General features: G+C 53.6%; 41 protein-coding genes, 6 tRNA genes, 3 rRNA genes, 1 other RNA gene and 1 riboswitch (2 of these 52 cut by a window edge). Of the genes, 37 read left to right on the forward strand and 14 right to left on the reverse strand.

Going from position 1 to position 57671, the window contains the following annotated elements; translation table 11 throughout:
• From eptB to dppF, 8 genes are all read left to right on the forward strand, one after another.
• Positions 1–840, forward strand: partial view of a kdo(2)-lipid A phosphoethanolamine 7''-transferase gene (gene eptB, locus HV107_RS11140; protein WP_182063240.1) — the 3' portion only. It extends 852 nt beyond the left edge of the window; only the last 840 of its 1692 coding nucleotides appear in the window; the start codon falls outside the window, past its left edge; it ends in the stop codon at positions 838–840.
• A 91-nt stretch (positions 841–931) separates the two neighbouring features.
• Positions 932–1008, forward strand: a tRNA-Pro gene (locus HV107_RS11145).
• Positions 1009–1041: 33 nt separating this feature from the next.
• Positions 1042–1173: non-coding RNA, RtT sRNA (locus tag HV107_RS11150), on the forward strand.
• 620 nt (positions 1174–1793) lie between these two features.
• Entirely contained in the window at positions 1794–3401 is a 1608-nt protein-coding gene (gene dppA / locus HV107_RS11155) for a dipeptide ABC transporter periplasmic-binding protein DppA (RefSeq protein WP_182063241.1), read from the forward strand.
• 177 nt (positions 3402–3578) lie between these two features.
• Positions 3579–4598 carry a dipeptide ABC transporter permease DppB gene (gene dppB / locus HV107_RS11160; protein ID WP_182063242.1) on the forward strand — a complete coding sequence of 340 codons (1020 nt, stop codon included), beginning with the start codon at positions 3579–3581 and terminating at the stop codon, positions 4596–4598.
• A 9-nt stretch (positions 4599–4607) separates the two neighbouring features.
• Entirely contained in the window at positions 4608–5510 is a 903-nt protein-coding gene (gene dppC / locus HV107_RS11165; protein ID WP_182063243.1) for a dipeptide ABC transporter permease DppC, read from the forward strand.
• A 10-nt stretch (positions 5511–5520) separates the two neighbouring features.
• Positions 5521–6504 carry a dipeptide ABC transporter ATP-binding protein gene (gene dppD / locus HV107_RS11170; RefSeq protein WP_182063244.1) on the forward strand — a complete coding sequence of 328 codons (984 nt, stop codon included), beginning with the start codon at positions 5521–5523 and terminating at the stop codon, positions 6502–6504.
• Positions 6501–7514, forward strand: coding sequence for a dipeptide ABC transporter ATP-binding subunit DppF (gene dppF / locus HV107_RS11175; RefSeq protein ID WP_182063245.1), 1014 nt, complete (start codon positions 6501–6503; stop codon positions 7512–7514). Before dppD ends, dppF begins: the two co-directional genes overlap by 4 nt.
• A gap of 54 nt (positions 7515–7568) precedes the next feature.
• Here the strand turns inward: dppF and coaA are convergent, their stop codons facing one another.
• On the reverse strand, positions 7569–8519 hold the full coding sequence (gene coaA / locus HV107_RS11180; RefSeq protein WP_220458428.1) for a type I pantothenate kinase: 951 nt from the start codon (positions 8517–8519) through the stop codon (positions 7569–7571).
• Positions 8520–8838: 319 nt separating this feature from the next.
• On the opposite strand from coaA, the gene HV107_RS11185 reads away from it, so the two are divergent.
• The 13 genes from HV107_RS11185 (at position 8839) to rpoC (ending at position 22906) form a co-directional block, all read left to right on the forward strand.
• Positions 8839–8914, forward strand: a tRNA-Thr gene (locus HV107_RS11185).
• Between the two features lie 8 nt (positions 8915–8922).
• Positions 8923–9007, forward strand: a tRNA-Tyr gene (locus HV107_RS11190).
• Positions 9008–9124: 117 nt separating this feature from the next.
• Positions 9125–9199 (forward strand) — tRNA-Gly (locus HV107_RS11195).
• 6 nt (positions 9200–9205) lie between these two features.
• Positions 9206–9281, forward strand: a tRNA-Thr gene (locus HV107_RS11200).
• 117 nt (positions 9282–9398) lie between these two features.
• Positions 9399–10583, forward strand: a complete 1185-nt coding sequence (gene tuf, locus HV107_RS11205) for an elongation factor Tu (protein WP_182063247.1) — start codon at positions 9399–9401, stop codon at positions 10581–10583.
• A 229-nt stretch (positions 10584–10812) separates the two neighbouring features.
• Positions 10813–11196, forward strand: a complete 384-nt coding sequence (gene secE, locus HV107_RS11210; protein WP_014068449.1) for a preprotein translocase subunit SecE — start codon at positions 10813–10815, stop codon at positions 11194–11196.
• Position 11197: 1 nt separating this feature from the next.
• Positions 11198–11743: a transcription termination/antitermination protein NusG gene (gene nusG, locus HV107_RS11215; protein WP_002438628.1), complete on the forward strand. Its 546-nt coding sequence runs from the start codon at positions 11198–11200 to the stop codon at positions 11741–11743.
• 156 nt (positions 11744–11899) lie between these two features.
• The gene (gene rplK / locus HV107_RS11220; protein ID WP_008503452.1) at positions 11900–12328 is read left to right on the forward strand and encodes a 50S ribosomal protein L11; all 429 of its coding nucleotides are present in this window, start codon (positions 11900–11902) and stop codon (positions 12326–12328) included.
• A gap of 3 nt (positions 12329–12331) precedes the next feature.
• Positions 12332–13036, forward strand: a complete 705-nt coding sequence (rplA, locus tag HV107_RS11225) for a 50S ribosomal protein L1 (protein WP_006176745.1) — start codon at positions 12332–12334, stop codon at positions 13034–13036.
• Between the two features lie 291 nt (positions 13037–13327).
• Positions 13328–13825: a 50S ribosomal protein L10 gene (gene rplJ / locus HV107_RS11230; protein ID WP_182063248.1), complete on the forward strand. Its 498-nt coding sequence runs from the start codon at positions 13328–13330 to the stop codon at positions 13823–13825.
• A 66-nt stretch (positions 13826–13891) separates the two neighbouring features.
• Entirely contained in the window at positions 13892–14257 is a 366-nt protein-coding gene (gene rplL, locus HV107_RS11235; protein ID WP_000028879.1) for a 50S ribosomal protein L7/L12, read from the forward strand.
• Between the two features lie 320 nt (positions 14258–14577).
• The gene (gene rpoB, locus HV107_RS11240; RefSeq protein WP_182063249.1) at positions 14578–18606 is read left to right on the forward strand and encodes a DNA-directed RNA polymerase subunit beta; all 4029 of its coding nucleotides are present in this window, start codon (positions 14578–14580) and stop codon (positions 18604–18606) included.
• 76 nt (positions 18607–18682) lie between these two features.
• Complete coding sequence (gene rpoC / locus HV107_RS11245) at positions 18683–22906, forward strand: DNA-directed RNA polymerase subunit beta' (protein ID WP_182063250.1); 4224 nt, start codon at positions 18683–18685, stop codon at positions 22904–22906.
• A 114-nt stretch (positions 22907–23020) separates the two neighbouring features.
• Here rpoC and HV107_RS11250 read toward each other — a convergent pair whose 3' ends face one another.
• From HV107_RS11250 to rsd, 10 genes are all read right to left on the reverse strand, one after another.
• Positions 23021–23338, reverse strand: coding sequence for a PTS lactose/cellobiose transporter subunit IIA (locus tag HV107_RS11250; protein WP_061706801.1), 318 nt, complete (start codon positions 23336–23338; stop codon positions 23021–23023).
• A gap of 3 nt (positions 23339–23341) precedes the next feature.
• Positions 23342–23647: a PTS sugar transporter subunit IIB gene (locus HV107_RS11255; RefSeq protein ID WP_182063251.1), complete on the reverse strand. Its 306-nt coding sequence runs from the start codon at positions 23645–23647 to the stop codon at positions 23342–23344.
• A gap of 180 nt (positions 23648–23827) precedes the next feature.
• On the reverse strand, positions 23828–25369 hold the full coding sequence (locus tag HV107_RS11260; RefSeq protein WP_182063252.1) for a sensor domain-containing diguanylate cyclase: 1542 nt from the start codon (positions 25367–25369) through the stop codon (positions 23828–23830).
• 338 nt (positions 25370–25707) lie between these two features.
• Positions 25708–26841, reverse strand: a complete 1134-nt coding sequence (gene thiH, locus HV107_RS11265; RefSeq protein WP_182063253.1) for a 2-iminoacetate synthase ThiH — start codon at positions 26839–26841, stop codon at positions 25708–25710.
• Entirely contained in the window at positions 26841–27608 is a 768-nt protein-coding gene (gene thiG, locus HV107_RS11270) for a thiazole synthase (RefSeq protein WP_182063254.1), read from the reverse strand. Before thiG ends, thiH begins: the two co-directional genes overlap by 1 nt.
• 1 nt (position 27609) lies before the next feature.
• Complete coding sequence (gene thiS, locus HV107_RS11275) at positions 27610–27810, reverse strand: sulfur carrier protein ThiS (RefSeq protein WP_182063255.1); 201 nt, start codon at positions 27808–27810, stop codon at positions 27610–27612.
• On the reverse strand, positions 27794–28549 hold the full coding sequence (locus tag HV107_RS11280) for a thiazole biosynthesis adenylyltransferase ThiF (protein ID WP_182063256.1): 756 nt from the start codon (positions 28547–28549) through the stop codon (positions 27794–27796). The genes thiS and HV107_RS11280 overlap by 17 nt, the downstream gene beginning before the upstream one ends.
• The gene (gene thiE / locus HV107_RS11285; protein WP_182063257.1) at positions 28542–29177 is read right to left on the reverse strand and encodes a thiamine phosphate synthase; all 636 of its coding nucleotides are present in this window, start codon (positions 29175–29177) and stop codon (positions 28542–28544) included. The genes HV107_RS11280 and thiE overlap by 8 nt, the downstream gene beginning before the upstream one ends.
• Positions 29177–31072 (reverse strand): phosphomethylpyrimidine synthase ThiC, encoded by a 1896-nt coding sequence (gene thiC, locus HV107_RS11290; RefSeq protein ID WP_182063258.1) that lies wholly within the window; start codon positions 31070–31072, stop codon positions 29177–29179. Before thiC ends, thiE begins: the two co-directional genes overlap by 1 nt.
• A 78-nt stretch (positions 31073–31150) precedes the next feature.
• Positions 31151–31264: riboswitch (TPP riboswitch) on the reverse strand.
• A 54-nt stretch (positions 31265–31318) separates the two neighbouring features.
• Entirely contained in the window at positions 31319–31816 is a 498-nt protein-coding gene (rsd, locus tag HV107_RS11295) for a sigma D regulator (RefSeq protein WP_182063259.1), read from the reverse strand.
• A 95-nt stretch (positions 31817–31911) separates the two neighbouring features.
• Between rsd and nudC the strand changes: the two genes are divergently transcribed.
• The 6 genes from nudC to HV107_RS11325 all read left to right on the forward strand — a co-directional run bounded on the left by nudC (position 31912) and on the right by HV107_RS11325 (position 36266).
• Complete coding sequence (gene nudC / locus HV107_RS11300; RefSeq protein WP_182063260.1) at positions 31912–32685, forward strand: NAD(+) diphosphatase; 774 nt, start codon at positions 31912–31914, stop codon at positions 32683–32685.
• A gap of 40 nt (positions 32686–32725) precedes the next feature.
• Entirely contained in the window at positions 32726–33790 is a 1065-nt protein-coding gene (hemE, locus tag HV107_RS11305) for a uroporphyrinogen decarboxylase (RefSeq protein ID WP_182063261.1), read from the forward strand.
• Between the two features lie 9 nt (positions 33791–33799).
• A complete protein-coding gene (nfi, locus tag HV107_RS11310) occupies positions 33800–34471 on the forward strand; it encodes a deoxyribonuclease V (RefSeq protein WP_182063262.1) in 672 nt (223 codons plus the stop codon).
• 41 nt (positions 34472–34512) lie between these two features.
• Positions 34513–35103 carry a YjaG family protein gene (locus HV107_RS11315; protein ID WP_014068465.1) on the forward strand — a complete coding sequence of 197 codons (591 nt, stop codon included), beginning with the start codon at positions 34513–34515 and terminating at the stop codon, positions 35101–35103.
• A gap of 186 nt (positions 35104–35289) precedes the next feature.
• The gene (gene hupA / locus HV107_RS11320) at positions 35290–35562 is read left to right on the forward strand and encodes a nucleoid-associated protein HU-alpha (RefSeq protein WP_002445246.1); all 273 of its coding nucleotides are present in this window, start codon (positions 35290–35292) and stop codon (positions 35560–35562) included.
• An 11-nt stretch (positions 35563–35573) separates the two neighbouring features.
• The gene (locus HV107_RS11325) at positions 35574–36266 is read left to right on the forward strand and encodes a DUF1481 domain-containing protein (protein ID WP_182063263.1); all 693 of its coding nucleotides are present in this window, start codon (positions 35574–35576) and stop codon (positions 36264–36266) included.
• 45 nt (positions 36267–36311) lie between these two features.
• On the opposite strand, the gene purD is transcribed toward HV107_RS11325, so the two are convergent.
• Entirely contained in the window at positions 36312–37604 is a 1293-nt protein-coding gene (purD, locus tag HV107_RS11330; RefSeq protein ID WP_182063264.1) for a phosphoribosylamine--glycine ligase, read from the reverse strand.
• A gap of 15 nt (positions 37605–37619) precedes the next feature.
• The gene (gene purH, locus HV107_RS11335; RefSeq protein ID WP_182063265.1) at positions 37620–39209 is read right to left on the reverse strand and encodes a bifunctional phosphoribosylaminoimidazolecarboxamide formyltransferase/IMP cyclohydrolase; all 1590 of its coding nucleotides are present in this window, start codon (positions 39207–39209) and stop codon (positions 37620–37622) included.
• Between the two features lie 561 nt (positions 39210–39770).
• On the opposite strand from purH, the gene HV107_RS11340 reads away from it, so the two are divergent.
• The 8 genes from HV107_RS11340 to aceK all read left to right on the forward strand — a co-directional run bounded on the left by HV107_RS11340 (position 39771) and on the right by aceK (position 51120).
• A 16S ribosomal RNA gene (locus HV107_RS11340) occupies positions 39771–41310 on the forward strand.
• Between the two features lie 86 nt (positions 41311–41396).
• Positions 41397–41472 (forward strand) — tRNA-Glu (locus HV107_RS11345).
• Positions 41473–41666: 194 nt separating this feature from the next.
• A 23S ribosomal RNA gene (locus HV107_RS11350) occupies positions 41667–44572 on the forward strand.
• Positions 44573–44643: 71 nt separating this feature from the next.
• A 5S ribosomal RNA gene (gene rrf / locus HV107_RS11355) occupies positions 44644–44759 on the forward strand.
• Together the 16S, 23S and 5S rRNA genes with 1 tRNA gene alongside form the textbook arrangement of a ribosomal RNA operon.
• A 432-nt stretch (positions 44760–45191) precedes the next feature.
• Positions 45192–46121: a homoserine O-succinyltransferase gene (gene metA, locus HV107_RS11360; RefSeq protein ID WP_182063266.1), complete on the forward strand. Its 930-nt coding sequence runs from the start codon at positions 45192–45194 to the stop codon at positions 46119–46121.
• A gap of 270 nt (positions 46122–46391) precedes the next feature.
• On the forward strand, positions 46392–47993 hold the full coding sequence (gene aceB, locus HV107_RS11365) for a malate synthase A (RefSeq protein WP_182063506.1): 1602 nt from the start codon (positions 46392–46394) through the stop codon (positions 47991–47993).
• A 31-nt stretch (positions 47994–48024) separates the two neighbouring features.
• Positions 48025–49329 (forward strand): isocitrate lyase, encoded by a 1305-nt coding sequence (gene aceA, locus HV107_RS11370; protein ID WP_182063267.1) that lies wholly within the window; start codon positions 48025–48027, stop codon positions 49327–49329.
• Between the two features lie 51 nt (positions 49330–49380).
• On the forward strand, positions 49381–51120 hold the full coding sequence (gene aceK / locus HV107_RS11375; RefSeq protein WP_182063268.1) for a bifunctional isocitrate dehydrogenase kinase/phosphatase: 1740 nt from the start codon (positions 49381–49383) through the stop codon (positions 51118–51120).
• 68 nt (positions 51121–51188) lie between these two features.
• Here aceK and iclR read toward each other — a convergent pair whose 3' ends face one another.
• Positions 51189–52016 carry a glyoxylate bypass operon transcriptional repressor IclR gene (gene iclR / locus HV107_RS11380; protein WP_182063269.1) on the reverse strand — a complete coding sequence of 276 codons (828 nt, stop codon included), beginning with the start codon at positions 52014–52016 and terminating at the stop codon, positions 51189–51191.
• Positions 52017–52210: 194 nt separating this feature from the next.
• On the opposite strand from iclR, the gene metH reads away from it, so the two are divergent.
• Complete coding sequence (gene metH / locus HV107_RS11385; RefSeq protein WP_182063270.1) at positions 52211–55894, forward strand: methionine synthase; 3684 nt, start codon at positions 52211–52213, stop codon at positions 55892–55894.
• A gap of 176 nt (positions 55895–56070) precedes the next feature.
• Positions 56071–57671, forward strand: partial view of a Na/Pi cotransporter family protein gene (locus HV107_RS11390; RefSeq protein WP_182063271.1) — the 5' portion only. 31 nt of this gene lie beyond the right edge of the window; the window shows 1601 of its 1632 coding nt (coding positions 1–1601); the start codon lies at positions 56071–56073; its stop codon lies off the right edge, out of view.

Below are 57671 nucleotides of genomic sequence, written 5' to 3' on the forward strand. Positions count from 1 at the left end.
TATCGTGGCTACTCTTGCGATACGGCGACAAAGCTTTCCCTGCGTTGCATGTTCGTGCGTGAGGGTGGGGCAAGTGATAACCCGCAGCGTACGCTCAAGGAACAGAACGTTTTCTCGGTGCTTCGCCAGCTTGGGTTTACGTCCGATCTTTATGCGATGCAAAGCGAGATGTGGTTCTACAGCAACACGATGGCGCAGAACATTGCCTACCGTGAGCAGATTGGCGCAGAGCCGCGTAACCGTGGCAAGAATGTCGATGACATGCTGCTGATCGACGAGATGAAAAACTCGCTGAACGGTAATCCTGATGGCAAGCACATGATTATTCTGCATACCAAAGGCTCGCACTTTAACTACACCCAGCGTTATCCGCGTAGCTTTGCGAAGTGGACGCCAGAGTGTGTCGGAGTGGATAAAGACTGTACCAAAGAGCAGTTGATTAACTCCTTCGATAACTCGGTGACCTACGTTGACCACTTTATTGATACCGTGATTGACCAGGTGCGTGATAAGAAAGCGATTGTGTTCTATGCCTCTGACCATGGTGAGTCGATCAATGAGTTCGAGCACCTGCACGGTACGCCGCGCAAGATGGCGCCACCGGAGCAGTTCCGCGTGCCAATGATGGTGTGGATGTCGGATAAGTATCTGGAAGACCCGGAAAAAGCGAAGATGTTTGCGCACCTGAAAACAGAGGCGGAAATGAAAGTGCCGCGTCGTCACGTTGAGCTGTACGACACCATTTTGGGCTGCCTGGGCTATACCTCACCCGACGGTGGCATTAACGAAAATAACAACTGGTGTAAACTCCCCGATAACACCACAAAAGCCGCGCAATAGCTCGTCTGGCGAGTTTATCGCCAGTTGAATGGCTTTTTTAATTTAGGGGATTGACGGGGGCGCACCTCAGCAGTAAGATGCGCTCCGCATTCGGCGAGTAGCGCAGCTTGGTAGCGCAACTGGTTTGGGACCAGTGGGTCGGAGGTTCGAATCCTCTCTCGCCGACCACATTCGAAACCCTGCTCTTAGAGCAGGGTTTTTTGCTTCTGAAGTTTATGAGGATGAGAATCTCCGGGGCAGGAGGTTCGACCCTCGCGAAGCGAGAGAACGTTGCTTTAGCAACGGCCCGAAGGGCGAGCCACGCAGTGGCGAGTCATCCTCTCTCGCCGACCACATTCTGAAAAGGGCTAACCGCAAGGTTAGCCCTTTTTGCATTAGCGGGTTATTCATCCCGATTGTCCAAAACGCCCCTTATCCTTGCTTCAACCTGCCTGTTAACGATTTTGTGACATAATCCATTGTATTTTTTTATATATAGATTGATCTTTTTTCGCGTTGCTTATGGATAACCTCAGCATTTTTCGCTGTGCGTTTTAACGTTCGCGGTATTTAGTGCTCAGATAATCACCATTCTGCAAGAAAATTTACCCAATCTGAATAAAAGTTAATCACTGCATGTTGCAGAATATGAAGATATTTGTGCTGCAACATAGCGAGTAGCATAAATTTCCCTGCTGAAAACTGGCGCCTAAAGTTTTTTTAATCTTTGTTTGCGGTTTCGCACACTCAGCGTAAATCCCCGTCACCTGTATTGACGTTTTCACATTCTGTTGACAGATTGTAGGGCACGAGGGGCATTTCAGGGAGGATCTGCGCTGCAACTCAAAGGCTCTTCTGAAAGGATTCTCCATCCCTTTAACGCCTTCGGGCATCACCGACCGGACCGGGTAAAAAATAAATAAAGGTCAGGCGGCGTAACACAACAAAGCAAAACATCACATTGGAGCAGAATAATGAGTATTTCCTTGAAGAAGTCAGGGATGCTGAAGCTTGGTCTGAGCCTGGTGGCTCTGACCGTCGCAGCAAGCGTACAGGCAAAAACCCTGGTTTATTGTTCTGAAGGCTCGCCGGAAGGCTTTAACCCACAGCTCTTTACCTCTGGTACAACGTACGACGCAAGCTCTGTACCTATCTATAACCGTCTGGTTGAATTCAAAACCGGGACTACGGAAGTGATTCCGGGTCTGGCCGAGAAGTGGGAAGTCAGCGAAGACGGCAAAACCTATACCTTCCATTTACGCCAGGGCGTGAAGTGGCAGGACAGCAAAGAATTCAAACCAACGCGCGACTTTAACGCCGATGACGTTGTGTTCTCCTTCGACCGTCAGAAAAACGCTCAGAACCCGTACCACAAAGTGTCTGGCGGCAGCTATGAATACTTCGAAGGGATGGGTCTGCCAGATCTGATCTCTGAAGTGAAAAAAGTTGACGACAAAACTGTACAGTTCGTGCTGACTCGCCCGGAAGCACCATTCCTGGCTGACCTGGCAATGGACTTCGCATCTATTCTGTCTAAAGAATATGCGGACAACATGCTGAAAGCGGGTACCCCGGAAAAAGTGGACCTGGATCCAATCGGTACTGGCCCATTCCAGCTGCTGCAATACCAGAAAGATTCTCGCATTCTGTATAAAGCGTTCCCTGGATACTGGGGTACTAAACCTCAGATCGACCGCCTGGTGTTCTCCATCACACCTGACGCCTCTGTGCGTTATGCAAAACTGCAGAAAAACGAGTGCCAGGTTATGCCATACCCGAACCCGGCTGATATCGCACGTATGAAGCAGGACAAAAACATCAATCTGCTGGAGCAGGCTGGCCTGAACGTGGGCTATCTCTCCTTCAACACCGAGAAGAAACCGTTTGATGATGTGAAAGTCCGTCAGGCGCTGACTTACGCGGTGAACAAAGAAGCGATCATCAAAGCGGTTTATCAGGGTGCAGGCGTTGCCGCTAAGAACCTGATCCCACCAACAATGTGGGGCTACAATGACGACGTTAAAGACTACACCTACGATCCTGAGAAAGCGAAAGCGCTGCTGAAAGAAGCAGGCCATGAAAAAGGCTTCACCGTTGAGCTGTGGGCGATGCCAGTACAGCGTCCTTACAACCCGAACGCACGCCGTATGGCTGAAATGGTTCAGGCTGACTGGGCTAAGATCGGCGTTCAGGCCAAGATTGTGACCTACGAGTGGGGCGAGTATCTGAAACGCGCCAAAGCAGGCGAGCATCAGGCTGTGATGATGGGCTGGACCGGCGACAATGGGGATCCAGACAACTTCTTCGCAACCCTGTTCAGCTGTGCTGCTGCGAAAGACGGTTCCAACTACTCTCGCTGGTGCTACAAGCCGTTTGAAGATCTGATTCAGCCGGCACGTGCGACCGACGATCACAACAAGCGTATTGAACTGTACAAGCAAGCTCAGGTTGTCATGCACGATCAGGCTCCGGCGCTGATTGTTGCTCACTCCACCGTGTACGAGCCAGTGCGTAAAGAAGTTAAAGGCTACGTGGTTGATCCACTGGGCAAACACCACTTCGAAAACGTATCTGTTGAATAATTAAAAGCAACGCCAGGCGGCGCTGCGCTTGCACTGGCCTACGGTATGTAGGCCGGGTAAGCGTAGCGCCACCCGGCAGCAGTGCTTTATTCCCTCTCTGAAAGGGGAGGGAATAAGATTTGTGAGCAATACAGACGTCACGCTGTTTGTCGTGCGTCATCAGAGAGAATCCGGGTTATGTTGCAGTTCATCCTCCGACGTCTGCGACTTGTTATCCCCACGTTTATCGGTATCACCCTTCTCACTTTTGCCTTCGTTCATATGATCCCCGGCGACCCGGTAATGATTATGGCGGGCGAGCGTGGTATTTCCCCTGAGCGCCATGCACAGTTGCTGGCTGAGCTTGGTCTGAACAAGCCGCTGTGGCAGCAATACCTCAACTATATCTGGGGTGTGTTGCACGGTGACTTAGGTATTTCCCTGAAAAGCCGTCTTCCGGTGTGGGACGAGTTCGTGCCGCGTTTTAAAGCGACGCTGGAACTTGGTGTCTGCGCCATGATTTTTGCCACTGCGGTGGGTATTCCGGTCGGTGTACTGGCTGCCGTTAAGCGTGGTTCTATTTTCGATCATACTGCTGTTGGTCTGGCGCTGACCGGCTACTCCATGCCTATCTTCTGGTGGGGCATGATGCTGATTATGCTGGTGTCGGTGCAGTGGAACCTGACGCCGGTTTCCGGGCGCGTCAGCGATATGGTTTTCCTTGATGACTCCAATCCGTTGACCGGCTTTATGCTGATCGACACGGCCATTTGGGGTGAGCCGGGTAACTTTATCGATGCAGTGGCCCACATGATCCTGCCTGCAATGGTGCTGGGCACTATTCCTCTGGCCGTTATCGTGCGTATGACCCGCTCATCCATGCTGGAAGTGCTGGGCGAGGACTACATCCGTACTGCCCGCGCGAAAGGCCTGACCCGGATGCGCGTCATCATCGTTCACGCGCTGCGTAACGCCATGCTGCCGGTTGTTACCGTTATCGGTTTGCAGGTGGGGACGTTGCTGGCAGGGGCGATCCTGACCGAGACTATCTTCTCCTGGCCGGGGCTTGGACGTTGGCTGATTGATGCGCTACAACGCCGTGACTATCCGGTGGTGCAGGGCGGTGTGCTGCTGGTTGCGACGATGATCATCCTCGTCAACCTGCTGGTCGATTTGCTGTACGGCGTGGTGAACCCGCGTATTCGTCATAAGAAGTAAGGGGCCATCATGTCACAGGTTTCTGAAAACAAAGTTGTCACTGCACCGGTTCCAATGACCCCGTTGCAGGAGTTTTGGCACTACTTCAAGCGCAATAAAGGCGCTGTCGTCGGGCTGGTCTATGTCACCATTATGATCCTGATTGCGGTGTTTGCGAACGTGCTTGCACCGTTTAACCCTGCGGATCAGTTCCGCGATACGCTGCTTGCTCCTCCAGCCTGGCAGGATGGCGGTACCTTGACGCACCTGTTGGGCACTGACGATGTGGGCCGTGATGTGCTGTCGCGTCTGATGTACGGCGCGCGCCTTTCGCTGCTGGTCGGTTGTCTGGTGGTGGTGCTGTCACTGGTCATGGGTGTTGTGCTCGGCCTGGTTGCCGGTTACTTCGGCGGCATCGTCGATAACATCATCATGCGTATTGTCGACATCATGCTGGCTCTGCCGAGCCTGCTTCTGGCACTGGTTCTGGTTGCGATATTCGGCCCGTCGATAGGTAACGCAGCGCTTGCGCTGACCTTCGTGGCACTGCCTCACTACGTGCGATTAACGCGTGCGGCGGTGCTGGTGGAAGTGCATCGCGACTACGTTACCGCTTCTCGTGTGGTGGGTGCCGGCTCAATGCGTCAGATGTTCGTTAACATTTTCCCGAACTGCCTTGCGCCGCTGATCGTTCAGGCGTCGCTCGGTTTCTCTAACGCCATTCTCGATATGGCCGCTCTTGGCTTCCTTGGCATGGGTGCGCAGCCGCCTACACCGGAGTGGGGCACTATGCTCTCCGACGTGTTGCAGTTCGCACAAAGCGCCTGGTGGGTCGTCACCTTCCCGGGTCTGGCGATTCTGCTGACGGTGCTGGCATTTAACCTGATGGGTGATGGTCTGCGTGATGCACTTGATCCCAAACTGAAGCAGTAAGAGGCACGAGATGGCGTTATTAAATGTAGATAAATTATCGGTGCACTTCGGCGATGAAGGCACACCGTTTCGCGCCGTGGACCGCATCAGCTACAGCGTAAATCAGGGCGAAGTGGTCGGCATCGTTGGGGAGTCAGGTTCCGGTAAATCGGTCAGCTCGCTGGCGATTATGGGGCTGATTGACTATCCGGGCCGCGTGATGGCCGAAAGTCTGGAGTTTAACGGTCAGGATCTGAAGCGCATTTCCGAAAAGCAGCGCCGCCAGCTGGTAGGTGCAGAAGTGGCGATGATCTTCCAGGACCCGATGACCAGCCTTAACCCATGCTACACCGTGGGTTTCCAGATTATGGAAGCGATTAAGGTGCATCAGGGTGGTAACAAAAAAACCCGTCGTCAGCGGGCAATCGACCTGTTAACCCAGGTGGGTATCCCCGATCCGGGTTCACGTCTGGATGTTTATCCGCACCAGCTTTCCGGCGGTATGAGCCAGCGTGTCATGATTGCGATGGCCATTGCCTGTCGACCAAAACTGCTGATTGCCGATGAACCGACAACGGCGCTGGACGTGACCATCCAGGCGCAAATCATCGAACTGCTGCTGGAGTTACAGCAGAAAGAGAACATGGCGCTGGTACTGATCACTCACGACCTGGCGCTGGTGGCTGAAGCTGCACACAAAATTATTGTGATGTATGCCGGGCAGGTTGTGGAAACGGGCGCAGCGAACGACATCTTCCGCGCGCCGCGTCATCCGTATACTCAGGCACTGCTGCGTGCGCTTCCGGAGTTTGCACAGGACAAAGCGCGTCTGGCGTCATTGCCGGGTGTCGTTCCGGGTAAATATGACCGTCCGCAGGGCTGCTTGTTGAATCCACGTTGCCCGTATGCGACGGACAAATGCCGTGCAGAAGAGCCAGAACTGAACCGGCTTGCTGACGGTCGCCAGTCGAAATGCCATTACCCACTCGATGATGCCGGGAGGCCAACACTATGAGTACGCAACAGGCCGCCACGCAACAACTGCTGTTGCAGGCCATCGACCTGAAAAAACACTACCCGGTGAAGAAGGGGCTGTTCGCGCCTGAGCGCCTGGTAAAAGCGCTTGATGGCGTATCGTTCACTCTGGAGCGTGGTAAAACGCTGGCGGTGGTGGGCGAGTCCGGCTGCGGGAAATCTACGCTGGGCCGTCTGCTGACGATGATCGAAACACCTACGGGCGGTGAGCTTTACTATCAGGGCCAGGATCTGCTCAAGCACGATCCGCAGGCGCAAAAGCTGCGTCGTCAAAAAATCCAGATTGTGTTCCAGAACCCCTACGGTTCACTGAACCCGCGTAAGAAAGTGGGGCAGATCCTGGAAGAGCCGCTGCAGATTAATACCAGCCTGAGCAAAGAACAGCGCCGTGAAAAAGCGCTGGCGATGATGGCGAAAGTCGGGCTTAAAACCGAGCACTATGACCGTTACCCGCATATGTTCTCTGGCGGTCAGCGTCAGCGTATCGCTATCGCCCGTGGTCTGATGCTTGATCCGGATGTGGTGATTGCCGATGAACCAGTGTCGGCCCTTGACGTTTCCGTTCGTGCCCAGGTGCTTAACCTGATGATGGACTTGCAGCAGGAACTGGGGCTGTCGTACGTGTTTATTTCGCACGACCTGTCCGTTGTTGAGCATATTGCGGATGAAGTGATGGTGATGTACCTGGGGCGGTGTGTCGAGAAGGGGACGAAAGATCAGATCTTTAATAATCCTCGTCATCCGTATACTCAGGCACTGTTGTCTGCCACTCCGCGTCTGAACCCGGACGACCGCCGCGAGCGTATTAAGCTGACCGGTGAGCTGCCAAGCCCGCTGAACCCGCCTCCGGGATGTGCGTTCAACGCCCGTTGCCGCCGTCGCTTCGGCCCTTGCACCCAGTTGCAGCCGCAGCTGAAAGACTACGGTGGTCAACTGGTGGCGTGCTTTGCCGTCGACCAGGATGAAAACGGCGAAAAGCCGCACGCGTAATGCAAAAACAAAAAACCGGCGCTTATCGCCGGTTTTTTTATGTCTGCTTAATGCTTATTTCCGCAGGCGGATTTGGTCGACCGCGTGCTTCTCGCTCTTGGTGAGGATAAGGCTCGCGCGCTCGCGGGTTGGCAGAATATTCTCTTTCAGGTTCACGTAGTTGATCTCATTCCACAGCCCCGTCGCCACATTGATGGCCTCTTCTTCAGAGAGTTGCGCGTAGTTATGGAAGTAGGAGTCAGGATCGGTGAATGCCCCTTCGCGGAATTTCAGGAAGCGGTTGATATACCAGCTTTGCAGCAAATCTTCCGGCGCATCGACATAAATAGAGAAATCGACAAAGTCGGAGACAAACACGTGGTGGGGATCGTGCGGATAGTCCATGCCGCTTTGCAGCACGTTTAATCCTTCCAGAATCAGGATATCCGGCTGAACCACCGTTTTGTCGCCATCCGGGATACGGTCATAAATCAGGTGCGAGTAAACCGGTGCGGTCACATTGGGTGCGCCTGATTTCAGATCGGAGACGAATTTAACCAGCCGGTGCATATCATAAGAAAGAGGGAAGCCCTTCTTCTTCATCAGACCGCGTTCTTTTAACACTTCATTCGGGTGCAAAAAGCCGTCTGTGGTGATCAGTTCTACGCTGCGATGCTCCGGCCAGCGGCTCAGCAGTGCCTGCAATACGCGCGCGGTGGTACTTTTACCAACGGCAACGCTACCCGCAATACTGATGATATAAGGAATACGCTGCCCATTCGTCCCAAGAAACTGCTCCAGTACTGCCTGGCGTCGTAAGTTGGAACTGATATAGAAGTTAAGCAAGCGAGATAATGGTAAATAGATTTCTGCCACCTCTTCCAGCGACAGGTCTTCATTTATCCCTTTTAACCGCGCTATCTCACCTTCCGTCAACGTCATAGGGACGGAATCGCGCAGGGCAGCCCACTGGCTGCGGTTAAAGTGAAGATAAGGCGTCATTAACGTTTGCTCTTTTTTGCTCATAAGCATGTTTCAGTGAACCAGCGACAAAACAGCCGGGTCGTGGTTCTTCACATAGTTAATTTTGGACAATGGGCAGGAGGTTAACACCAGATGACAGGAATAATAAGAAAAAATATAGGGAAGCGCTGCTTTACGCGGGAGCCATCACGGTACGCTATATACGGTGTAAATCATGTATTCATGCTGGATTTTTAACCGCGAGTGGGTGAATTTACAGCGTTTAGACCTTCTTTCGAATAAAATGTGAGCGAAAGAACGTTTTATGCAATTTTTTAGTTGCATGACTGCTCATGTCTCCATAGAATGCGCGCTACTTGATGCCGACTTAGCTCAGTAGGTAGAGCAACTGACTTGTAATCAGTAGGTCACCAGTTCGATTCCGGTAGTCGGCACCATCAAGTCCGGTGGGGTTCCCGAGCGGCCAAAGGGAGCAGACTGTAAATCTGCCGTCACAGACTTCGAAGGTTCGAATCCTTCCCCCACCACCACTTTCTGGCAGCGTAAATGCCGCCGGAGCTGGTTAGAAAAATTAATCAGCTCAAACATGAAAAGAGAGAAATCTCTTTTTTTGTTACAGAAAGAACTGGGTAGCCGAGTTTCAGGATGCGGGCATCGTATAATGGCTATTACCTCAGCCTTCCAAGCTGATGATGCGGGTTCGATTCCCGCTGCCCGCTCCAATACGTGCTGATATGGCTCAGTTGGTAGAGCGCACCCTTGGTAAGGGTGAGGTCCCCAGTTCGACTCTGGGTATCAGCACCACTTCACTTCTCCTCCCGTTTCTCTCTGTTTCAATTTAAATGTATTCAACAGTTCAGGCATTTCGCCTGGTTGATGTGGTGATATCACCGATTTATCCGTGTCTTAGAGGGACAATCGATGTCTAAAGAAAAGTTTGAACGTACAAAACCGCACGTTAACGTCGGTACTATCGGCCACGTTGACCATGGTAAAACAACGCTGACCGCTGCAATCACTACCGTTCTGGCAAAAACCTACGGTGGTTCTGCTCGTGCATTCGACCAGATCGATAACGCACCAGAAGAAAAAGCTCGTGGTATCACCATCAACACTTCCCACGTTGAATATGACACCCCGACTCGCCACTACGCACACGTAGACTGCCCAGGCCACGCCGACTATGTTAAAAACATGATCACCGGTGCTGCGCAGATGGACGGCGCGATCCTGGTAGTTGCTGCGACTGACGGCCCAATGCCTCAGACTCGTGAGCACATCCTGCTGGGTCGTCAGGTAGGCGTTCCTTACATCATCGTGTTCCTGAACAAATGCGACATGGTTGATGACGAAGAGCTGCTGGAACTGGTAGAAATGGAAGTTCGTGAACTTCTGTCTCAGTACGATTTCCCAGGCGACGATACCCCAATCGTTCGTGGTTCAGCTCTGAAAGCGCTGGAAGGCGAAGCAGAGTGGGAAGCAAAAATCATCGAACTGGCTGGCTTCCTGGATTCTTACATCCCAGAACCAGAGCGTGCGATTGATAAGCCATTCCTGCTGCCAATCGAAGATGTATTCTCCATCTCCGGTCGTGGTACCGTTGTTACCGGTCGTGTAGAGCGCGGTATCGTTAAAGTTGGTGAAGAAGTTGAAATCGTTGGTATCAAAGAGACTGCGAAGTCTACCTGTACTGGCGTTGAAATGTTCCGCAAACTGCTGGACGAAGGCCGTGCTGGTGAGAACGTAGGTGTTCTGCTGCGTGGTATCAAACGTGAAGAAATCGAACGTGGTCAGGTACTGGCGAAGCCAGGCTCAATCAAGCCACACACCAAGTTCGAATCTGAAGTGTACATTCTGTCCAAAGACGAAGGCGGCCGTCATACTCCGTTCTTCAAAGGCTACCGTCCACAGTTCTACTTCCGTACAACTGACGTGACCGGTACCATCGAACTGCCAGAAGGCGTTGAGATGGTAATGCCAGGCGACAACATCAAGATGGTTGTGACTCTGATCCACCCAATCGCGATGGATGACGGTCTGCGTTTCGCAATCCGTGAAGGCGGCCGCACCGTTGGCGCGGGCGTTGTTGCTAAAGTTCTCGGCTAATCGCTGATAACATTTGACGCAATGCGCATGAAAAGGGCATCATTTGATGCCCTTTTTGCACGCTTTCACATCAGAACCTGGCTCATCAGTGATTATTTTTGTCATAATCATTGCTGAGACAGGCTCTGCAGAGAGCGTATAATCCCTAAAGGGATTAAGCGTTTCGATTTGGCTCGCCTCGCAATCGCGGGGTGAAATTATTTGTAGAATTCTTCTTACAGGTTGGTTTATGAGTGCGAATACCGAAGCTCAAGGGAGCGGGCGCGGCCTGGAAGCGATGAAGTGGGTCGCTGTTGCCGTGCTGCTGATTGTGGCAATCGTTGGCAACTATCTTTATCGTGACATGATGCTGCCGCTGCGTGCGCTGGCAGTGGTGATTCTGATTGCTGCAGCGGGCGGTGTCGCGCTGTTAACGACTAAAGGTAAAGCAACCGTTGCTTTCGCGCGCGAAGCACGTACCGAAGTCCGCAAGGTAATTTGGCCAACCCGCCAGGAAACATTGCATACCACGTTGATTGTGGCTGCAGTGACTGCGGTAATGTCACTGATCCTGTGGGGACTGGATGGTATTCTGGTTCGCCTGGTATCCTTTATCACTGGCCTGAGGTTCTAAGATGTCTGAAGCCCCTAAAAAGCGTTGGTACGTCGTTCAGGCGTTTTCCGGTTTTGAAGGCCGCGTAGCTACGTCGCTGCGTGAGCATATCAAATTACACAATATGGAAGAGTTGTTTGGCGAAGTAATGGTTCCGACCGAAGAAGTGGTCGAGATCCGTGGCGGCCAGCGTCGCAAAAGCGAACGTAAATTCTTCCCGGGTTACGTGCTGGTTCAGATGGTTATGAACGACGCGAGCTGGCACCTGGTGCGCAGCGTACCGCGCGTGATGGGCTTTATCGGCGGCACGTCTGACCGTCCGGCGCCAATCAGCGACAAAGAAGTTGATGCGATTATGAACCGCCTGCAACAGGTTGGTGATAAGCCGCGTCCTAAAACGCTGTTTGAACCGGGTGAGATGGTTCGTGTTAGCGACGGTCCGTTTGCTGACTTCAACGGTGTGGTTGAAGAAGTGGACTACGAGAAGTCCCGCCTGAAAGTTTCTGTTTCTATCTTCGGTCGTGCGACCCCAGTAGAACTGGACTTTGCCCAGGTAGAAAAAGCCTAAGCAGCGATCAAAAAAGCGGCGATTTAATCGTTGCACAGGGCGCGAGATTGGAATACAATTTCGCGCCTTTTGTTTTTATGGGCTAAGCCCGTAAAACGATTTTTACATCACGGGGAGCTTCTCTGAAGCGCTATCACCCAATTTGAGGATTTTAGAATGGCTAAGAAAGTACAAGCCTACGTCAAGCTGCAGGTTGCAGCTGGTATGGCGAACCCAAGTCCACCAGTTGGTCCAGCTCTGGGTCAGCAGGGTGTTAACATCATGGAATTCTGTAAAGCGTTCAACGCCAAAACCGAATCCCTGGAAAAAGGTCTGCCAATTCCAGTCGTAATCACTGTTTACGCTGACCGTTCTTTCACTTTCGTTACCAAAACCCCTCCAGCAGCAGTTCTGCTGAAGAAAGCGGCTGGTATCAAGTCTGGTTCCGGTAAACCGAACAAAGACAAAGTGGGTAAAATTTCCCGCGCTCAGCTGCAGGAAATCGCGCAGACCAAAGCTGCCGACATGACTGGTGCCGACATTGAAGCGATGACTCGCTCAATCGAAGGTACTGCACGTTCCATGGGCCTGGTAGTGGAGGACTAAGAAATGGCTAAACTGACCAAGCGCATGTCCGTGATCCGTGACAAAGTTGATGCGACCAAACAGTACGACATCAACGAAGCTATCGCTCTGCTGAAAGAACTGGCTACTGCTAAGTTCGTTGAAAGCGTTGACGTTGCTGTTAACCTGGGCATCGATGCTCGTAAATCTGATCAGAACGTTCGTGGTGCAACTGTACTGCCACACGGTACTGGCCGTTCCGTTCGCGTAGCCGTATTTGCTCAGGGTGCCAACGCAGAAGCTGCTAAAGCTGCTGGCGCTGAACTGGTAGGTATGGAAGATCTGGCTGACCAGATCAAGAAAGGCGAAATGAACTTTGACGTTGTTATTGCATCTCCAGATGCAATGCGCGTTGTTGGCCAGCTGGGCCAGGTTCTGGGTCCACGCGGCCTGATGCCAAACCCGAAAGTGGGTACTGTAACTCCTAACGTTGCTGAAGCGGTTAAGAACGCTAAAGCAGGTCAGGTTCGTTATCGTAACGACAAAAACGGCATCATCCACACCACCATCGGTAAAGTGGACTTTGACGCTGACAAACTGAAAGAAAACCTGGAATCTCTGCTGGTTGCGCTGAAAAAAGCTAAACCAACTCAGGCTAAAGGCGTGTACATCAAGAAAGTTAGCATCTCCACCACCATGGGTGCAGGTGTTGCAGTTGATCAGGCTGGCCTGAGCGCTGCTGCAAACTAATGCCTTTACGTGGGCGGTGATTTTGTCTACAATCTTACCCCCACGTTTGCTAACGAAAGTTAGCGGCTAAAAGATTTGTTCGTTGGAGCCTGGCCTAATCCAGGCCTCCGTCGAAGACCGCAGGTGTTTCGCAAGAGACTTAATCCCCTGCGTAGACGGTGACAGAACGCTAAGATTATTTTTTGATACTCTGGCTTGTTTCTGCTCACCGTATTAAGACGCTCTTTCCGTTGGAATGAGTGAAGTGAGTTCCGGAACATGAGTTCCGGCAAACATCCAGGAGCAAAGCTAATGGCTTTAAATCTTCAAGACAAACAAGCGATTGTTGCTGAAGTCAGCGAAGTAGCCAAAGGCGCGCTGTCTGCAGTAGTTGCGGATTCCCGTGGCGTTACTGTAGACAAAATGACTGAACTGCGTAAAGCAGGTCGTGAAGCTGGCGTATACATGCGTGTTGTTCGTAACACCCTGCTGCGTCGCGTAGTTGAAGGTACTCCATTCGAGTGCCTGAAAGACACGTTTGTTGGTCCGACCCTGATTGCATACTCTATGGAACACCCGGGCGCTGCTGCTCGTCTGTTCAAAGAGTTCGCGAAAGCGAATGCAAAATTTGAGGTCAAAGCTGCAGCCTTTGAAGGTGAGTTGATCACGGCATCGAACATCGATCGCCTGGCAACCCTGCCGACCTACGAAGAAGCAATTGCACGCCTGATGGCAACCATGAAAGAAGCTTCGGCTGGCAAACTGGTTCGCACTCTGGCTGCTGTTCGCGATGCGAAAGAAGCTGCTTAATAGCAGTTATCTTTATAAAGCATTTGCTTACGTATAAACTTATTCTGATTTTCAGGAACAATTTAAATGTCTATCACTAAAGATCAAATCATTGAAGCAGTTGCAGCTATGTCCGTAATGGACGTTGTAGAACTGATCTCTGCAATGGAAGAAAAATTCGGTGTTTCCGCTGCTGCTGCTGTAGCTGTAGCTGCTGGCCCGGTTGAAGCTGCTGAAGAAAAAACTGAATTCGACGTAATTCTGAAAGCTGCTGGCGCTAACAAAGTTGCTGTTATCAAAGCAGTACGTGGCGCAACTGGCCTGGGTCTGAAAGAAGCTAAAGACCTGGTAGAATCTGCCCCAGCTGCGCTGAAAGAAGGCGTGAGCAAAGACGACGCAGAAGCACTGAAAAAATCTCTGGAAGAAGCTGGCGCTGAAGTTGAAGTTAAATAAGCCAACTTTTCTGGTTGCAGCCTAAGTAATTAGGCTGATGGCTGGTGACTTTTTAGTCACCAGCCTTTTTGCGCTGTAAGGCATCAGTAGCATTTCACACTGTTTGACTGCTGATTGTCCTGACAATGCTTGTTTCTATCGACGCCTTAATATACTGCGACAGGGTGCTCGCTCTGTGTAAATCGCAACGAAATGGTTTAAGCGTGATAGCAACAGGTATTGCGGAAAGTATTCAATTTTCCGATCAAAAAAATGGTGTTGCACAAACTGTCCCTTCGTCGGACAGATGGGTCGACTTGTCAGCGAGCTGAGGAACCCTAATGGTTTACTCCTATACCGAGAAAAAACGTATTCGTAAGGATTTTGGTAAACGTCCACAAGTTCTGGATATACCTTATCTCCTTTCTATCCAGCTTGACTCGTTCCAGAAGTTTATCGAGCAAGATCCTGAAGGGCAGTATGGTCTGGAAGCAGCTTTCCGTTCCGTATTCCCGATTAAAAGCTATAGCGGTAATTCTGAGCTGCAATACGTCAGCTACCGCCTTGGCGAACCGGTGTTTGACGTTCAGGAATGTCAGATTCGTGGCGTGACCTATTCCGCACCGCTGCGCGTAAAACTGCGTCTGGTGATCTACGAGCGCGAAGCGCCGGAAGGCACCGTTAAGGACATTAAAGAACAAGAAGTCTACATGGGTGAAATTCCACTCATGACAGACAACGGTACTTTCGTTATCAACGGTACTGAGCGTGTTATCGTTTCCCAGCTGCATCGTAGCCCGGGCGTCTTCTTCGACAGCGATAAAGGTAAAACACACTCTTCCGGTAAAGTACTGTATAACGCGCGCATCATTCCTTACCGTGGTTCCTGGCTGGACTTCGAGTTCGATCCAAAAGACAACCTGTTTGTCCGTATCGACCGTCGTCGTAAACTGCCAGCGACCATCATTTTGCGTGCGCTGCAATACACCACTGAACAGATCCTGGACCTGTTCTTCGAGAAAGTGATCTTTGAAATCCGCGACAACAAGCTGCAAATGGAGCTGGTGCCGGAACGTCTGCGTGGTGAGACCGCGTCGTTCGACATCGAAGCCGACGGCAAAGTGTATGTGGAAAAAGGTCGCCGTATCACTGCGCGCCATATCCGTCAGCTGGAAAAAGATGATATCAAACACATCGAAGTTCCGGTTGAATACATTGCTGGAAAAGTGGTCGCGAAAGATTACGTTGACGAGTCAACGGGTGAGCTGATCTGCGCTGCGAACATGGAGCTGAGCCTGGATCTGCTGGCGAAGCTGAGCCAGTCTGGCCACAAACGTATCGAAACGCTGTTCACCAACGATCTGGACCACGGCGCGTATATGTCTGAGACTATTCGCGTCGACCCAACCACCGATCGTCTGAGCGCGCTGGTAGAAATTTACCGTATGATGCGTCCTGGTGAGCCACCAACTCGCGAAGCGGCGGAAAGCCTGTTCGAGAACCTGTTCTTCTCCGAAGACCGCTATGACCTGTCTGCGGTTGGTCGTATGAAGTTCAACCGTTCTCTGCTGCGCGACGAAATCGAAGGTTCCGGTATCCTGAGCAAAGACGACATCATCGAAGTGATGAAGAAGCTCATCGATATCCGTAACGGCAAAGGCGAAGTGGACGATATCGACCACCTCGGCAACCGTCGTATCCGTTCCGTAGGCGAAATGGCGGAAAACCAGTTCCGTGTTGGCCTGGTACGTGTAGAGCGTGCGGTGAAAGAGCGTCTGTCTCTGGGCGATCTGGATACCCTGATGCCTCAGGATATGATCAACGCCAAACCGATTTCCGCAGCAGTGAAAGAGTTCTTCGGCTCCAGCCAGCTGTCTCAGTTTATGGACCAGAACAACCCGCTGTCTGAGATTACGCACAAACGTCGTATCTCTGCACTCGGCCCAGGCGGTCTGACCCGTGAACGTGCAGGCTTTGAAGTTCGAGACGTACACCCGACTCACTACGGTCGCGTATGTCCAATCGAAACGCCTGAAGGTCCAAACATCGGTCTGATCAACTCCCTGTCCGTGTACGCACAGACTAACGAATACGGCTTCCTCGAGACTCCGTACCGTAAAGTGACTGACGGTGTTGTAACTGACGAAATTCACTACCTGTCTGCTATCGAAGAAGGCAACTACGTTATCGCTCAGGCGAACTCCAACCTGGATGACGAAGGTCACTTTGAAGAAGATCTGGTTACCTGCCGTAGCAAAGGCGAATCCAGCTTGTTCAGCCGCGACCAGGTTGACTACATGGACGTATCCACCCAGCAGGTGGTATCCGTCGGTGCGTCCCTGATCCCGTTCCTGGAACACGATGACGCCAACCGTGCATTGATGGGTGCGAACATGCAACGTCAGGCCGTTCCAACTCTGCGCGCTGATAAGCCGCTGGTTGGTACCGGTATGGAACGTGCTGTTGCCGTTGACTCCGGTGTTACTGCGGTTGCTAAACGTGGCGGTACTGTTCAGTACGTGGATGCTTCCCGTATCGTTATCAAAGTTAACGAAGACGAGATGTACCCAGGTGAAGCAGGTATCGACATCTATAACCTGACCAAGTACACCCGTTCTAACCAGAACACCTGTATCAACCAGATGCCATGTGTGTCTCTGGGTGAGCCAATTGAGCGCGGCGACGTGCTGGCTGACGGCCCGTCTACCGACCTCGGTGAACTGGCGCTCGGTCAGAACATGCGCGTAGCGTTCATGCCGTGGAACGGTTACAACTTCGAAGACTCCATCCTCGTCTCCGAGCGTGTTGTTCAGGAAGATCGTTTCACCACCATCCACATTCAGGAACTGGCATGTGTGTCCCGTGACACCAAGCTGGGGCCAGAAGAGATCACCGCTGACATCCCGAACGTGGGTGAAGCTGCGCTCTCCAAACTGGATGAATCCGGTATTGTTTACATCGGTGCGGAAGTGACCGGCGGCGATATTCTGGTTGGTAAGGTAACACCGAAAGGTGAAACCCAGCTGACGCCAGAAGAGAAACTGCTGCGTGCTATCTTCGGTGAGAAAGCGTCTGACGTTAAAGACTCTTCTCTGCGCGTACCAAACGGTGTTTCCGGTACTGTTATCGACGTTCAGGTCTTCACCCGTGATGGCGTAGAGAAAGACAAACGCGCGCTCGAAATCGAAGAAATGCAGCTCAAACAGGCTAAGAAAGACCTGTCTGAAGAACTGCAAATCCTCGAAGCGGGTCTGTTCAGCCGTATTTATGCGGTGCTGGTTGCCGGTGGTGTTGAAGCTGAGAAGCTCGACAAACTGCCTCGCGATCGCTGGCTGGAACTGGGCCTGACCGACGAAGAGAAACAAAATCAGCTGGAACAGCTGGCTGAGCAGTATGACGAACTGAAACACGAGTTCGAGAAAAAACTCGAAGCGAAACGCCGTAAAATCACTCAGGGCGACGATCTGGCACCAGGCGTGCTGAAGATTGTTAAGGTGTATCTGGCTGTGAAACGTCAGATTCAGCCTGGTGATAAGATGGCAGGTCGTCACGGTAACAAGGGTGTTATCTCCAAGATCAACCCGATCGAGGATATGCCACACGATGCTAACGGTACGCCGGTAGATATCGTACTGAACCCGCTGGGCGTACCATCTCGTATGAACATCGGTCAGATCCTCGAAACCCACCTGGGTATGGCTGCGAAAGGTATCGGCGAGAAAATCAACGCCATGCTGAAACAGCAGCAAGAAGTCGCGAAACTGCGCGAGTTCATCCAGCGTGCGTACGATCTGGGTACTGACGTTCGTCAGAAAGTCGACCTGAACACCTTCAGCGATGATGAAGTTCTGCGTCTGGCGGAAAACCTGCGTAAGGGTATGCCGATCGCAACGCCAGTATTCGACGGTGCAAAAGAGTCTGAAATCAAGGAACTGTTACAGCTGGGTGGCCTGCCGACTTCCGGTCAGATCACTCTGTTCGACGGTCGTACCGGTGAGCAATTCGAGCGCCAGGTTACCGTTGGCTACATGTACATGCTGAAACTGAACCACCTGGTTGATGACAAAATGCACGCGCGTTCTACCGGTTCTTACAGCCTGGTTACTCAGCAGCCGCTGGGTGGTAAGGCTCAGTTCGGTGGTCAGCGCTTCGGTGAGATGGAAGTGTGGGCGCTGGAAGCATATGGCGCAGCATATACCCTGCAAGAAATGCTTACCGTTAAGTCTGATGACGTGAACGGCCGTACGAAGATGTATAAAAACATCGTGGACGGCAACCATCAGATGGAACCAGGTATGCCGGAATCCTTCAACGTACTGTTGAAAGAGATCCGTTCACTGGGTATCAACATCGAGCTGGAAGACGAGTAACTCTCGCTCAAACAGGTCACTGGTGCCGGGTTAATCCCCGGCACCAGATTGTGCTAACTCCGACGGGAGCAAATCCGTGAAAGACTTATTAAAGTTTCTGAAAGCGCAAACTAAAACCGAAGAGTTTGATGCGATCAAAATTGCTCTGGCCTCGCCAGACATGATCCGTTCATGGTCTTTTGGTGAAGTTAAAAAGCCAGAAACCATCAACTACCGTACGTTCAAACCTGAGCGTGACGGCCTTTTCTGTGCGCGTATTTTCGGGCCAGTAAAAGATTACGAGTGCCTGTGCGGTAAGTACAAGCGCCTGAAACACCGTGGTGTTATCTGTGAGAAGTGCGGCGTTGAAGTGACCCAGACTAAAGTGCGTCGTGAGCGCATGGGCCACATCGAGCTGGCGTCTCCGACTGCCCACATCTGGTTCCTGAAATCTCTGCCGTCCCGTATCGGTTTGCTGCTGGATATGCCGCTGCGTGATATCGAACGTGTTCTGTACTTCGAATCTTATGTTGTTATCGAAGGCGGTATGACGAATCTGGAACGTAACCAGATTCTGACCGAAGAACAGTATCTGGACGCGCTGGAAGAGTTCGGTGACGAATTCGACGCGAAGATGGGTGCGGAAGCTATCCAGGCCCTGCTGAAGAGCATGGATCTGGAGCAAGAGTGCGAGCAGCTGCGTGAAGAGCTGAACGAAACCAACTCCGAAACCAAGCGTAAAAAGCTGACCAAGCGTATTAAGCTGCTGGAAGCGTTCGTTCAGTCTGGTAACAAACCAGAGTGGATGATCCTGACCGTTCTGCCGGTTCTGCCGCCAGATCTGCGTCCGCTGGTTCCACTGGATGGTGGTCGTTTCGCAACGTCCGATCTGAACGATCTGTACCGTCGCGTCATCAACCGTAACAACCGTCTGAAGCGCCTGCTGGATCTGGCTGCGCCAGATATCATCGTACGCAACGAAAAACGTATGCTGCAGGAAGCGGTAGATGCCCTGCTGGATAACGGTCGTCGCGGTCGTGCGATCACCGGTTCTAACAAACGTCCTCTGAAATCTTTGGCCGATATGATCAAAGGTAAACAGGGTCGTTTCCGTCAGAACCTGCTCGGTAAGCGTGTTGACTACTCCGGTCGTTCTGTAATCACCGTAGGTCCATACCTGCGTCTGCATCAGTGCGGTCTGCCGAAGAAAATGGCACTGGAGCTGTTCAAACCGTTCATCTACGGCAAGCTGGAACTGCGTGGCCTGGCCACCACCATCAAAGCCGCTAAGAAAATGGTTGAGCGTGAAGAAGCTGTCGTTTGGGATATCCTGGACGAAGTTATCCGCGAACACCCGGTACTACTGAACCGTGCACCAACACTGCACCGTCTGGGTATCCAGGCATTTGAGCCAGTACTGATCGAAGGTAAAGCTATCCAGCTGCACCCGCTGGTTTGTGCGGCCTATAACGCCGACTTCGATGGTGACCAGATGGCTGTTCACGTACCGCTGACGCTGGAAGCCCAGCTCGAAGCGCGTGCGCTGATGATGTCTACCAACAACATCCTGTCCCCAGCGAACGGTGAACCAATCATCGTTCCTTCTCAGGACGTTGTATTGGGTCTGTACTACATGACCCGTGACTGTGTTAACGCCAAAGGCGAAGGCATGGTGCTGACTGGCCCTAAAGAAGCTGAGCGTATTTACCGCGCTGGCCTGGCCTCTCTGCATGCGCGCGTTAAAGTGCGTATCACCGAATATGAAAAAGATGAAAACGGCGAGTTCGTCGCGAAAACCAGCATTAAGGACACGACCGTTGGCCGTGCCATTCTGTGGATGATCGTGCCGAAAGGTCTGCCTTTCTCCATCGTCAACCAGGCGCTGGGCAAGAAAGCAATCTCCAAAATGCTGAACACCTGTTACCGCATTCTGGGCCTGAAGCCGACCGTTATCTTCGCTGACCAGACAATGTACACCGGCTTTGCTTATGCAGCGCGTTCAGGTGCATCTGTTGGTATTGATGACATGGTCATCCCAGAGAAGAAACACGAAATCATCTCTGAAGCGGAAGCTGAAGTTGCTGAGATCCAGGAGCAGTTCCAGTCTGGTCTGGTAACCGCGGGCGAACGCTATAACAAAGTTATCGATATCTGGGCTGCGGCGAACGATCGCGTATCCAAAGCGATGATGGATAACCTGCAAACCGAAACCGTTATTAACCGTGACGGCGTAGAAGAGCAGCAGGTTTCCTTCAACAGCATCTACATGATGGCCGACTCCGGTGCGCGTGGTTCTGCAGCACAGATTCGTCAGCTGGCAGGTATGCGTGGTCTGATGGCGAAGCCAGATGGCTCCATCATCGAAACGCCAATCACCGCGAACTTCCGTGAAGGTCTGAACGTACTCCAGTACTTCATCTCTACTCACGGTGCTCGTAAAGGTCTGGCGGATACCGCACTGAAAACCGCGAACTCCGGTTATCTGACGCGTCGTCTGGTTGACGTTGCGCAGGATCTGGTTGTTACCGAAGACGATTGTGGCACCCTCGAAGGTATCACCATGACCCCGGTTATCGAGGGTGGTGATGTTAAAGAGCCACTGCGCGATCGCGTTCTGGGTCGTGTAGCTGCGGAAGACATCCTGAAGCCGGGTACCGCAGACATTCTGGTTCCACGCAACACGCTGCTGCACGAGCACTGGTGTGATCTGCTGGAAGCCAACTCTGTTGACTCAGTGAAAGTGCGTTCCGTTGTATCCTGTGACACCGACTTTGGTGTTTGTGCGCACTGCTATGGTCGTGACCTGGCGCGTGGCCACATCATCAACAAAGGTGAAGCAATCGGCGTTATCGCGGCACAGTCAATCGGTGAGCCGGGTACACAGCTGACGATGCGTACGTTCCACATCGGTGGTGCGGCATCTCGTGCGGCTGCTGAATCCAGCATCCAGGTGAAAAACAAAGGTAGCATCAAGCTCAGCAACGCGAAGTCTGTTGTTAACTCCGCAGGCAAGCTGGTTGTGACCTCTCGTAACACCGAGCTGAAGCTGATCGACGAATTCGGTCGTACCAAAGAGAGCTATAAAGTGCCTTACGGTGCTGTTATGGCGAAAGGTGATGGCGAGCAGGTTGCTGGCGGCGAAACCGTAGCAAACTGGGATCCACACACCATGCCGGTTATCACCGAAGTAAGTGGTTTCATCCGCTTCACTGACATGATCGACGGCCAGACCATTACTCGTCAGACTGACGAGCTGACCGGTCTGTCTTCTCTGGTGGTTCTGGATTCTGCTGAACGTACTGCCGGTGGTAAAGATCTGCGTCCTGCACTGAAAATCGTTGATGCTCAGGGTAACGACGTTCTGATCCCAGGCACCGACATGCCTGCGCAGTACTTCCTGCCAGGTAAAGCGATCGTTCAGTTGGAAGATGGCATTCAGATCGGTGCGGGTGATGCTCTGGCGCGTATTCCTCAGGAGTCCAGCGGTACCAAGGACATCACCGGTGGTCTGCCACGCGTTGCGGATCTGTTCGAAGCACGTCGTCCGAAAGAGCCTGCAATCCTGGCTGAAATCAGCGGTATCATTTCCTTCGGTAAAGAGACCAAAGGTAAACGCCGTCTGGTTATCACTCCAGTAGATGGTAGCGAGCCGTACGAAGAGATGATTCCTAAGTGGCGTCAGCTCAACGTGTTCGAAGGTGAACGTGTAGAACGTGGTGACGTGGTTTCCGATGGTCCAGAAGCGCCGCACGACATTCTGCGTCTTCGTGGCGTACACGCGGTAACGCGTTACATCACCAACGAAGTACAGGACGTTTACCGTCTGCAAGGCGTTAAGATTAACGATAAGCACATCGAAGTTATCGTTCGTCAGATGCTGCGTAAAGCAACCATCGAAAACGCTGGCAGCTCCGACTTCCTGGAAGGCGAGCAGGTTGAATACTCACGCGTTAAGATCGCTAACCGCGATCTGGAAGCGAACGGCAAAATCGGTGCGACCTTTGCACGTGATCTGCTGGGTATCACCAAAGCGTCTCTGGCAACCGAGTCCTTCATCTCCGCAGCATCGTTCCAGGAGACTACACGTGTCCTGACCGAAGCAGCTGTTGCGGGTAAACGTGATGAACTGCGCGGTCTGAAAGAGAACGTTATCGTGGGTCGTCTGATCCCGGCTGGTACCGGTTATGCGTACCATCAGGATCGTATGCGTCGTCGTGCAGCGGGCGAACTGCCAGCCGCACCGCAGGTCACTGCTGAAGATGCATCCGCGAGCCTGGCAGAACTGCTGAACGCAGGTCTGGGTGGTTCCGACAACGATTAATCGTTGATGCCCGGTGGTGAAAATTGCCGGGCATAGGATCGTAGGTCGGGTAAGCATCGCGCCACCCGACAATAAAAAACCCGCTTCGGCGGGTTTTTTTACATCTGCATGTTTTCAGTTTACCAACGGGATCCGTCGATAAAGCTCAATCATGTCGCCCGCCAGATCCTGGATAACCATCGCGTTCATCAGGTGATCCTGAGAATGAACAGTGATCAGGTTGACCGGAAGCTTCCCGGTGCCTTCATCAAGACCAATCAGCTGCGTCTGGATCGTGTGCGCATGTTTCACATATTCGCGCGACTCTTCCATCGCTTTTTCGGCTTCGGCAAAGTCACCTTTACGAGCCATCTGCAATGCAGTCAGGGCTGCACTGCGCGCTGCGCCCGCATTGACCAGTAATTCCATGATCGTTGTTTCTAAATCTTCCACAGGTCACTCCAGCAGTTTGAGGGCTTTTTCCAGTACGACATCGCCTTTCATCATGCCGTAATCCATCATGTCGATAACCGCGACCTTTTTACCCAGCGGGTCTGCCTGCGCCTGAAGTTTTGCCAGCTCGTATTTTACCTGTGGCCCCAGTAATACGATGTCGGCGGCGGCAATGTTGTCTTTAAACTCCGCAACCGGGACGGCTTTAATGGTTACTTCAACCCCTTTTTTCTGCGCGGCATCTTTCATTCGTTGAACCAGCATACTGGTCGACATTCCCGCTGCACAGCATAAAACGATGTTCTTCATAGTCAGCCTCGATGTACATGTGTTTATTGATAATTATCCCGTGCAGACCGCTTCAACAACCGCTTTACCGCGATTGTGTGTTTGGCATCACAAAGAAATCGGCAATTTTCTGAAACCGGTTACAATTTTACATCTGCAGGCAATATGCCCGTTGAAACGGGCACTGAGAAAGGAGAGGGGTTAGTTATCGGAGGTTTGCAAAATGCGATTTTTACCCTGCTGTTTGGCTTTATAAAGTGCACCATCTACGGTGCCAATAAACTGCTCAAGCGGCTCGAAATGCCATTCGCCCAGCCCGGCGCTGAATGTCACGTGCAGATTCTCTTCTCGCCATGCGCGCTTCTCCACCGCGATACGCCATGTATCCAGTAATTCGTGAGACAGCGCGAACAACTCCGAGCGGAAGATAACCGCAAACTCCTCACCGCCGTAGCGATAAACAGAGACGTTATGTGGCTGCATAACCTGAAGCCCTTCACGCGCGACGTTGCGCAGAACGATATCACCGCTCAAATGTCCCCAGGTGTCATTGATGGATTTGAAGTTATCAATGTCGACCAGCGCCAGGGCAAACGGCTGATGGTTATTGAGCAGCTCAGCAATGTCGTTGTCGAAAGCACGGCGGTTTTTACAGCCTGTCAGCGCATCGTGGGTCGCCTGGCGCACATAGGCAAGTTCCCGTTCTTTGTTTGACTGAATGGTATGGCTGAGCATCGCTTCAAGGCGAGGCGCCGTGCTGACATCCCCGGTTTTGATCGCGTTAATGATGTTCATCAGAACGGTGCGTGAGGCATGACGCAGGTATAAACCAAACAGGATGATAATGAGGCTTGCCAGCGCCAATCCCCAGCCGACGATAGCTGTCTCATGTTGGGTGATCCCGATGAGTGTAGAATCAGCCACCCGGTAGATAACAAACCAGTCGGGGTTGGTAAACGAGTAGTAGTAAAACCAGGTTTTGCTTTCCGGGTCATAAAGATGGCCCTCACCGCTGGTCATTTTATCCATCAGCGCTTCGCTGACGTACGGCTTAAAAAGTGCCCCGGTATCAGGGTGCAGCACGACAGTACCATCCCGCTCCACGATAAAAAACTCGCCTTGTACGGGGGCGACCATTTGCCGCAGTGTAAATCCCATTGACGTCAGGTCGAGGTGAAATGCGAGCGTCCCTTTCAGGCGCCCCTCTGGCGAAATAACGGGTTTAAAGAGTGTGACCGTAGGATGTCCGGTGAAGTAATCCATATAAGGATGGGTATAGCGGCTGAAAGTACTGGCTTCTGCCTGGCCGATAAACCACGGGCGGGTGCGGGCATCAAATGTTTTGCTCTTGTCCGTGGGCAGAACTTCCGGGGCACGCAGATAATGCCCTTGTGTGTCGGCCAGCGAGATGGAAGAGACGGTCGGCATCAGATTCTGAAGATGCATCAATACCTGCAATCCTTCACCTGGATTGGTGTTTATTGTTTGATTCAGCCTGTCGTTACGTGCGAAGAAGGTGGCTGCTCGTCCAAGGATATAGTCATTTTCATGCAGGATGGATTCGGTGTAGATCACCGCAAGGTTGTGGGTGAAGTTTCCGTTAATCTTATGATAATCATTAAGAAAATTACTGCGCTGGGACAGGGTGATAAACACAGCGACCAGAATAAAACTGAGCAGGATCCCCGCGAAACTGACCATAATCGGCCTGGTGAAAGATAGTTTTCTGCTATGAAGTGCCATGAGTTGTAAATCAGTCCAGATGATGTGAGGCGTGAGAGCAATGAGTATCCTCTGAGCATAGTCGCTACCCGGATGTTGGCGGTTAATTATACGCGTAAGGTTTCAATGCAAGATGATTTACCTTAAGAAACGATAATAAATTTCGTATTTATTTGATGAATTAAAATTTTGTTGTAGTGATCAAGAGAAGGCAGGGCGAATCGAGGAAGAAGCTATTCGCCCTGGTCAGCGTCCGTTGCTGACGAAGAAAGCATAAAAAAACCGGGTGATGTCTGACAACCACCCGGTTATAACGCTACGAAGCTTCTCGGCAACTTTCTGCACCGTTGCACGGTGTTTCATCGTAATTGCGAAGCGCGCCCCAACCAGCTATCCCAGTCTTTCCATACCGGCTGTAACCCCTGTTCTGCAAGCGCATCTGCCACGGCTTCAGGGCGTCGGCCATCGTGGGGCGCAAACTGTTCCAGCTCGGGATGGTCATCGGCATAACCCCCTGGCTGGGTTTTGGAAAAGGCACTGACATTGTTGATAGCCAGCGGGATAACACGGTCGCGAAACGCCGGTGATTCGCGTGTGGAGAGTGACAGTTCCACCTCCGGCGCGAACAGGCGAAATGCACAGATGGTCTGAACAAGCTGGCGTTCATCCATCAGCGAAGCCGGCTCTATTCCCCCTGCGCACGGACGCAAACGTGGGAAAGAGATCGAGTAGCGGCTTTGCCAGTAGTGTTGCTGTAGCCACAGCAGGTGCTCCGCCACCATATAGCAATCTACCCGCCAGCTATCAGAAAGCCCAATCAACGCACCCAGCCCGATTTTGTCAATCCCGGCACGTCCAAGCCTGTCTGGCGTCTCCAGCCTGAAGAAAAAATCCTGTTTTTTCCCTTTCAGGTGATGCTGCGCGTACATCGCCTCGTGATAGGTTTCCTGGTAGACCATTACGCCATCAAGCCCCAGGCCTTTAAGCTCGGCGTATTCGTCCTCAGAAAGGGGCTGAACCTCCATCTGTAACGATGAAAACTCGCGGCGAATGGCAGGAAGATGCTGGCGAAAATAGTCCATCCCGACTTTCCCCTGATGCTCTCCGGTTACCAGTAGCAGATGTTCGAATCCCATCTCGCGTATGGCGGCACACTCGCGGGCGATCTCCTGCTCATCCAGCGTTTTGCGTTTGATACGGTTGCTCATGGAAAAACCGCAGTAGGTGCAGTCATTGGCGCACAGGTTAGAGAGATAAAGCGGCACGTAAAAGCTGACTGTGTTGCCAAAACGTTGTCGGGTAAGACGCTGTGCGCGCCGGGCCATCGGCTCCAGATAAGCGCTGGCCGCAGGGGAGAGCAAGGCCATCAGGTCCTCACGGGTCAGATGACGGGCATTTAAAGCCCGCTCCACATCTGCTGACGTTTTACTGTTGATGCGCAGGCGAATATCGTCCCAGTTGAGCTGCCGCCAGCGGTCGGTAAAAGTGGTCATCAGAGCGCCTCCAGAAAGCCGGTCAGCGGGCTGGTGGCCCGCGCAAGAGGGCTACGTGACCCGGGGCCAGACTGACGTGCCAGCATGCCTGCTTCCACCGCCAGACGAAACGCGCGCGCCATCATCACGGGATCGTCTGCCACCGCAATTGCGGTGTTGACCAGTACGGCATCGGCCCCCATTTCCAGCGCCTGCGCGGCATGGCTCGGAACACCAATACCAGCATCAACTACTACTGGTACGGTTGCCTGTTCAATAATTATCTCCAGCATGGCGCGGGTTTCCAGCCCCTGATTGGAACCAATAGGCGCGCCCAGCGGCATCACGGCGGCACAGCCCACTTCTTCCAGCCGTTTGCACAATACCGGATCGGCCCCGCAATAGGGCAGAACGGTAAAACCAAGCTGGACCAGTTTTTCGGCGGCTTTCAGGGTTTCGATTGGGTCGGGCAGCAGCCAGCGGGCATCAGGATGAATTTCAAGTTTCAGCCAGGGCGTCCCCAGCGCTTCTCGTGCCAACTGGGCGGCAAAAATCGCCTCTTCTGCGGTTTTTGCTCCGGAGGTGTTTGGTAGCAAGGTCACGCCAGCCGCCAGCAGTGGCCCGAGTATGGCATCGCTGTGATTGCGCAGATCAACGCGCTTCATAGCGAGCGTTACCAGCTGGCTACCACTTTCCTGAATGGCATCGACCATTAGCTGCGGTGACGCGAATTTTCCGGTTCCGGTAAAGAGATGTGAATCAAAGGTTTTGTCGGCAATACGTAACATATCAACCCCCTGCGATAACCTGAAACAGCAGGATGTTGTCGCCTTCGCGCACCTGCTGATGCTCCCACTGCTCACGCGGCAGGATCTGTTGATTAAGTGCCAGAGCTGTTCCCGGCTTCAGTTGGCGCAATTTGTCGAGCAGTATGGCGATGGTGAGCCCATCGTCGCACTTCAGCGGTTCGTCATTAAACAGAATGCGCATTCTGGCCTCCACACACCGGACATTGGCTTGCGCGGTGTAACGCCAGGTGTCGCCAGCCGCCAGAGCGGGCATCAAACAGCCGCAGCGTATTGCGATCCGTCTCCATATCGCTGAGTAACTTAATGGCCTCCAGTGCCTGCAATGTCCCCATTACACCCACCACAGGCCCAAGAATGCCCGCGGTGCGGCAGTTGCGTTCCGGCTCGGCATCGTCTGGCCACAGGCAGCGATAGCACCCCTGCGCCCAGGGCGGCGTGAGCACCATCATTTGCCCGCCGAAACCGACCGCACTGGCGGTGATCAGCGGCGTGTTATGTGTTACGCAGGCGGCGTTGATGGCCTGGCGGGTTGCCATATTGTCGGTGCAATCCAGCACAACATCCGCAAGCGCCACTTCGCGTAGCAGGTCTTCACCCGCCAGACGCTCTTGCAGGGCGATAAGTTCGATATCAGGGTTGAGCTGGTTTAGCCGCTGCCGGGTGATACGCGCTTTGGGCTGGTTAATATCGTCGGTGGTAAAAAGGATCTGGCGTTGCAGGTTGCTGAGATGCACGTCGTCGTCATCCGCCAGCACCAGCGTACCCACGCCCGCTCCAGCCAGATACAGCGCGGCGGGCGTCCCTAATCCTCCCAGCCCGACAACTAACACCCGGCTTTCAAGAAGTTTTTTCTGGCCGTCGATAGCGATATCTTCCAGCAGTATCTGCCGGCTGTAGCGCATAAAGTCGCGATCATTCATCACCTGCTCCTGCCAGCTGTAACAGCTGTTCGGTGGCGGCCTGCCAGTCTGCGGCCTGGGTGATGGCGCTGACGACGGCAATACTGCCAACGCCCGTCTCCAGCACAGCCGGAGCCCGTTCAAGGCTAATGCCGCCGATGGCGACGGTCGGATAATCGGTCAGTCGCTGAATATGACCAGCCAGCTGCCCAAGCCCCTGGGGTGCTGAAGGCATCTGTTTGGTCTGTGTCGGGAAGACGTGGCCAAGTGCGATATAAGAGGGGCGTGCGGCGAGCGCCACATCGATCTCCATGTCGTCGTGGGTTGAGACCCCCAAACGCAGTCCGGCTTTACGGATAGCGTCCAGATCCGTTGTCTCCAGGTCTTCCTGACCCAGGTGCACGCCGTAAGCCTGGTGCTTAATGGCCAATCGCCAGTAGTCGTTGATAAACAGGCGGGCCTCATAACGACGCCCCAGTTCAATGGCGGCGACCACATCGGCCTCCACCTCTTCATCACGTTTATCTTTGATGCGCAGCTGGATGGTGCGAACGCCTGCCTCCAGCAGGCGCGCAATCCACTCAACGCTATCCACTACCGGGTAAAGCCCTAGCCGAAAGGGAACCGGTGGGAAATCAGGCTGATACATTACGCCTCCTCTTTTTTGAGGTAGATTTCGCCGCCTTTTGCGCGGAAGTTATCTGACATGTCCGCCATGCCCACTTCAATAGCCTGTGCCGCTGCGTAATCACGCACTTCCTGGGTGATTTTCATGGAGCAGAACTTTGGCCCGCACATGGAGCAGAAGTGCGCCACTTTACCGGATTCCTGTGGCAGGGTTTCGTCGTGGTAGGCGCGGGCGGTGAACGGGTCGAGCGCCAGGTTGAACTGATCTTCCCAGCGGAATTCGAAGCGTGCTTTCGACATCGCGTTATCACGGATTTGCGCGCCCGGATGGCCTTTCGCCAGATCCGCTGCGTGGGCGGCAATTTTGTAGGTGATCAGACCCTGTTTGACATCTTCTTTGTTCGGCAGACCGAGGTGCTCTTTCGGCGTTACGTAGCAGAGCATGGCGCAGCCGAACCAGCCGATCATCGCCGCGCCAATCCCGGAGGTGAAGTGGTCGTAGCCTGGCGCGATATCTGTGGTCAATGGCCCCAGAGTATAGAACGGCGCTTCGTGGCAGTGCTCCAGCTCTTCGGTCATGTTGCGGCGGATCATCTGCATAGGGACATGTCCCGGGCCTTCAATCATTACCTGCACGTCATACTCCCAGGCGATTTTGGTCAGTTCGCCCAGCGTATGCAGTTCGGCAAACTGCGCTTCGTCGTTGGCATCCTGAATCGAGCCTGGACGCAGGCCATCACCCAGTGAGAGCGAAACGTCGTAGGCCGCGCAGATTTCGCAAATCTCGCGGAAGTGCTGGTACAGGAAGTTTTCCTGATGGTGCGACAGGCACCATTTGGCCATGATTGAGCCGCCGCGCGAGACAATCCCGGTCAGGCGTTTAGCGGTCATCGGCACATAACGCAGCAGCACACCGGCGTGGATGGTGAAATAGTCCACACCCTGTTCAGCCTGCTCCAGCAGCGTATCGCGGAAGGCTTCCCAGGTGAGGTTTTCGGCGATGCCGTTCACTTTTTCCAGCGCCTGATAAATGGGCACAGTACCAATCGGTACCGGGCTGTTACGCAGGATCCACTCGCGGGTTTCGTGGATGTAACGTCCGGTAGAGAGGTCCATCACCGTGTCTGCACCCCAGCGGGTAGACCAGACCAGTTTTTCCACCTCTTCTTCAATGGAGGAGGTCACCGCCGAGTTACCAATGTTGGCGTTGACCTTCACCAGGAAGTTACGCCCGATGATCATCGGCTCTGATTCAGGGTGGTTGATGTTCGCAGGGATAATGGCGCGCCCGGCAGCCACTTCGTCACGCACAAATTCCGGGGTGATATTTTCCGGCAGACGCGCGCCGAAACCTTCTCCTGGATGCTGGTGGCGCAGCACTTCACCGCGAATACGTTCACGTCCCATATTTTCGCGGATGGCGATGAACTCCATTTCCGGCGTGACGATACCCTGGCGCGCATAGTGTAGCTGGGTTACGCATTTGCCTGCTGAGGCGCGTTTCGGGGTCAGCAGGCCGGTGAAGCGCAGCTCGTCCAGACCGTCGTCGGCCAGGCGCTCTTTGGTATATGCGGAGCTTTGCTCGTTGAGTTCTTCGCTGTCATTACGGGCGTCAATCCACGGCTGGCGCAGCTTTGCCAGACCCTGCTGAACGTTGATCGCAATCTCAGGATCGCCATACGGGCCAGAGGTGTCATACACCGGGATCGCTTCGTTATCTTCAAACTGCGGATCCTCTTTGCTGCCGCCAATGAGCGTTGGGCTAAGCTGGATTTCACGCATCGGGACGCGGATATCCGCCTGAGAGCCGGTAATGTAAATGCGGTTTGAGTTCGGGAAAGCAGTGCCTTCCAGGGTGTCGATGAAGTGTTGTGCTTGTGCGCGTTGTTCGCGACGGGTCAGTTTAGTGGTAGACATAGCTCATTCCAAAAGTGAAGGACATGGCTTGTCAGACGACGGATGAAGCAAGAGGAGATCGCCCAGGGGCGATACAACAGCAGTGTAACTCTTGTTCCCTTCGCAGGTATTAGCCTGATCAGGTTCCGCGGATCCCGAATTAACGGTCTCAGCCCGCGTTTTTGCAAACGCTGGGCACTCCGACAAGAAAAATCCCCCTCGTGAGAGGGGCGAATGTTTGTAAATTACTCGTTAACGATTAAGAACTCAAGCAGGCCGCGCGATGTTCTCTTCGTTACTGATGTTCAAATCGTTGTCCAGCGCGAGGGCGATCAGCTTATCTTCCAGCGTAAATCGCTCTTCCAGGGCTTCGCCAAGATCGGACAGCGCCTGCTGGAACTCAAGATAGTTATCGTGATCAATAGCGTTCTCAAGCGTGGAGTCGTAGTAGTCCATAATCTGCTGAGTGTTGGCTTCCAGCAGCGGATAGAGTTTGCTGGCCGCTAAATACGGCGTTGTCCCTTCCATTTCGCGGATAATACGTTCATAAATATTGAAATGGCCGTCGGACAAGTAGTCGACCAGGCTCTGACAAAAATCATCCAGCGCTTTTTCGTTCAGGCGCATGTAGGATTCTTTGCCAGGCTTAATGCCGACCAGATTGTAATAAGCCACGAGCAGATGCTTGCGTACATGTAGCCAGCGATCCACCAGTTTGTTACTTCCTCCAACGCGCTCTGTCAGGCTTTCCAGCTGGTTTAACATGTTCGACTCCGCAAGGTTTAGAATTGAATCTGCTTACCCAAAATTTAACCACGATGCTAACAACATGTCAGTGAAGCGAAGGTAGTGCAATAGATATGGATCGTATTATTGAAAAATCAGATCTCGGTTGGTGGTTAGTCAGTTACGAACAAAAATTATGGTTGCCCGCAGGGGAAATACCCTATGGCGCGGCAGAAAAATTCGATCTTGTGGGCCAACCTGCGCTGAGGATCGGCGAGTGGCAGGGCGATCCTGTGTGGATGATCCAGCAGGCCCGCCGTCAGGATATGGGATCGGTTCGTCAGGTACTCGATCTTGATGTCGGGCTGTTCCAGCTGGCTGGCCGCGGCGTGCAGCTGGCGGAGTTTTACCGTTCGCATAAATACTGCGGCTATTGCGGCCATACCATGCATCCGAGCAAAACCGAATGGGCGATGCTGTGCAGCCACTGCCGGGAACGTTACTACCCGCAAATTGCGCCGTGCATCATTGTCGCTATCCGCCGGGAAGATTCGATCCTGCTGGCGCAACACACCCGCCATCGCAACGGCGTACACACCGTGTTAGCCGGATTCGTTGAAGTGGGTGAGACGCTGGAGCAGGCCGTAGCACGCGAAGTCATGGAAGAGAGCGGGATTACGGTGAAAAACCTGCGCTATGTCACCTCACAGCCGTGGCCGTTCCCGCAATCACTGATGACCGCGTTTATGGCCGAATACGACAGCGGCGAGATCGTTATCGACCAGAAAGAGCTGCTGGAGGCGAACTGGTATCGTTACGACGATTTACCGCTGTTACCGCCACCGGGCACCGTGGCGCGCCGGCTGATTGAAGATACCGTAGCAATGTGTCGGGCTGATGCTGAGTGACATGTTACACTGAGGCCATGACGCTTAAGGAACTGCAAAAATGACCGAACTGAAGAACGATCGTTATCTGCGTGCGCTGCTGCGCCAGCCCGTTGATGTCACTCCGGTGTGGATGATGCGCCAGGCTGGCCGCTATCTCCCGGAGTACAAAGCCACCCGTGCCCAGGCGGGGGATTTTATGTCGCTGTGCAAAAATGCGGAACTGGCTTGCGAAGTCACGCTCCAGCCGCTGCGACGTTATCCACTGGATGCGGCGATCCTCTTTTCGGACATTCTGACTATCCCTGATGCCATGGGTCTTGGGCTGTATTTCGAAACGGGCGAAGGCCCACGTTTCACCTCTCCGATTAAGAGCAAAGCCGACGTCGATAAGCTGCCGATCCCAGACCCTGAGGGTGAGCTGGGCTATGTGATGAATGCGGTACGCACCATCCGCCGTGAGCTGAAAGGCGAAGTGCCGCTGATTGGCTTCTCCGGCAGCCCGTGGACGCTGGCGACTTACATGGTTGAAGGCGGCAGCAGCAAAGCCTTTACCGTGATCAAAAAGATGATGTATGCCGAGCCACTGGCGCTGCATGCGCTGCTCGACAAGCTGGCGAAGAGCGTCACGCTGTATCTGAATGCCCAAATTAAAGCGGGTGCGCAGTCAGTGATGATTTTCGATACCTGGGGTGGTGTGCTGACCGGGCGCGATTATCAGCAATTCTCGCTCTATTACATGCACAAAATCGTTGATGGTCTGCTGCGCGAAAATGAAGGCCGCCGCGTGCCGGTAACGCTGTTCACCAAAGGTGGCGGTCAGTGGCTCGAAGCGATGGCAGCAACAGGCTGTGACGCGCTTGGGCTGGACTGGACGACCGATATCGCTGATGCACGTCGCCGCGTGGGCGACAAAGTGGCGCTGCAAGGCAATATGGACCCATCCATGCTGTATGCACCGCCTGCACGTATCGAAGAAGAGGTCGCAACTATTCTGGCGGGCTTTGGTCAGGGTGAAGGCCACGTCTTTAACCTCGGCCACGGTATTCATCAGGATGTACCGCCTGAGCACGCGGGTGCGTTTGTGGAGGCGGTACACCGGTTGTCTGCGCAGTACCACAAGTAAGGAATAGCTATGGATCTCGCGTCATTACGCGCTCAGCAGTTGGAACTGGCATCATCGGTGATCCGCGAGGATCAACTCGATAAGAATCCGCCGCAGTATATTGGTGGCGCCGATGTGGGGTTTGAGCAGGGCGGGGAGGTGACGCGAGCCGCGATGGTGGTACTGAAGTACCCTTCGCTGGAGCTGGTGGAATACAAGGTAGCGCGTATCGCTACCACCATGCCTTACATTCCAGGTTTTCTCTCCTTTCGTGAATATCCCGCGCTGCTGGCCGCGTGGGAGCTCCTCTCGCAAAAACCTGACCTGCTGTTCGTTGACGGGCACGGTATTTCTCATCCGCGCCGGTTGGGCGTTGCCAGCCATTTTGGCCTGCTGGTGGATGTGCCAACGATAGGTGTCGCCAAAAAGCGCCTGTGCGGTGCGTTTGAGCCTCTTTCTGCCGAAGCGGGCGCACTCGGCCCCCTGATGGATAAAGGCGAGCAGCTGGCATGGGTCTGGCGCAGTAAAGCGCGCTGTAATCCGCTGTTTATCGCCACCGGGCACCGGGTCAGTATGGACAGTGCGCTAACGTGGGTGCAGCGTTGCACAAGAGGATATCGTTTACCGGAGCCAACACGCTGGGCGGATGCCGTTGCATCACAGCGACCGGCTTTTATTCGCTGGCAGGAAATTCAGCGATGATTCAGGTAAACTGCCGCTAATTTCCGATTCGAGACATCATCATGTTACAAAACCCGATTCATCTGCGCCTTGAGAAGCTGGAAAGCTGGCAGCACGTCACTTTTATGGCTTGCCTGTGCGAGCGCATGTATCCCAACTACGCCGCGTTCTGTAAGCAGACGGAATTTGGTGATGGCCATATCTATCGCCGTATTCTGGATCTCATCTGGGAAACGCTGACCGTCAAAGACGCGAAGGTGAACTTCGACTCTCAACTTGAAAAGCTGGAAGAGGCCATTCCGGTAGCGGATGATTTCGACCTGTACGGTGTCTATCCGGCAATTGATGCCTGCGTGGCATTAAGTGAACTGATTCACTCCCGTCTGAGTGGCGAAACCCTGGAGCACGCCATTGAAGTCAGTAAAGCATCGATTACTACCGTTGCGATGCTGGAAATGACCCAGGAAGGTCGCGAAATGACCGATGAAGAACTGAGAGCGAACCCCGCAGTTGAGCAGGAATGGGATATTCAGTGGGAGATTTTCCGATTACTGGCAGAGTGCGAAGAACGCGATATTGAGCTGATCAAAGGGCTTCGTGCGGACTTACGTGAGGCCGCCGAGAGTAATATTGGTATAATTTTTAACCAATGAGTCAACAAAACGTGATTTAACGCCTGTTTTGTCACTCCTCGACTCTTCCCTTTCGCCCCCCGTCTGGTCTACATTTGGGGGGCGAAAAAAAGTGGCTATCGGTGCGTGTATGCAGGAGAGTGCTTTTTTGGCATTTTCGTCGCACTCGATGCTTAGCAAGCGATAAACACATTGAAAGGATAACTTATGAACAAGACTCAACTGATTGATGTAATTGCGGACAAGGCTGATCTGTCTAAAGTGCAGGCTAAAGCTGCTCTGGAATCTACCCTGGCTGCTATTACTGAGTCTCTGAAAGAAGGCGATGCTGTACAACTGGTTGGTTTCGGTACCTTCAAAGTGAACCACCGCGCTGAGCGTACTGGCCGCAACCCGCAGACCGGTAAAGAAATCAAAATCGCCGCAGCTAACGTGCCGGCATTTGTTTCTGGTAAAGCACTGAAAGACGCTGTTAAGTAAGACGCGTGGCAGTGAACAGTTTTAACGAAGGGGCGGTAACGCCCCTTTTGTCTGTCTGGCGTGGTGCACTCGCGCTGGCCGGCGTGCTGTTGCTGTCAGCCTGTAGTCATGACTCCTCTCTGCCACCGTTTACCGGCAGCGGCTACGCTGACAATCAGGGAGCAGTCAGGATATGGCGCAAAGATTCTGGCGGGGAAGTTCATCTTCTCTCTGCCTTCAGCCCGTGGCACAGCGGCGATACCTCAACCGCTGAGTACCGCTGGCAAGACGACACCCTGTCGCTTATCGAGCTGAATATCTACAGTAAGACCCCCGAACATGTCCGTGTGCGTTTTGACGACCATGGCGAGCTGAGTTTTATGCAGCGTGAAGTGAGTGGGCAAAAGCAGCAACTTTCCAGCGATCAAATCGCCCTCTATAAATACCGTGCTGAACAAATTCGTCAGACCAGCGATGCGCTGCGTCAGGGACGTGTCGTGCTGCGTCAGGGACGCTGGCATGTGGATGGTACGGTCACCACCTGCGAAGGGCAGACGGTGAAGCCTGAACTTGAAACCTGGGCGATACAACATATTCAACGTCGACAGCAAAAGTCGTCGGTTGAAGTGAGTGTATCCTGGCTGGAAGCACCGGAAGGATCTCAGCTGCTGCTGGTGGCGAACGAAAATTTCTGCACCTGGCAGCCGATGGAGAAGAGTTTCTGACGTAATTTCCCTCTCCCGGTGGGAGAGGGTTAGGGTTAGAGGGTATTACTCGCCCTGCTCACGCGCTATCGCGCGATAACCAATATCCCGGCGGCTGAAGCTACCGTTCCAGTGAATATCTGCCATCAACGCATACGCACGCTTCTGAGCCTCTGCGACGGTATTGCCAAGCGCAGTCGCGCACAGCACGCGGCCACCGTTGGTCAGCACGCGATCGTCATCAGACAGTTTCGTCCCCGCATGGAATACCTTACCGCCTTCAGTCTCTTCCAGCGGCAGACCGTGGATTTCGTCACCGGTGTTGTAGTTACCCGGATAACCGCCCGCAGCAATCACCACGCCCAGAGAAGCACGTTCGTCCCACTCGGAGTTTTTCTCGTCCAGCTTGCCTTCGCAGGCCGCCAGACACAGATCAACCAGATCGGATTTCATGCGCAGCATGATCGGCTGAGTTTCAGGATCGCCAAAGCGACAGTTGAACTCGATAACCTTCGGATTACCCTGCTTGTCGATCATCAGGCCCGCATAGAGGAAACCGGTGTAGGTGTTACCTTCGGCCGCCATGCCTTTTACGGTTGGCCAGATAATGCGATCCATCGTGCGCTGATGCACGTCATCAGTCACGACCGGAGCCGGGGAGTACGCGCCCATACCGCCAGTATTCGGGCCGGTATCCGCATCGCCAACACGTTTGTGATCCTGGCTGGTGGCCATTGGCAGTACGTGCTCGCCGTCGACCATCACGATAAAGCTCGCCTCTTCACCGTCGAGGAACTCCTCGATAACAATACGGTGGCCAGCGTCACCAAACGCGTTGCCTGCCAGCATATCCTGGACTGCAGCTTCTGCTTCTTCGAGGGTCATCGCCACGATAACACCTTTACCGGCAGCCAGGCCGTCGGCTTTAATAACAATCGGCGCGCCTTTTTCACGCAGATAAGCCAGGGCTGGCTCAACTTCCGTGAAGTTCTGGTATTCCGCAGTGGGAATATTGTGGCGAGCGAGGAAATCTTTGGTGAACGCTTTGGAGCCTTCGAGCTGCGCGGCGCCTTCGGTTGGACCGAAGATTTTCAGGCCCGCAGCGCGGAATGCATCAACCACGCCAATCACCAGCGGAGCTTCCGGGCCAACGATAGTCAGGTCGATCTTCTCGTTCTGGGCAAAGCTCAGCAGCGCCGGGATATCTGTTACGCCGATAGCCACGTTTTGCAGCGCAGGCTCCAGCGCCGTACCGGCGTTGCCTGGTGCGACAAAGACGGTTTTCACCAGCGGGGATTGTGCTGCTTTCCACGCCAGAGCGTGCTCGCGCCCGCCGTTACCAATCACTAATACTTTCATTGTCTGCTCCGTGGATTAATGGCGGAAGTGGCGCATGTCGGTGAAGATCATCGCAATGCCGTGTTCATCGGCTGCGGCAATCACTTCGTCGTCACGAATGGAACCGCCAGGCTGGATCACACAGGTGATACCTACAGCTGCGGCAGCATCGATACCGTCACGGAACGGGAAGAAGGCGTCAGACGCCATGGCGGAGCCTTTCACTTCCAGACCTTCGTCACCTGCTTTGATGCCGGCGATTTTGGCAGAATAAACGCGGCTCATCTGGCCTGCGCCTATTCCGATGGTCATGTTCTCTTTTGCATAAACAATGGCGTTGGATTTCACGAACTTCGCCACTTTCCAGCAGAACAGCGCATCACGCAGTTCCTGCTCGGTTGGCTGGCGCTTAGTTACAACGCGCAGATCACCCGCCGTGACCATACCCAGATCGCGATCCTGAACCAGCAGGCCGCCGTTCACGCGTTTGAAGTCCAGGCCTGATACGCGCTCAGCCCACTGACCGCAAACCAGCACGCGCACGTTCTGTTTTGCGGCGGTGATTTTCAGGGCTTCTTCCGTGGCAGATGGCGCGATGATCACTTCAACAAACTGACGGGAGATGATGGCCTGTGCGGTTTCAGCATCCAGTTCGCGGTTGAAAGCAATAATGCCGCCGAATGCAGAGGTCGGGTCAGTTTTATAAGCGCGATCGTAGGCATCCAGAATAGAGGTGCTTACCGCCACGCCGCATGGGTTTGCGTGCTTCACAATAACGCAGGCTGGCTCGCTGAACTCTTTCACACATTCCAGCGCGGCATCGGTGTCGGCAATGTTGTTATAAGAGAGCGCTTTGCCCTGAACCTGCTGTGCAGTCGCCACAGATGCTTCTTTTACTTCTTCTTCTATATAGAAGGCAGCCTGCTGGTGGCTGTTCTCACCGTAACGCATATCCTGCTTCTTAATGAAGTTCAGGTTCAGGGTACGTGGGAAGCGACCAGACGGCTCACGGCTTTCGCCATGATAAGCTGGCACCAGGCTACCGAAGTAGTTGGCGATCATGCTGTCGTAAGCGGCGGTGTGTTCGAAAGCTTTAATGGCGAGGTCGAAACGCGTATCCAGAGTCAGGGAGCCTTCGTTGGCATCCATCTCATTAATAATAGCAGCGTAGTCGTTGCTCTTAACCACGATGGCAACATCTTTATGGTTCTTGGCAGCGGAGCGCACCATGGTTGGGCCACCGATATCAATATTCTCTACTGCATCTTCCAGAGAGCAGCCTTCGCGGGCAACGGTCTGGGCAAATGGGTAGAGGTTAACAACAACCATGTCGATCGGCGCAATATCATGTTGTTCCATAATACCGTCATCCTGGCCGCGACGGCCAAGGATGCCGCCATGCACTTTCGGGTGCAGAGTTTTCACGCGTCCATCCATCATTTCCGGGAAACCGGTGTAATCGGACACTTCGGTAACCGGCAAGCCTTTATCTGCTAACAGGCGAGCAGTTCCGCCAGTAGAAAGCAGCTCTACACCACGTGCAGAAAGTGCCTGAGCGAATTCGACGATACCGGCTTTATCAGAAACACTGAGCAGAGCGCGGCGGATTGGACGACGTTGTTGCATGGTAAATCCCCTGGATTTCACGATTACAGTGAGCGTTAGATGAATTTTCCACAAAAAAACTCAGCTAACACCCCTAACGGGACATCCTTGTCAGGCGCGAGCATTTTAACGAAAACGTTTGCGCAACGCTCGCGAATTTTCACTTTTTCGTAGTATTGTGGATAAGTCTGTGTGTAAAAAGGTATAAGGCGGGGTTTTGCTGTGGAATGCAGCAGTCAGTCATTTTTCTGCAATTTTTCTATTGCGGCCTGCGGAGAACTCCCTATAATGCGCCTCCATCGACACGGCGGATGTGAATCACTTCACAAACAACGCGGTCGGTTGAAGAGAAAAAATCCTGAAATAACGGGTTGACTCTGAAAGAGGAAAGCGTAATATACGCCACCTCGCAACGGTGAGCTGAAAGCCACGTTGCACTGCTCTTTAACAATTTATCAGACAATCTGTGTGGGCACTCAAAGTGACATGGATTCTTAACGTCGCAAGACGAAAAATGAATACCAAGTCTCTGAGTGAACATACGTAATTCATTACGAAGTTTAATTCACGAGCATCAAACTTAAATTGAAGAGTTTGATCATGGCTCAGATTGAACGCTGGCGGCAGGCCTAACACATGCAAGTCGAGCGGTAACACAGGGAGCTTGCTCCTGGGTGACGAGCGGCGGACGGGTGAGTAATGTCTGGGAAACTGCCTGATGGAGGGGGATAACTACTGGAAACGGTAGCTAATACCGCATAACGTCGCAAGACCAAAGAGGGGGACCTTCGGGCCTCTTGCCATCAGATGTGCCCAGATGGGATTAGCTAGTAGGTGGGGTAACGGCTCACCTAGGCGACGATCCCTAGCTGGTCTGAGAGGATGACCAGCCACACTGGAACTGAGACACGGTCCAGACTCCTACGGGAGGCAGCAGTGGGGAATATTGCACAATGGGCGCAAGCCTGATGCAGCCATGCCGCGTGTATGAAGAAGGCCTTCGGGTTGTAAAGTACTTTCAGCGAGGAGGAAGGCATTAAGGTTAATAACCTTGGTGATTGACGTTACTCGCAGAAGAAGCACCGGCTAACTCCGTGCCAGCAGCCGCGGTAATACGGAGGGTGCAAGCGTTAATCGGAATTACTGGGCGTAAAGCGCACGCAGGCGGTCTGTCAAGTCGGATGTGAAATCCCCGGGCTCAACCTGGGAACTGCATTCGAAACTGGCAGGCTAGAGTCTTGTAGAGGGGGGTAGAATTCCAGGTGTAGCGGTGAAATGCGTAGAGATCTGGAGGAATACCGGTGGCGAAGGCGGCCCCCTGGACAAAGACTGACGCTCAGGTGCGAAAGCGTGGGGAGCAAACAGGATTAGATACCCTGGTAGTCCACGCCGTAAACGATGTCGACTTGGAGGTTGTTCCCTTGAGGAGTGGCTTCCGGAGCTAACGCGTTAAGTCGACCGCCTGGGGAGTACGGCCGCAAGGTTAAAACTCAAATGAATTGACGGGGGCCCGCACAAGCGGTGGAGCATGTGGTTTAATTCGATGCAACGCGAAGAACCTTACCTACTCTTGACATCCAGAGAACTTTCCAGAGATGGATTGGTGCCTTCGGGAACTCTGAGACAGGTGCTGCATGGCTGTCGTCAGCTCGTGTTGTGAAATGTTGGGTTAAGTCCCGCAACGAGCGCAACCCTTATCCTTTGTTGCCAGCGGTTCGGCCGGGAACTCAAAGGAGACTGCCAGTGATAAACTGGAGGAAGGTGGGGATGACGTCAAGTCATCATGGCCCTTACGAGTAGGGCTACACACGTGCTACAATGGCATATACAAAGAGAAGCGACCTCGCGAGAGCAAGCGGACCTCATAAAGTATGTCGTAGTCCGGATTGGAGTCTGCAACTCGACTCCATGAAGTCGGAATCGCTAGTAATCGTAGATCAGAATGCTACGGTGAATACGTTCCCGGGCCTTGTACACACCGCCCGTCACACCATGGGAGTGGGTTGCAAAAGAAGTAGGTAGCTTAACCTTCGGGAGGGCGCTTACCACTTTGTGATTCATGACTGGGGTGAAGTCGTAACAAGGTAACCGTAGGGGAACCTGCGGTTGGATCACCTCCTTACCTTAAAGAACCTGCCTTTGTAGTGCTCACACAGATTGTCTGATGAAAAGTAAATAGCAAGGCGTCTTGCCGAAGCAGACTTCAGTGTCCCCTTCGTCTAGAGGCCCAGGACACCGCCCTTTCACGGCGGTAACAGGGGTTCGAATCCCCTAGGGGACGCCACTTGCTGGTTTGTGAGTGAAAGTCGCCGACCCCCGTATCTCAAAACTGACTCAGCGAGTCATGTTTGAGATATTTGCTCTTTAAAAATCTGGATCAAGCTGAAAATTGAAACGACACACCTTAAGTGGTGTGTTCGAGTCTCTCAAATTTTCGCAATTTGATGATGAATCGAAAGAAACATCTTCGGGTTGTGAGGTTAAGCGACTAAGCGTACACGGTGGATGCCCTGGCAGTCAGAGGCGATGAAGGACGTGCTAATCTGCGATAAGCGCCGGCGAGGTGATATGAACCTTTGACCCGGCGATTTCCGAATGGGGAAACCCAGTGTGTTCCGACACACTATCGTTAAGTGAATACATAGCTTAACGAAGCGAACCGGGGGAACTGAAACATCTAAGTACCCCGAGGAAAAGAAATCAACCGAGATTCCCCCAGTAGCGGCGAGCGAACGGGGAGCAGCCCAGAGTCTGAATCAGCTTGTGTGTTAGTGGAACGGTCTGGAAAGTCCGGCGATACAGGGTGATAGCCCCGTACACGAAAGCACACAGGTTGTGAACTCGAAGAGTAGGGCGGGACACGTGGTATCCTGTCTGAATATGGGGGGACCATCCTCCAAGGCTAAATACTCCTGACTGACCGATAGTGAACCAGTACCGTGAGGGAAAGGCGAAAAGAACCCCGGCGAGGGGAGTGAAAAAGAACCTGAAACCGTGTACGTACAAGCAGTGGGAGCACCTTCGTGGTGTGACTGCGTACCTTTTGTATAATGGGTCAGCGACTTATATTCTGTAGCAAGGTTAACCGTATAGGGGAGCCGAAGGGAAACCGAGTCTTAACTGGGCGTTAAGTTGCAGGGTATAGACCCGAAACCCGGTGATCTAGCCATGGGCAGGTTGAAGGTTGGGTAACACTAACTGGAGGACCGAACCGACTAATGTTGAAAAATTAGCGGATGACTTGTGGCTGGGGGTGAAAGGCCAATCAAACCGGGAGATAGCTGGTTCTCCCCGAAAGCTATTTAGGTAGCGCCTCGTGAACTCATCTTCGGGGGTAGAGCACTGTTTCGGCTAGGGGGCCATCCCGGCTTACCAACCCGATGCAAACTACGAATACCGAAGAATGTTATCACGGGAGACACACGGCGGGTGCTAACGTCCGTCGTGAAGAGGGAAACAACCCAGACCGCCAGCTAAGGTCCCAAAGTCATGGTTAAGTGGGAAACGATGTGGGAAGGCACAGACAGCCAGGATGTTGGCTTAGAAGCAGCCATCATTTAAAGAAAGCGTAATAGCTCACTGGTCGAGTCGGCCTGCGCGGAAGATGTAACGGGGCTAAACCATGCACCGAAGCTGCGGCAGCGACGCTTATGCGTTGTTGGGTAGGGGAGCGTTCTGTAAGCCGTTGAAGGTGTCCTGTGAGGGATGCTGGAGGTATCAGAAGTGCGAATGCTGACATAAGTAACGATAATGCGGGTGAAAAGCCCGCACGCCGGAAGACCAAGGGTTCCTGTCCAACGTTAATCGGGGCAGGGTGAGTCGACCCCTAAGGCGAGGCCGAAAGGCGTAGTCGATGGGAAACAGGTTAATATTCCTGTACTTGGTGTTACTGCGAAGGGGGGACGGAGAAGGCTATGTTAGCCGGGCGACGGTTGTCCCGGTTTAAGCATGTAGGCGGAGAGTTTAGGTAAATCCGGACTCTTTTTAACGCTGAGGTGTGATGACGAGGTACTACGGTACTGAAGTAACAAATGCCCTGCTTCCAGGAAAAGCCTCTAAGCATCAGGTAACATCAAATCGTACCCCAAACCGACACAGGTGGTCAGGTAGAGAATACCAAGGCGCTTGAGAGAACTCGGGTGAAGGAACTAGGCAAAATGGTGCCGTAACTTCGGGAGAAGGCACGCTGATGTGTAGGTGAAGCCCCTGCGGGTGGAGCTGAAATCAGTCGAAGATACCAGCTGGCTGCAACTGTTTATTAAAAACACAGCACTGTGCAAACACGAAAGTGGACGTATACGGTGTGACGCCTGCCCGGTGCCGGAAGGTTAATTGATGGGGTTAGCGGCAACGCGAAGCTCTTGATCGAAGCCCCGGTAAACGGCGGCCGTAACTATAACGGTCCTAAGGTAGCGAAATTCCTTGTCGGGTAAGTTCCGACCTGCACGAATGGCGTAATGATGGCCAGGCTGTCTCCACCCGAGACTCAGTGAAATTGAACTCGCTGTGAAGATGCAGTGTACCCGCGGCAAGACGGAAAGACCCCGTGAACCTTTACTATAGCTTGACACTGAACACTGGTCCTTGATGTGTAGGATAGGTGGGAGGCTTTGAAGCGTGGACGCCAGTCTGCGTGGAGCCAACCTTGAAATACCACCCTTTAATGGCTGGTGTTCTAACGTAGACCCGTAATCCGGGTTGCGGACAGTGTCTGGTGGGTAGTTTGACTGGGGCGGTCTCCTCCCAAAGAGTAACGGAGGAGCACGAAGGTTAGCTAATCCTGGTCGGACATCAGGAGGTTAGTGCAATGGCATAAGCTAGCTTGACTGCGAGAGTGACGGCTCGAGCAGGTGCGAAAGCAGGTCATAGTGATCCGGTGGTTCTGAATGGAAGGGCCATCGCTCAACGGATAAAAGGTACTCCGGGGATAACAGGCTGATACCGCCCAAGAGTTCATATCGACGGCGGTGTTTGGCACCTCGATGTCGGCTCATCACATCCTGGGGCTGAAGTAGGTCCCAAGGGTACGGCTGTTCGCCGTTTAAAGTGGTACGCGAGCTGGGTTTAGAACGTCGTGAGACAGTTCGGTCCCTATCTGCCGTGGGCGCTGGAGAATTGAGGGGGGCTGCTCCTAGTACGAGAGGACCGGAGTGGACGCATCACTGGTGTTCGGGTTGTCATGCCAATGGCATTGCCCGGTAGCTAAATGCGGAAAAGATAAGTGCTGAAAGCATCTAAGCACGAAACTTGCCCCGAGATGAGTTCTCCCTGACTCCTTGAGAGTCCTGAAGGAACGTTGAAGACTACGACGTTGATAGGTCGGGTGTGTAAGCGTAGCGATACGTTGAGCTAACCGATACTAATGAACCGTGAGGCTTAACCTTACAACGCCGAAGCTGTTTCGGCGGTTGAGAGACAGAATATTTTCAGCCTGATACAGATTTAACAGAATTTGCCTGGCGGCTTTAGCGCGGTGGTCCCACCTGACCCCATGCCGAACTCAGAAGTGAAACGCCGTAGCGCCGATGGTAGTGTGGGGTCTCCCCATGTGAGAGTAGGGAACTGCCAGGCATCAATTAAAATGAAAGGCCCAGTCGAAAGACTGGGCCTTTTGTTTTAGGTGTTGTTTGTCGGTGAGGGCTCTCCTGAGTAGGACAAATCCGCCGGGAGCGGATTTGCACAGCACGGAGTGCTGCCCGCAGGGTGCCGGGCAGGAAGCCCGGCATACAACTGCCAGGCATCAATTAAGAAGAACCCCGTACCGAAAGGTGCGGGGTTTTTTGCTTTTGTGCGTAAAAAATGCCCGGTGGCGCTACGCTTACCGGACCTGCAAAACCGTAGGCCGGGTAAGGCGAAGCCGCCACCCGGCAATGTCGACCGCACGATCCCTCCTTGAAACTTTCTCACCTTTCACTTGCAGGCTCGACATTCAGGCCATTTCTGCGTATCGTTAGCTATCTGGATGTCTAAACGTTTATACGTATGCTGTGAGGATATAAGGTTATGCCGATTCGGGTGCAGGACGAGCTACCAGCCGTCAATTTCTTACGTGAAGAAAATGTCTTCGTAATGACAGCTTCACGTGCAACAGGTCAGGAAATTCGCCCGCTGAAGGTGCTTATTCTCAATCTGATGCCGAAAAAGATCGAAACAGAGAATCAGTTCCTGCGTCTGCTGTCGAACTCGCCGCTTCAGGTGGATATCCAGCTGCTGCGTATCGATGCCCGTGAGTCGCGCAATACCCCTTCTGAGCATCTGAACAATTTCTACTGTAATTTCGACGATATCCGCGACGAAAATTTCGATGGTCTGATCGTGACTGGCGCACCGCTTGGGTTGGTAGAGTTTAATGATGTCGCCTACTGGCCGCAGATCAAACAGGTGCTGGAGTGGGCAAAAGATCACGTCACCTCCACACTCTTTGTCTGTTGGGCGGTACAAGCCGCGCTGAACATTCTTTATGGTATCCCCAAACAAACCCGCACTGAAAAGCTCTCTGGCGTATACGAACACCACATCCTTCATCCTCATGCGCTGCTGACGCGCGGTTTTGATGACTCCTTCCTCGCCCCGCATTCCCGCTATGCCGATTTCCCGGCACAGCTGATCCGTGATTACACCGATCTCGAGATCCTGGCGGAAACGGAAGAGGGTGATGCCTACTTGTTTGCCAGCAAAGACAAGCGTATCGCGTTTGTGACCGGGCATCCTGAGTACGATCCAAACACACTCGCGGCGGAGTTTTTCCGCGATGTTGAAGCCGGTTTAAGCCCGGAAGTTCCTTATAACTATTTCCCAAAAGACGACCCACAAAACAAACCACGGGCCACCTGGCGCAGCCATGGAAATCTGCTCTTCACCAACTGGCTCAACTATTACGTCTATCAAATCACGCCATACGATCTGCGCCACATGAATCCGACGCTGGAGTAATCCACTACTCTGGACGATCCTAAAGCGTTTCAGCTATTCAGATCAGGCACCTTCGGGTGCCTTTTTTATTTCCGAAATGCCACTCAACATTGCAAAAAACTTTAACTCTATATTAATCAGCAAGTTGCATTCAATTAATAATTAAAATGGAAATTGTTTTTGATTTTGAAAAAATTATAGATAATCTTAATTCTGCTGAGCGAAAACCACACAACGATCTTTCGCTCGCATTGGGGGAGTGTTTTTGGATCTTTGATGAGGAGCAGAATGATGACTCAACAGGCAACCACGGCCGACGAACTGGCTTTTAACCAGCCACATGGCGAACAAGAGCAGCAAATCTTAACGCCAGAGGCTGTCGAATTCCTGACCGAACTGGTGACCCGCTTTACGCCAAAGCGCAATAAGCTGCTGGCGGCACGCATCCATCAACAGCAGGAAATTGACGATGGCAAGTTGCCTGGATTTATTTCGGAAACCGCTTCCATTCGCCGTAGTGACTGGACAATCCGCGGTATTCCTGAAGACTTACAGGATCGTCGCGTCGAGATCACCGGCCCGGTGGAGCGCAAAATGGTGATCAACGCCATGAACGCCAACGTTAAAGTCTTTATGGCCGATTTTGAAGACTCTCTGGCTCCGGACTGGCGCAAAGTCATCGATGGGCAAATCAACCTGCGTGATGCCGTGAACGGCACCATCAGCTATACCAACGAAGCCGGGAAAATCTACCAGCTCAAGCCGAACCCGGCAGTGCTGATTTGCCGTGTACGTGGTCTGCATCTGCCTGAAAAGCATGTCACCTGGCGCGGTGAAGCCATTCCTGGCAGCCTGTTCGATTTTGCCCTCTATTTCTTCCACAACTACAAAAGCTTGCTGGCGAAAGGCAGCGGCCCGTACTTCTATCTGCCAAAAACCCAGTCCTGGCAGGAAGCGGCCTGGTGGAGTGAAGTCTTTAGCTATGCAGAAGATCGTTTCAACCTGTCGCGGGGCACCATTAAAGCCACGCTGTTAATTGAAACGCTGCCGGCGGTATTCCAGATGAATGAAATCCTGCACGCGCTGCGTGACCACATTGTTGGCCTGAACTGCGGACGCTGGGACTACATCTTTAGCTACATCAAAACCCTGAAAAATCACGCTGACCGCGTGCTGCCGGATCGTCAGGTTGTCACCATGGACAAGCCATTCCTCAGCGCCTATTCGCGTCTGCTGATTAAGACCTGCCACAAGCGCGGTGCGTTTGCGATGGGCGGTATGGCGGCATTTATTCCAAGCAAAGACACCGAGCGAAACAACCAGGTGCTCAACAAGGTGAAAGCCGACAAAGAGCTGGAAGCACGTAACGGCCATGACGGCACGTGGATTGCGCACCCGGGCCTTGCCGATACGGCGATGGACGTATTCAACCGCGTACTGGGCGACAACAAAAACCAGCTGTTTGTCACGCGCGAAGAGGATGCGCCAACCGCAGAAGAGCAGCTACTGGCGCCGTGTACGGGCGAACGCACTGAAGAGGGAATGCGCGCCAATATTCGCGTTGCCGTGCAGTACATCGAAGCGTGGATCTCCGGTAACGGCTGCGTGCCAATCTACGGGCTGATGGAAGATGCCGCCACGGCGGAGATCTCCCGTACCTCTATCTGGCAGTGGATCCATCACCAAAAAACGCTCAGTAACGGTAAGCCGGTAACCAAATCCTTGTTCCGTCAGATGCTGGCCGAAGAGATGCTGGTTATCCAGGACGAACTGGGCGAGCACCGCTTCAGTAGCGGGCGTTTTGACGACGCTGCGCGCCTGATGGAGCAAATCACCACATCAGATGACTTAATCGACTTCCTCACCCTGCCAGGCTACCGCCTGCTTGCGTAATCCACCACATAACAATATGGAGCATCTGCACATGAAAACACGTACCCAACAGATCGAAGAATTACAAAAAGAGTGGACACAGCCGCGCTGGGAAGGCATTCGTCGTCCGTACAGTGCCGAGGAAGTGGTGAGATTACGTGGCTCGGTCAACCCGGAGTGCACGCTGGCGCAGCTGGGTGCGGCCAAAATGTGGCGTCTGCTGCATGGCGGCTCGAAAAAAGGCTACATCAACAGCCTGGGGGCGCTGACGGGTGGTCAGGCGCTGCAACAGGCGAAGGCGGGTATTGAGGCGGTTTACCTGTCGGGCTGGCAGGTGGCGGCGGACGCCAACCTCGCCTCCAGTATGTATCCGGATCAATCGCTCTATCCGGCAAACTCTGTGCCGTCGGTAGTGGATCGGATCAACAACACCTTCCGTCGTGCGGATCAGATCCAGTGGTCTGCGGGCATTGAGCCAAACGATCCGCGTTTTGTGGATTACTTCCTGCCGATCGTCGCTGATGCAGAAGCTGGTTTCGGTGGCGTGCTGAATGCGTTTGAGCTGATGAAATCGATGATTGAGGCTGGTGCAGCGGCCGTACACTTCGAAGATCAGCTGGCATCGGTGAAGAAGTGCGGACATATGGGCGGTAAGGTATTGGTTCCGACTCAGGAAGCGATTCAGAAACTGGTTGCAGCGCGTCTGGCTGCGGATGTTCTGGGTGTTCCGACGTTGGTGATTGCCCGTACCGATGCAGACGCGGCTGACCTGATCACCTCTGACTGCGACCCGTATGATAGCGAGTTTATTACCGGTGAGCGTACCAGCGAAGGCTTCTACCGCACTCATGCTGGCATTGAACAGGCTATCAGCCGTGGTCTTGCCTATGCCCCGTATGCAGACCTGGTGTGGTGTGAAACCTCGACACCGGATCTGGCGCTGGCAAAACGCTTTGCCGATGCTATTCATGCGAAATATCCGGGCAAACTGCTGGCCTATAACTGTTCGCCATCCTTCAACTGGCAGAAGAATCTGGACGACAAAACGATCGCCAGCTTCCAGCAGCAGCTGTCTGATATGGGCTACAAATATCAGTTCATCACCCTGGCGGGTATCCACAGCATGTGGTTCAACATGTTCGACCTGGCCCACGCTTATGCGCAGGGTGAGGGTATGAAGCACTATGTTGAGAAAGTACAACAGCCAGAGTTCGAGGCCGGTAAAGAGGGTTATACCTTCGTTTCTCACCAGCAGGAGGTGGGAACAGGCTACTTCGATAAAGTCACCACCATCATTCAGGGGGGCGCCTCCTCCGTGACGGCCTTAACGGGATCGACGGAAGAAGCACAGTTCTGATGTTTTCCCCCTCTCCCCGCTGGGGAGAGGGTTGGGGTGAGGGGGAATAAGATGTCGCGTGGTCTGGAATTATTGATTGCACAAACCATCCTGCAAGGCTTTGACGCGCAGTATGGTCGTTTTCTGGAAGTGACGTCCGGCGCACAGCAACGTTTTGAACACGCCGACTGGCACGCCGTTCAGCAGGCCATGAAGCAGCGTATTCACCTTTACGATCACCATGTGGGTCTGGTGGTGGAACAGCTGCGCTGTATTACCGATGGCAAAAACCCTGATGCCGCATTTTTGCTACGTGTTAAAGAGCACTACACCCATTTATTACCCGATTACCCGCGCTTCGAAATTGCGGAGAGCTTTTTTAACTCTGTCTATTGCCGGTTATTTGACCACCGCTCGTTATCTCCCGAGCGGTTATTTATTTTCAGCTCCCAGCCTGAGCGCCGTTTTCGCACCATTCCGCGGCCGCTGGCGAAAGACTTCTTTCCCGATAACGGCTGGGAATCTCTGCTACACCGTGTGTTAACCGATTTACCGCTGCGCTTGCCCTGGCAGAACAAAACCAGAGACATCGGTTTTATCATCGCGCATCTCAGTGAGACGTTTGGTGAAGAGGTGCTCACTCACAGCCATCTGCACGTTGCGAATGAGCTTTTTTACCGTAATAAGGCTGCCTGGCTGGTCGGCAAACTGATTACACCCACCGCTACCGTGCCGTTCCTGCTGCCCATTCACCGCAGCGATGAGGGCGAGCTGTTTGTTGATACCTGCCTGACAACCAGTGCCGAGGCCAGCATTGTTTTTGGTTTTGCCCGTTCTTATTTCATGGTGTACGCCCCGCTACCTGCGGCTCTGGTGGAGTGGCTGCGTGAGATCCTGCCGGGGAAAACCACCGCCGAGCTGTATATGGCGATTGGCTGTCAGAAGCACGCCAAAACCGAAAGCTACCGGGAATATCTGCACTACATCTCAACGGCTGATGAGCAGTTTATCGAAGCCCCCGGTATTCGTGGGATGGTGATGCTGGTGTTCACCCTGCCAGGTTTCGATCGGGTGTTTAAGGTTATCAAAGACAAGTTCGCGCCACAGAAAGAGATGACCGCCGCCCATGTCCGATCCTGCTATCAGCTGGTGAAAGAACACGACCGCGTCGGGCGTATGGCGGATACCCAGGAGTTCGAAAATTTTGTGCTGGATAAGCAGCAGATTGACCCGGTGCTAATGGCGCTTTTGCTCCAGGAAGCTCCGGCAAAGATAACCGACCTGGGCGATAAGATTGTCATCAGCCACCTCTACATAGAGCGCCGCATGGTGCCGCTGAATATCTGGCTGGAGCAGTCGGAAGGGCAAGGATTACGGGATGCCATTGAAGAGTATGGCAATGCTATCCGTCAGCTTGCCGCCGCCAATATCTTCCCGGGCGACATGCTGTTTAAAAACTTCGGCGTCACCCGTCACGGGCGTGTGGTGTTCTACGATTACGATGAAATTTGCTATATGACCGAAGTGAATTTCCGCGATATACCGCCCCCACGCTACCCGGAAGACGAGATGTCCAGCGAGCCGTGGTATAGCGTCTCACCGGGGGATGTTTTCCCGGAGGAGTTTCGTCACTGGCTATGTGCCGACCCGCGCATCGGGCCGTTATTTGAAGAGATGCACGACGACCTGTTCCACGCCAGCTACTGGCGCGGGCTGCAAACGCGGATTAAAAACGGGCACGTGGAGGATGTGTACGCCTACCGGCGTAAGCAGCGGTTTTGCATCAGATTTTCTCCCTCCCCTGCAGGGTGAGGTCATCATGTTTTCTCCCTCTCCCGGTGGGAGAGGGCCGGGGTGAGGGCATCTGGCCGCACTCAATCCTAACGGATCCCACCGTACGCCAGCGTCACCTCTTTTGCCGCTTTAATCACCAGCGCACCCAGCTCGGTTACCCGGTCATCGGTCATGCGGGAGATTGGCCCGGAGATGGAAATGGCTGCAAACGGCTCGCGGTGCTCGTCAAAAATACAGGCCGCGAGGCAGCGCAGACCCAGCGCATGTTCCTCATCATCGAACGAATAGCCGCGCTTGCGGGTCAATGCCAAATCTTCTTTCAGATGCACCGGCGAAACCAATGTGGCGTGGGTATAGGCGTGTAGCCCTTTACGATGCAGCAACCCCGTCACTTGTTCCTCGCTAAGCTGCGAGAGAAACGCTTTGCCCGCCCCGGAGGCGTGCATTGGCAGCTTGCCGCCAATGGGAGCAGACATACGCATCAGCTGTGTACATTGCACCTGGTCGATGATGATCGCCTGATGGTCACTCTGGTCCAGAACGGCCAGGTTCACTGTTTCACCGGAATCTTCCATCAGCTTGCGCAGAATAGGGTGCACAATGGCCAGCAGGTTGCGGCTTTGCAGGAAGCTACTGCCGACGATAAACGCATGTGCGCCCACCGCCCAGTGCCCCAGCTCGCCCACCTGACGCACAAAGCCCAGCTGTTGCATGGTGGTGAGCAGACGGTGAGTGGTGGAGTTCGGCAGTCCGGCCTGTTGAGCCAGCTCCGTCAGGGCCACGCTGCTGTGCGACTCGGCTATCCATTCCAGCAGCTTCAGACCGCGAGTCAGCGATTGAACCTGTCCGCCCTGTGGTGCAGCGGTGGTGGCAGCAGGTTTTCTGCCGCGTTTAGCGGGAACGGTCGCGACCATGACGATCTCCTTTTTCTGTATCGTGGAAATCATTTTCGTTTTATTTGCTGTTTTTGCAACCGTTATCCTGACTGATCGGATGAGTGATGGTGAACATGTCTCATGTTACCGCTGTGTGACTTTTCCACTCTGTCAGATTATGCCAGTATGGACTGCTGGCCTTTTGGCCTGGTTGAGCGTTGTCGGGAGCAAGTGTGAGCAGCAAAGTAGAGCAACTGCGTGCGCAGTTAAATGAACGAATTCTGGTGCTGGACGGCGGCATGGGCACCATGATCCAGGGCTATCGTCTGAGTGAAGACGATTTCCGCGGCGATCGTTTTGCCGACTGGCCATGTGATCTGAAAGGGAACAACGACCTGCTGGTGTTAAGCAAGCCGCAAGTGATTGCGGATATCCACAATGCCTATTTCGAAGCAGGCGCGGATATCGTTGAAACCAACACCTTTAACTCGACAACCATCGCCATGGCGGATTACCAGATGGAATCCCTGTCGGCGGAAATCAACTATGAAGCCGCGAAACTGGCGCGCGCATGTGCAGACGAATGGACGGCCCGCACGCCGGATAAACCGCGCTACGTTGCCGGGGTACTTGGCCCGACAAACCGCACGGCGTCGATTTCACCTGACGTGAACGACCCGGCGTTTCGTAACATTAGCTTCGATCAGCTAGTGGCCGCGTACCGCGAATCCACAAAAGCGCTGGTGGAAGGCGGTTCCGATCTGATCCTGATTGAAACGGTATTCGATACCCTCAATGCCAAAGCCGCGATTTTCGCGGTGAAAGAGGAATTCGAAGCACTGGGCGTTGACCTGCCGATCATGATTTCCGGCACCATTACCGACGCCTCCGGCCGTACGTTATCCGGCCAGACAACTGAAGCCTTTTATAACTCGTTACGCCATGCCGAAGCGCTCTCCTTCGGCCTGAACTGCGCCCTGGGGCCAGACGAACTGCGCCAGTATGTGCAGGAGCTCTCGCGTATTGCGGAATGCTACGTCACCGCCCACCCGAATGCCGGTCTGCCAAATGCCTTTGGTGAATACGATCTGGATGCCGACACCATGGCGGCGCAAATCCGCGAGTGGGCTGAATCGGGCTTCCTGAATATCGTGGGTGGTTGTTGCGGTACGACGCCAGAGCATATTGCCGCAATGAGCAATGCGGTGGCCGGGCTGCCGCCGCGTAAATTACCTGAGCTTCCCGTTGCCTGCCGTCTTGCCGGCCTTGAGCCGTTGACCATCGGCGACGATAGCCTGTTTGTGAACGTCGGTGAACGTACTAACGTCACCGGCTCCGCGAAATTCAAACGCCTGATCAAAGAAGAGAAGTACAGCGAAGCGCTGGACGTTGCCCGCCAGCAGGTGGAAAGCGGCGCACAGATTATCGATATCAACATGGATGAGGGGATGCTTGACGCCGAAGCGGCGATGGTGCGTTTCCTCAACCTGATCGCCGGTGAGCCAGACATCGCCCGCGTGCCGATTATGATTGACTCCTCGAAGTGGGAGGTCATCGAAAAAGGGCTGAAATGCATTCAGGGTAAAGGCATCGTTAACTCCATCTCGATGAAAGAGGGGATCGATATCTTTATCCACCACGCGAAGCTGGTACGCCGTTACGGCGCAGCTGTGGTGGTCATGGCATTTGATGAAGTCGGTCAGGCCGACACCCGCGAGCGCAAGATTCAGATTTGCCGTCGCGCGTATAAAATTCTAACCGAAGAGGTAGGTTTCCCACCGGAAGACATTATCTTCGACCCGAACATCTTCGCGGTGGCAACCGGGATTGAAGAACATAACAACTACGCCCAGGACTTTATTGGCGCGTGTGAAGACATCAAACGCGAGCTGCCACATGCGCTTATTTCTGGCGGTGTGTCGAACGTGTCGTTCTCATTCCGTGGTAACGACCCGGTGCGTGAGGCTATCCACGCCGTATTCCTTTACTACGCTATCCGTAACGGAATGGATATGGGGATCGTGAACGCCGGGCAACTGGCGATTTACGACGACCTGCCGGCAGAGCTGCGTGATGCGGTGGAAGACGTTATCCTCAACCGTCGTGACGATGCCACCGAGCGAATGCTGGATCTGGCAGAAAAATACCGTGGCAGTAAATCGGATGAAGCCGTCAACGTTCAGCAGGCTGAGTGGCGCTCCTGGGATGTGAAAAAACGACTGGAATATTCGCTGGTTAAAGGTATCACCGAGTTTATCGAACTGGATACCGAAGAAGCGCGTCTTCAGTCCGCACGTCCGATTGAAGTGATCGAAGGGCCGCTGATGGACGGCATGAACGTGGTCGGTGACCTGTTCGGCGAGGGCAAAATGTTCCTGCCACAGGTGGTGAAATCCGCCCGCGTAATGAAGCAGGCGGTGGCCTACCTCGAGCCGTATATTGAAGCCAGCAAAGAGAAAGGCTCCAGTAACGGGAAAATGGTTATCGCCACCGTGAAAGGCGATGTTCACGACATCGGTAAGAATATCGTCGGCGTGGTGTTGCAGTGTAATAACTACGAAATTATCGATCTTGGCGTGATGGTGCCTGCGGATAAAATCCTCAAAACCGCACGTGAAGTGAATGCTGACCTGATTGGCCTTTCCGGGCTGATCACCCCGTCACTGGACGAGATGGTCAACGTGGCGAAAGAGATGGAGCGTCAGGGCTTTACCATTCCGCTGCTGATTGGCGGTGCGACCACCTCTAAAGCGCATACCGCAGTGAAAATCGAGCAGAATTACAGTGGCCCGACGGTCTACGTGCAAAACGCCTCGCGAACCGTGGGGGTCGTCTCTGCGTTGCTTTCAGCCACGCAGCACGATGACTTTGTGGCACGAACCCGCAAAGAGTACGAAACCGTCCGTATTCAGCATGCGCGTAAAAAACCACGTACGCCGCCGGTTACGCTACAGGCCGCGCGCGATAACGATCTGGCGTTTGACTGGTCCAGCTATACGCCGCCGGTTGCGCACCGTCTGGGCGTGCAGGATGTGACTGCCAGCATTGAAACGCTGCGTAACTACATCGACTGGACACCGTTCTTTATGACCTGGTCGCTGGCGGGGAAATATCCGCGCATCCTCGAAGACGACGTGGTCGGTGAAGAAGCACAGCGCCTGTTCAAAGACGCGAACGAGATGCTCGACACGCTGAGTGCAGAGAAAACCCTTAACCCGCGCGGCGTTGTCGGGTTGTTCCCGGCAAACCGCGTGGGCGATGACATCGAAATTTATCGCGACGAAACCCGTACCCACGTACTGACGGTGAGCCATCACCTGCGCCAGCAAACCGAGAAAGTGGGTTTCGCGAACTACTGTCTGGCCGATTTCGTGGCACCGAAGCTTTCCGGGAAAGCCGATTACATCGGCGCATTTGCCGTAACCGGTGGTCTGGAAGAAGATGCGCTGGCAGATGCATTCGAAGCGCAGCACGATGATTACAACAAAATCATGGTCAAAGCGATTGCCGACCGCCTGGCGGAGGCCTTCGCCGAGTACCTGCACGAACGCGTGCGTAAGGTGCACTGGGGTTATGCGGCGAACGAAAACCTCAGTAATGAGGAGCTGATCCGCGAAAACTACCAGGGCATTCGCCCGGCACCGGGCTACCCGGCCTGCCCGGAACACACCGAGAAGGGCACCATCTGGGAGCTGCTGGATGTGGAAACACACACAGGCATGAAGCTGACCGAATCCTTCGCCATGTGGCCCGGGGCGTCGGTTTCTGGCTGGTACTTCAGTCACCCGGACAGCAAGTACTTTGCTGTGGCACAGCTTCAGCGCGATCAGATAGAAGATTATGCGCAGCGTAAAGGGATGAGCGTTCCAGAAGTGGAGCGCTGGCTGGCGCCGAATTTAGGCTACGACGCGGACTAAGGTCACTTTTCCTTACAACAAACAGGGCGCTCATTGGGCGCCCTGTCTCTTTCTTACGCTTAAACCCTTATACTTGAGAAAAGCTCAGGTTAATCGTAGGCCGGATAAGCGAAGCGCCATCCGGCTTGTATAACATGGGCTTAAGGAACCTATAACGATAAGGAGAACCCCCTTCTGTGCTGACTCTGTTACACCTGCTCTCCGCAGTGGCATTGCTGGTATGGGGCACGCATATTGTCCGTACCGGTGTGATGCGCGTATTCGGTGCGCGCCTACGAACCGTTCTCAGCAGCAGCGTTGAGAAGAAGCCGCTCGCCTTCTGTGCGGGCATCGGCGTGACGGCGCTGGTGCAAAGCAGTAACGCCACCACCATGCTTGTCACTTCGTTTGTGGCGCAGGATCTGGTGGCGCTAACGCCTGCGCTGGTGATTGTGCTGGGTGCCGATGTGGGGACCGCGCTGATGGCGCGTATCCTGACGTTCGATCTGTCGTGGTTGTCGCCGCTGCTGATTTTCATCGGCGTTATCTTCTTCCTGGGTCGTAAGCAGACCCGTGCCGGGCAGCTCGGGCGAGTGGGCATTGGCCTGGGGCTGATCCTGCTGGCACTGGAGCTGATTGTGCAGGCGGTGACACCCATTACTCAGGCCAACGGCGTGCAGGTGATTTTCGCCTCGTTGACGGGCGATATCATGCTGGATGCGCTGATCGGCGCCGTCTTTGCCATCGTCAGTTATTCAAGCCTGGCCGCCGTGCTGTTGACCGCTACGCTGGCGAGTGCCGGGGTTATCTCGTTCCCGGTGGCGCTGTGTCTGGTGATTGGCGCGAACCTCGGCTCTGGCCTGCTGGCGATGCTCAACAACAGCGCCGCCAATGCTGCTGCCCGTCGCGTTGCGCTCGGTAGCCTGTTGTTTAAGCTGGTGGGAAGCCTGATTATTCTGCCGTTTGTGCACCTGCTGGCTGGGATCATGCAAAAGCTGCCTTTGTCGGACGCCGAGCTGGTTATCTATTTCCACGTGTTCTACAACCTTGTCCGCTGCCTGGCGATGGTTCCCTTCGCCGCGCCAATGGCCCGTTTCTGCGAACGTCTTATCCGCGATGAACCTGAGCTGGATGCCCGGCTGAAACCGAAGCATCTGGACACCTCTGCACTGGACACGCCAGCTCTGGGCCTGGCCAATGCTGCCCGCGAGACGCTGCGCATGGGCGATGCGATGGAAACGATGCTGGAAGGGCTGCAAAAGGTCATGCATGGCGAGCCTCGCGAAGAAAAAGAGCTGCGCAGGCTGGCAGATGATATCAACGTGCTTTATACCGCCATCAAGCTCTATCTGGCGCGGATGCCGCAGGACGAGCTGGCGGAAGAGGAATCGCGCAGGTGGGCGGAAATCATCGAAATGTCCCTCAACCTGGAGCAGGCCTCTGACATCGTCGAACGTATGGGCAGTGAAATAGCCGATAAATCGCTGGCTGCGCGCCGTGCGTTCTCGGTCGAAGGTCTGAAGGAGCTTGAAGCCCTGCACGAACAGTTGTTGAGTAACCTCAAGCTGGCGATGTTGGTCTTTTTCTCAAGCGATGTGCCAGGCGCACGCCGTTTACGCCGCAACAAACACCGTTTCCGTATTCTTAACCGCCGCTACTCTCATGCGCACGTTGAACGCCTGCATCAGCAAAACGTGCAAAGCATTGAAACCAGTTCCCTGCACCTGGGGCTGCTGGGCGATATGAAACGTCTTAACTCGTTGTTCTGTTCCGTGGCCTACAGCGTGATGGAACAGCC

Origin of the sequence: Enterobacter sp. RHBSTW-00175 (assembly GCF_013927005.1) — a bacterium.
In the GTDB taxonomy this organism is placed as follows: Bacteria; Pseudomonadota; Gammaproteobacteria; order Enterobacterales; family Enterobacteriaceae; genus Enterobacter.

Coding starts and splice junctions, on each gene's coding strand:
- dppD (WP_182063244.1), top strand. CDS start 5,521: ATGGCGTTATTAAATGTAGATAAATTATCGGTGCACTTCGGCGATGAA.
- HV107_RS11280 (WP_182063256.1), bottom strand. CDS start 28,549: ATGAATGATCGCGACTTTATGCGCTACAGCCGGCAGATACTGCTGGAA.
- rplA (WP_006176745.1), top strand. CDS start 12,332: ATGGCTAAACTGACCAAGCGCATGTCCGTGATCCGTGACAAAGTTGAT.
- tuf (WP_182063247.1), top strand. CDS start 9,399: ATGTCTAAAGAAAAGTTTGAACGTACAAAACCGCACGTTAACGTCGGT.
- dppF (WP_182063245.1), top strand. CDS start 6,501: ATGAGTACGCAACAGGCCGCCACGCAACAACTGCTGTTGCAGGCCATC.
- rsd (WP_182063259.1), bottom strand. CDS start 31,816: ATGTTAAACCAGCTGGAAAGCCTGACAGAGCGCGTTGGAGGAAGTAAC.
- secE (WP_014068449.1), top strand. CDS start 10,813: ATGAGTGCGAATACCGAAGCTCAAGGGAGCGGGCGCGGCCTGGAAGCG.
- coaA (WP_220458428.1), bottom strand. CDS start 8,519: ATGAGCAAAAAAGAGCAAACGTTAATGACGCCTTATCTTCACTTTAAC.
- nfi (WP_182063262.1), top strand. CDS start 33,800: ATGGATCTCGCGTCATTACGCGCTCAGCAGTTGGAACTGGCATCATCG.
- metA (WP_182063266.1), top strand. CDS start 45,192: ATGCCGATTCGGGTGCAGGACGAGCTACCAGCCGTCAATTTCTTACGT.
- thiC (WP_182063258.1), bottom strand. CDS start 31,072: ATGTCTACCACTAAACTGACCCGTCGCGAACAACGCGCACAAGCACAA.
- rpoB (WP_182063249.1), top strand. CDS start 14,578: ATGGTTTACTCCTATACCGAGAAAAAACGTATTCGTAAGGATTTTGGT.
- hemE (WP_182063261.1), top strand. CDS start 32,726: ATGACCGAACTGAAGAACGATCGTTATCTGCGTGCGCTGCTGCGCCAG.
- nudC (WP_182063260.1), top strand. CDS start 31,912: ATGGATCGTATTATTGAAAAATCAGATCTCGGTTGGTGGTTAGTCAGT.
- HV107_RS11315 (WP_014068465.1), top strand. CDS start 34,513: ATGTTACAAAACCCGATTCATCTGCGCCTTGAGAAGCTGGAAAGCTGG.
- hupA (WP_002445246.1), top strand. CDS start 35,290: ATGAACAAGACTCAACTGATTGATGTAATTGCGGACAAGGCTGATCTG.
- thiS (WP_182063255.1), bottom strand. CDS start 27,810: ATGCGCATTCTGTTTAATGACGAACCGCTGAAGTGCGACGATGGGCTC.
- purH (WP_182063265.1), bottom strand. CDS start 39,209: ATGCAACAACGTCGTCCAATCCGCCGCGCTCTGCTCAGTGTTTCTGAT.
- dppA (WP_182063241.1), top strand. CDS start 1,794: ATGAGTATTTCCTTGAAGAAGTCAGGGATGCTGAAGCTTGGTCTGAGC.
- rplK (WP_008503452.1), top strand. CDS start 11,900: ATGGCTAAGAAAGTACAAGCCTACGTCAAGCTGCAGGTTGCAGCTGGT.
- aceA (WP_182063267.1), top strand. CDS start 48,025: ATGAAAACACGTACCCAACAGATCGAAGAATTACAAAAAGAGTGGACA.
- thiE (WP_182063257.1), bottom strand. CDS start 29,177: ATGTATCAGCCTGATTTCCCACCGGTTCCCTTTCGGCTAGGGCTTTAC.
- aceB (WP_182063506.1), top strand. CDS start 46,392: ATGACTCAACAGGCAACCACGGCCGACGAACTGGCTTTTAACCAGCCA.
- HV107_RS11260 (WP_182063252.1), bottom strand. CDS start 25,369: ATGGCACTTCATAGCAGAAAACTATCTTTCACCAGGCCGATTATGGTC.
- dppC (WP_182063243.1), top strand. CDS start 4,608: ATGTCACAGGTTTCTGAAAACAAAGTTGTCACTGCACCGGTTCCAATG.
- rplJ (WP_182063248.1), top strand. CDS start 13,328: ATGGCTTTAAATCTTCAAGACAAACAAGCGATTGTTGCTGAAGTCAGC.
- purD (WP_182063264.1), bottom strand. CDS start 37,604: ATGAAAGTATTAGTGATTGGTAACGGCGGGCGCGAGCACGCTCTGGCG.
- thiH (WP_182063253.1), bottom strand. CDS start 26,841: ATGACCACTTTTACCGACCGCTGGCGGCAGCTCAACTGGGACGATATT.
- nusG (WP_002438628.1), top strand. CDS start 11,198: ATGTCTGAAGCCCCTAAAAAGCGTTGGTACGTCGTTCAGGCGTTTTCC.
- thiG (WP_182063254.1), bottom strand. CDS start 27,608: ATGTTACGTATTGCCGACAAAACCTTTGATTCACATCTCTTTACCGGA.
- dppB (WP_182063242.1), top strand. CDS start 3,579: ATGTTGCAGTTCATCCTCCGACGTCTGCGACTTGTTATCCCCACGTTT.
- HV107_RS11255 (WP_182063251.1), bottom strand. CDS start 23,647: ATGAAGAACATCGTTTTATGCTGTGCAGCGGGAATGTCGACCAGTATG.
- aceK (WP_182063268.1), top strand. CDS start 49,381: ATGTCGCGTGGTCTGGAATTATTGATTGCACAAACCATCCTGCAAGGC.
- iclR (WP_182063269.1), bottom strand. CDS start 52,016: ATGGTCGCGACCGTTCCCGCTAAACGCGGCAGAAAACCTGCTGCCACC.
- rplL (WP_000028879.1), top strand. CDS start 13,892: ATGTCTATCACTAAAGATCAAATCATTGAAGCAGTTGCAGCTATGTCC.